Origin of the sequence: Pseudomonas sp. Mn2068 (assembly GCF_049319725.1) — a bacterium.
Taxonomy (GTDB): domain Bacteria; phylum Pseudomonadota; class Gammaproteobacteria; order Pseudomonadales; family Pseudomonadaceae; genus Aquipseudomonas; species Aquipseudomonas gingeri.
Window position 1 is genome coordinate 277,183 of sequence record NZ_JBMOUG010000001.1, and the last position, 56,582, is coordinate 333,764.

Annotated in this window: 52 protein-coding genes (2 of these 52 only partly in view); 34 read left to right on the forward strand and 18 right to left on the reverse strand. The window is 62.6% G+C overall.

Going from position 1 to position 56,582, the window contains the following annotated elements; all coding sequences use genetic code 11:
• Positions 1-763 carry the 5' portion of an MFS transporter gene (locus ACL9RJ_RS01355; RefSeq protein ID WP_422764934.1) on the reverse strand. Its footprint begins 497 nt before the window's first position, so 763 of the gene's 1,260 nt are visible here — the first part of the coding sequence; its start codon is at positions 761-763; its stop codon lies beyond the left edge, outside the window.
• A 258-nt stretch (positions 764-1,021) separates the two neighbouring features.
• On the opposite strand from ACL9RJ_RS01355, the gene ACL9RJ_RS01360 reads away from it, so the two are divergent.
• Complete coding sequence (locus ACL9RJ_RS01360) at positions 1,022-2,149, forward strand: MFS transporter (protein WP_017128571.1); 1,128 nt, start codon at positions 1,022-1,024, stop codon at positions 2,147-2,149.
• Positions 2,150-2,207: 58 nt separating this feature from the next.
• Entirely contained in the window at positions 2,208-3,308 is a 1,101-nt protein-coding gene (locus ACL9RJ_RS01365) for a LacI family DNA-binding transcriptional regulator (protein ID WP_042936503.1), read from the forward strand.
• A 40-nt stretch (positions 3,309-3,348) separates the two neighbouring features.
• On the opposite strand, the gene ACL9RJ_RS01370 is transcribed toward ACL9RJ_RS01365, so the two are convergent.
• From ACL9RJ_RS01370 to ACL9RJ_RS01380, 3 genes are read right to left on the reverse strand one after another with little or no spacing between them, the layout of a single operon-like run.
• Positions 3,349-4,947 (reverse strand): FAD-dependent oxidoreductase, encoded by a 1,599-nt coding sequence (locus tag ACL9RJ_RS01370; protein WP_422764780.1) that lies wholly within the window; start codon positions 4,945-4,947, stop codon positions 3,349-3,351.
• Between the two features lie 17 nt (positions 4,948-4,964).
• Positions 4,965-6,752: a thiamine pyrophosphate-binding protein gene (locus ACL9RJ_RS01375; RefSeq protein WP_177117963.1), complete on the reverse strand. Its 1,788-nt coding sequence runs from the start codon at positions 6,750-6,752 to the stop codon at positions 4,965-4,967.
• Entirely contained in the window at positions 6,749-7,474 is a 726-nt protein-coding gene (locus ACL9RJ_RS01380; protein WP_177117962.1) for a ThuA domain-containing protein, read from the reverse strand. Before ACL9RJ_RS01380 ends, ACL9RJ_RS01375 begins: the two co-directional genes overlap by 4 nt.
• A 391-nt stretch (positions 7,475-7,865) precedes the next feature.
• Here ACL9RJ_RS01380 and hisD point away from each other — a divergent pair, with 391 nt between their 5' ends.
• Positions 7,866-9,149: a histidinol dehydrogenase gene (gene hisD / locus ACL9RJ_RS01385; protein ID WP_017128566.1), complete on the forward strand. Its 1,284-nt coding sequence runs from the start codon at positions 7,866-7,868 to the stop codon at positions 9,147-9,149.
• A gap of 168 nt (positions 9,150-9,317) precedes the next feature.
• On the opposite strand, the gene ACL9RJ_RS01390 is transcribed toward hisD, so the two are convergent.
• The 4 genes from ACL9RJ_RS01390 to ACL9RJ_RS01405 all read right to left on the reverse strand — a co-directional run bounded on the left by ACL9RJ_RS01390 (position 9,318) and on the right by ACL9RJ_RS01405 (position 13,415).
• Complete coding sequence (locus ACL9RJ_RS01390) at positions 9,318-10,397, reverse strand: ABC transporter ATP-binding protein (protein WP_017128565.1); 1,080 nt, start codon at positions 10,395-10,397, stop codon at positions 9,318-9,320.
• Positions 10,398-10,402: 5 nt separating this feature from the next.
• Positions 10,403-11,194 carry an ABC transporter permease gene (locus ACL9RJ_RS01395; protein ID WP_017128564.1) on the reverse strand — a complete coding sequence of 264 codons (792 nt, stop codon included), beginning with the start codon at positions 11,192-11,194 and terminating at the stop codon, positions 10,403-10,405.
• A 28-nt stretch (positions 11,195-11,222) separates the two neighbouring features.
• Positions 11,223-12,158 carry an ABC transporter permease gene (locus tag ACL9RJ_RS01400; protein WP_017128563.1) on the reverse strand — a complete coding sequence of 312 codons (936 nt, stop codon included), beginning with the start codon at positions 12,156-12,158 and terminating at the stop codon, positions 11,223-11,225.
• A gap of 96 nt (positions 12,159-12,254) precedes the next feature.
• The gene (locus tag ACL9RJ_RS01405; protein ID WP_177117959.1) at positions 12,255-13,415 is read right to left on the reverse strand and encodes an ABC transporter substrate-binding protein; all 1,161 of its coding nucleotides are present in this window, start codon (positions 13,413-13,415) and stop codon (positions 12,255-12,257) included.
• A gap of 560 nt (positions 13,416-13,975) precedes the next feature.
• Between ACL9RJ_RS01405 and ACL9RJ_RS01410 the strand changes: the two genes are divergently transcribed.
• On the forward strand, positions 13,976-15,076 hold the full coding sequence (locus ACL9RJ_RS01410; protein WP_177082745.1) for a thiamine pyrophosphate-dependent enzyme: 1,101 nt from the start codon (positions 13,976-13,978) through the stop codon (positions 15,074-15,076).
• On the opposite strand, the gene ACL9RJ_RS01415 is transcribed toward ACL9RJ_RS01410, so the two are convergent.
• A complete protein-coding gene (locus ACL9RJ_RS01415; RefSeq protein ID WP_017128560.1) occupies positions 15,067-15,933 on the reverse strand; it encodes a helix-turn-helix transcriptional regulator in 867 nt (288 codons plus the stop codon). The genes ACL9RJ_RS01410 and ACL9RJ_RS01415 overlap by 10 nt on opposite strands.
• A gap of 476 nt (positions 15,934-16,409) precedes the next feature.
• Here ACL9RJ_RS01415 and ACL9RJ_RS01420 point away from each other — a divergent pair, with 476 nt between their 5' ends.
• The 5 genes from ACL9RJ_RS01420 to pip all read left to right on the forward strand — a co-directional run bounded on the left by ACL9RJ_RS01420 (position 16,410) and on the right by pip (position 22,209).
• Positions 16,410-17,471 carry a glycoside hydrolase family 3 N-terminal domain-containing protein gene (locus tag ACL9RJ_RS01420; protein ID WP_177107987.1) on the forward strand — a complete coding sequence of 354 codons (1,062 nt, stop codon included), beginning with the start codon at positions 16,410-16,412 and terminating at the stop codon, positions 17,469-17,471.
• Positions 17,458-18,480 carry a glycoside hydrolase family 3 N-terminal domain-containing protein gene (locus tag ACL9RJ_RS01425; protein ID WP_212809427.1) on the forward strand — a complete coding sequence of 341 codons (1,023 nt, stop codon included), beginning with the start codon at positions 17,458-17,460 and terminating at the stop codon, positions 18,478-18,480. Before ACL9RJ_RS01420 ends, ACL9RJ_RS01425 begins: the two co-directional genes overlap by 14 nt.
• Positions 18,481-18,589: 109 nt before the next feature.
• Positions 18,590-19,471 (forward strand): sugar phosphate isomerase/epimerase family protein, encoded by an 882-nt coding sequence (locus ACL9RJ_RS01430; RefSeq protein WP_177117955.1) that lies wholly within the window; start codon positions 18,590-18,592, stop codon positions 19,469-19,471.
• Between the two features lie 63 nt (positions 19,472-19,534).
• On the forward strand, positions 19,535-21,121 hold the full coding sequence (locus ACL9RJ_RS01435; RefSeq protein WP_177117954.1) for a GMC family oxidoreductase: 1,587 nt from the start codon (positions 19,535-19,537) through the stop codon (positions 21,119-21,121).
• A 143-nt stretch (positions 21,122-21,264) separates the two neighbouring features.
• Entirely contained in the window at positions 21,265-22,209 is a 945-nt protein-coding gene (pip, locus tag ACL9RJ_RS01440) for a prolyl aminopeptidase (RefSeq protein WP_177107983.1), read from the forward strand.
• A 29-nt stretch (positions 22,210-22,238) separates the two neighbouring features.
• Here pip and ACL9RJ_RS01445 read toward each other — a convergent pair whose 3' ends face one another.
• Positions 22,239-23,054 carry an AraC family transcriptional regulator gene (locus ACL9RJ_RS01445; RefSeq protein WP_422764781.1) on the reverse strand — a complete coding sequence of 272 codons (816 nt, stop codon included), beginning with the start codon at positions 23,052-23,054 and terminating at the stop codon, positions 22,239-22,241.
• Between the two features lie 77 nt (positions 23,055-23,131).
• On the opposite strand from ACL9RJ_RS01445, the gene ACL9RJ_RS01450 reads away from it, so the two are divergent.
• Together ACL9RJ_RS01450 and ACL9RJ_RS01455 are read left to right on the forward strand one after the other, a co-directional pair.
• On the forward strand, positions 23,132-24,361 hold the full coding sequence (locus ACL9RJ_RS01450) for a CynX/NimT family MFS transporter (protein ID WP_017128553.1): 1,230 nt from the start codon (positions 23,132-23,134) through the stop codon (positions 24,359-24,361).
• 192 nt (positions 24,362-24,553) lie between these two features.
• Positions 24,554-25,000 carry a GFA family protein gene (locus ACL9RJ_RS01455; RefSeq protein WP_422764782.1) on the forward strand — a complete coding sequence of 149 codons (447 nt, stop codon included), beginning with the start codon at positions 24,554-24,556 and terminating at the stop codon, positions 24,998-25,000.
• Between the two features lie 52 nt (positions 25,001-25,052).
• On the opposite strand, the gene ACL9RJ_RS01460 is transcribed toward ACL9RJ_RS01455, so the two are convergent.
• A complete protein-coding gene (locus tag ACL9RJ_RS01460; protein WP_017128551.1) occupies positions 25,053-25,802 on the reverse strand; it encodes an SDR family NAD(P)-dependent oxidoreductase in 750 nt (249 codons plus the stop codon).
• Positions 25,803-25,896: 94 nt separating this feature from the next.
• On the opposite strand from ACL9RJ_RS01460, the gene ACL9RJ_RS01465 reads away from it, so the two are divergent.
• The 9 genes from ACL9RJ_RS01465 (at position 25,897) to ACL9RJ_RS01505 (ending at position 34,762) form a co-directional block, all read left to right on the forward strand.
• A complete protein-coding gene (locus ACL9RJ_RS01465; protein WP_042936497.1) occupies positions 25,897-26,241 on the forward strand; it encodes a winged helix-turn-helix transcriptional regulator in 345 nt (114 codons plus the stop codon).
• A gap of 242 nt (positions 26,242-26,483) precedes the next feature.
• The gene (locus ACL9RJ_RS01470) at positions 26,484-27,380 is read left to right on the forward strand and encodes a nitrilase family protein (protein ID WP_422764783.1); all 897 of its coding nucleotides are present in this window, start codon (positions 26,484-26,486) and stop codon (positions 27,378-27,380) included.
• Positions 27,381-27,417: 37 nt separating this feature from the next.
• Positions 27,418-28,581, forward strand: a complete 1,164-nt coding sequence (locus ACL9RJ_RS01475) for a substrate-binding protein (RefSeq protein WP_017128548.1) — start codon at positions 27,418-27,420, stop codon at positions 28,579-28,581.
• A gap of 58 nt (positions 28,582-28,639) precedes the next feature.
• The gene (locus ACL9RJ_RS01480) at positions 28,640-29,473 is read left to right on the forward strand and encodes a branched-chain amino acid ABC transporter permease (RefSeq protein WP_042936495.1); all 834 of its coding nucleotides are present in this window, start codon (positions 28,640-28,642) and stop codon (positions 29,471-29,473) included.
• On the forward strand, positions 29,466-31,277 hold the full coding sequence (locus tag ACL9RJ_RS01485; protein ID WP_042936494.1) for an ABC transporter permease subunit: 1,812 nt from the start codon (positions 29,466-29,468) through the stop codon (positions 31,275-31,277). The genes ACL9RJ_RS01480 and ACL9RJ_RS01485 overlap by 8 nt, the downstream gene beginning before the upstream one ends.
• Positions 31,274-31,981, forward strand: coding sequence for an ABC transporter ATP-binding protein (locus tag ACL9RJ_RS01490; protein ID WP_017128545.1), 708 nt, complete (start codon positions 31,274-31,276; stop codon positions 31,979-31,981). The genes ACL9RJ_RS01485 and ACL9RJ_RS01490 overlap by 4 nt, the downstream gene beginning before the upstream one ends.
• 5 nt (positions 31,982-31,986) lie before the next feature.
• Positions 31,987-32,988 carry an asparaginase gene (locus ACL9RJ_RS01495; RefSeq protein WP_017128544.1) on the forward strand — a complete coding sequence of 334 codons (1,002 nt, stop codon included), beginning with the start codon at positions 31,987-31,989 and terminating at the stop codon, positions 32,986-32,988.
• Between the two features lie 63 nt (positions 32,989-33,051).
• Positions 33,052-34,149 (forward strand): transporter substrate-binding domain-containing protein, encoded by a 1,098-nt coding sequence (locus ACL9RJ_RS01500; protein ID WP_017128543.1) that lies wholly within the window; start codon positions 33,052-33,054, stop codon positions 34,147-34,149.
• Positions 34,150-34,153: 4 nt separating this feature from the next.
• Positions 34,154-34,762 carry an ANTAR domain-containing response regulator gene (locus ACL9RJ_RS01505; protein WP_017128542.1) on the forward strand — a complete coding sequence of 203 codons (609 nt, stop codon included), beginning with the start codon at positions 34,154-34,156 and terminating at the stop codon, positions 34,760-34,762.
• 68 nt (positions 34,763-34,830) lie between these two features.
• Here the strand turns inward: ACL9RJ_RS01505 and ACL9RJ_RS01510 are convergent, their stop codons facing one another.
• Positions 34,831-35,490: an O-methyltransferase gene (locus ACL9RJ_RS01510; RefSeq protein ID WP_177108233.1), complete on the reverse strand. Its 660-nt coding sequence runs from the start codon at positions 35,488-35,490 to the stop codon at positions 34,831-34,833.
• 81 nt (positions 35,491-35,571) lie between these two features.
• On the opposite strand from ACL9RJ_RS01510, the gene ACL9RJ_RS01515 reads away from it, so the two are divergent.
• Positions 35,572-36,204: a TetR family transcriptional regulator gene (locus ACL9RJ_RS01515; RefSeq protein ID WP_177108234.1), complete on the forward strand. Its 633-nt coding sequence runs from the start codon at positions 35,572-35,574 to the stop codon at positions 36,202-36,204.
• Positions 36,205-36,209: 5 nt separating this feature from the next.
• Here ACL9RJ_RS01515 and ACL9RJ_RS01520 read toward each other — a convergent pair whose 3' ends face one another.
• Positions 36,210-36,827, reverse strand: coding sequence for a LysE family translocator (locus ACL9RJ_RS01520; protein ID WP_422764784.1), 618 nt, complete (start codon positions 36,825-36,827; stop codon positions 36,210-36,212).
• A 256-nt stretch (positions 36,828-37,083) separates the two neighbouring features.
• Here ACL9RJ_RS01520 and ACL9RJ_RS01525 point away from each other — a divergent pair, with 256 nt between their 5' ends.
• Positions 37,084-37,536 (forward strand): Lrp/AsnC family transcriptional regulator, encoded by a 453-nt coding sequence (locus tag ACL9RJ_RS01525; protein WP_422764785.1) that lies wholly within the window; start codon positions 37,084-37,086, stop codon positions 37,534-37,536.
• Positions 37,537-37,577: 41 nt separating this feature from the next.
• On the opposite strand, the gene ACL9RJ_RS01530 is transcribed toward ACL9RJ_RS01525, so the two are convergent.
• Both ACL9RJ_RS01530 and ACL9RJ_RS01535 read right to left on the reverse strand, forming a co-directional pair.
• Positions 37,578-37,979 (reverse strand): type II toxin-antitoxin system MqsA family antitoxin, encoded by a 402-nt coding sequence (locus ACL9RJ_RS01530; protein WP_042936492.1) that lies wholly within the window; start codon positions 37,977-37,979, stop codon positions 37,578-37,580.
• A 223-nt stretch (positions 37,980-38,202) separates the two neighbouring features.
• On the reverse strand, positions 38,203-39,777 hold the full coding sequence (locus tag ACL9RJ_RS01535; RefSeq protein WP_422764786.1) for an MFS transporter: 1,575 nt from the start codon (positions 39,775-39,777) through the stop codon (positions 38,203-38,205).
• 180 nt (positions 39,778-39,957) lie between these two features.
• Between ACL9RJ_RS01535 and ACL9RJ_RS01540 the strand changes: the two genes are divergently transcribed.
• Complete coding sequence (locus tag ACL9RJ_RS01540) at positions 39,958-40,920, forward strand: LysR family transcriptional regulator (RefSeq protein WP_042936491.1); 963 nt, start codon at positions 39,958-39,960, stop codon at positions 40,918-40,920.
• Positions 40,921-40,945: 25 nt separating this feature from the next.
• Here ACL9RJ_RS01540 and ACL9RJ_RS01545 read toward each other — a convergent pair whose 3' ends face one another.
• The gene (locus tag ACL9RJ_RS01545; RefSeq protein ID WP_017128534.1) at positions 40,946-41,905 is read right to left on the reverse strand and encodes a LysR family transcriptional regulator; all 960 of its coding nucleotides are present in this window, start codon (positions 41,903-41,905) and stop codon (positions 40,946-40,948) included.
• Between the two features lie 289 nt (positions 41,906-42,194).
• Here ACL9RJ_RS01545 and ACL9RJ_RS01550 point away from each other — a divergent pair, with 289 nt between their 5' ends.
• From ACL9RJ_RS01550 to ACL9RJ_RS01585, 8 genes are all read left to right on the forward strand, one after another.
• Complete coding sequence (locus tag ACL9RJ_RS01550) at positions 42,195-42,710, forward strand: flavin reductase family protein (RefSeq protein WP_017128533.1); 516 nt, start codon at positions 42,195-42,197, stop codon at positions 42,708-42,710.
• 53 nt (positions 42,711-42,763) lie between these two features.
• Positions 42,764-43,750, forward strand: coding sequence for an ABC transporter permease (locus ACL9RJ_RS01555; protein WP_017128532.1), 987 nt, complete (start codon positions 42,764-42,766; stop codon positions 43,748-43,750).
• Positions 43,751-43,808: 58 nt separating this feature from the next.
• Positions 43,809-44,759: a sugar ABC transporter substrate-binding protein gene (locus ACL9RJ_RS01560; protein WP_017128531.1), complete on the forward strand. Its 951-nt coding sequence runs from the start codon at positions 43,809-43,811 to the stop codon at positions 44,757-44,759.
• A gap of 21 nt (positions 44,760-44,780) precedes the next feature.
• Positions 44,781-46,292 carry a sugar ABC transporter ATP-binding protein gene (locus ACL9RJ_RS01565; RefSeq protein WP_177117944.1) on the forward strand — a complete coding sequence of 504 codons (1,512 nt, stop codon included), beginning with the start codon at positions 44,781-44,783 and terminating at the stop codon, positions 46,290-46,292.
• 13 nt (positions 46,293-46,305) lie between these two features.
• Entirely contained in the window at positions 46,306-47,103 is a 798-nt protein-coding gene (locus ACL9RJ_RS01570; protein WP_177117943.1) for an SDR family NAD(P)-dependent oxidoreductase, read from the forward strand.
• Between the two features lie 188 nt (positions 47,104-47,291).
• Positions 47,292-48,395, forward strand: a complete 1,104-nt coding sequence (locus ACL9RJ_RS01575) for an LLM class flavin-dependent oxidoreductase (RefSeq protein ID WP_177056761.1) — start codon at positions 47,292-47,294, stop codon at positions 48,393-48,395.
• Between the two features lie 82 nt (positions 48,396-48,477).
• On the forward strand, positions 48,478-49,383 hold the full coding sequence (locus tag ACL9RJ_RS01580) for a transketolase (RefSeq protein ID WP_177082701.1): 906 nt from the start codon (positions 48,478-48,480) through the stop codon (positions 49,381-49,383).
• A gap of 3 nt (positions 49,384-49,386) precedes the next feature.
• Positions 49,387-50,367 (forward strand): transketolase family protein, encoded by a 981-nt coding sequence (locus ACL9RJ_RS01585; RefSeq protein WP_177117942.1) that lies wholly within the window; start codon positions 49,387-49,389, stop codon positions 50,365-50,367.
• Between the two features lie 58 nt (positions 50,368-50,425).
• On the opposite strand, the gene ACL9RJ_RS01590 is transcribed toward ACL9RJ_RS01585, so the two are convergent.
• Positions 50,426-51,331 (reverse strand): NAD-dependent epimerase/dehydratase family protein, encoded by a 906-nt coding sequence (locus tag ACL9RJ_RS01590; RefSeq protein ID WP_042936587.1) that lies wholly within the window; start codon positions 51,329-51,331, stop codon positions 50,426-50,428.
• A gap of 144 nt (positions 51,332-51,475) precedes the next feature.
• Here ACL9RJ_RS01590 and ACL9RJ_RS01595 point away from each other — a divergent pair, with 144 nt between their 5' ends.
• Together ACL9RJ_RS01595 and ACL9RJ_RS01600 are read left to right on the forward strand one after the other, a co-directional pair.
• Positions 51,476-52,399, forward strand: a complete 924-nt coding sequence (locus tag ACL9RJ_RS01595; RefSeq protein WP_422764787.1) for a LysR family transcriptional regulator — start codon at positions 51,476-51,478, stop codon at positions 52,397-52,399.
• Positions 52,400-52,512: 113 nt separating this feature from the next.
• On the forward strand, positions 52,513-53,295 hold the full coding sequence (locus tag ACL9RJ_RS01600; protein WP_017128523.1) for an SDR family NAD(P)-dependent oxidoreductase: 783 nt from the start codon (positions 52,513-52,515) through the stop codon (positions 53,293-53,295).
• Positions 53,296-53,309: 14 nt separating this feature from the next.
• On the opposite strand, the gene ACL9RJ_RS01605 is transcribed toward ACL9RJ_RS01600, so the two are convergent.
• Positions 53,310-53,783, reverse strand: a complete 474-nt coding sequence (locus ACL9RJ_RS01605) for a MarR family winged helix-turn-helix transcriptional regulator (RefSeq protein WP_017128522.1) — start codon at positions 53,781-53,783, stop codon at positions 53,310-53,312.
• 385 nt (positions 53,784-54,168) lie between these two features.
• On the opposite strand from ACL9RJ_RS01605, the gene ACL9RJ_RS01610 reads away from it, so the two are divergent.
• Positions 54,169-56,582, forward strand: partial view of an efflux RND transporter permease subunit gene (locus ACL9RJ_RS01610; protein ID WP_177108240.1) — the 5' portion only. The gene runs 775 nt beyond the window's last position; only the first 2,414 of its 3,189 coding nucleotides appear in the window; it begins with the start codon at positions 54,169-54,171; its stop codon lies off the right edge, out of view.

Below are 56,582 nucleotides of genomic sequence, written 5' to 3' on the forward strand. Positions count from 1 at the left end.
TGTATTCCTGACCCCAGTCGGCAATGGCGTTCTCGCCCATCATGCTGCCCAGCAGCAGCGTGCCGAGGGCGATCATGACCAGCAGGGTCCTGGTCGAGGGCCCTTTGCCGGACTCATCGGCCACCCCGGCGTTGTGCCATTCGGCGGCCTGCGGGTCGGGCACATCATGCTTGCCCAGCAGCCAGCGACTCAATACACATCCCAGCACCAGCATGGCGATGCCCAGCAAGGTGTAGGGGACTTGTACGCTGTCGGTGTAGAAACCGGTCAACCCACTGCAGGCCATGCCCAGCAGGAAGCCGCCCAATGAATAGAACGCGTGGAAACCGGACATGATCGAGCGTTGGTAAAACCGCTCGACCTGCACGCCATGGGCATTCAGGGCGGTGTCCAGGGCGCCTCGCAACAGCCCGAGCAGCGTGCCGAAACACAGGGCGAACCAGAAGCCGCTGACATACCCCAGCGGGATGATCGAAAGGGGATAGGCCAGGGCGCCCACGGTGATGACCGGTTTGGCGCCAAAGGTGTCGAGCAGGCGGCCCACAAGCAGGGCGCCGGCCGCGGAACCGACGCCGACGCCCAGGGCGATCAGGCCGAAGTCGCTGTCACCCGGTTCCCCGGCGAGCCCCAGCTGGGCCCGGAATACGCTCACGCCCGTGGACCAGATGTACATCATGGCGCCGATCATCATGAAACCGAGAAACGTGGCGATACGTGCCTTGCGGATACGCGGGGGAACGGCGGTCTTCTGGATACGGTTTATCACGCTGCAGGGTCCCTTTTATTGTTGTTGGGTGATGATGCGGTTGCAGGTTTGCCATCAAAGTTATACGAATAACCTTTCGAAAAGTAAAACGTGTGGATCATGACCTGTCAACGCTTTTTGGACGGCCTGCATAACCTATGCACTGGGCTATTGGCCTAATGAATTGTTTTGGGTTATACGTATAACTCAAGTCGTTCAAGCGCAGGGGGTTGCGTGTCATCTCAAGAATTGGTTGTCCCGTGCGCCACGCCGCATATGTCGGCCTACCGGCTGACGTTTCTGATATCGGGTCTGTGCATGGGCGCCTGGGCGCCACTGGTGCCCTATGCGCGCAGCCGCGCCGGGGTCGATGATGGCGCGCTGGGCATCCTGTTGCTGTGCCTGGGCCTGGGCTCGCTGGTGATGATGCCGCTGGCCGGCATCCTCAACGCACGCAGGGGTTGCCGCTTCACCATGCACGTCGGCATCGCCCTGGTGCTGCTGACGTTGCCCATCCTTGCCACGATCGATTCATTCGTCGGCCTGATGTTCGCCCTGACGGTGTTCGGTGCCGGCTGTGGCGCGGTCGACGTGACGATGAATGTCCAGGGAGTGATGGTCGAGCGCGCCACCGGTCGCACCTTGATGTCGGGCTTTCATGGCTTGTTCAGCCTGGGCACGATTGTCAGTGCGGCGGGAATCACCGCCTTGCTCTGGCTAGGCGCCACGCCATTGCAGGCCAGCGCCGCGGTGATGGCGGCACTGGCGGCCTTTGTCCTGACCTGTGGGCGGCATATGCTCGGGCGCAGTGGCGACGAGGGCGGTCCGGCTTTTCTCAGGCCCAGCGCGAAAGTCCTGGTGCTGGGGGTGTTGTGCCTGTTCGCCTTTCTGGCGGAGGGCGCGATTCTCGACTGGAGCGCGGTGTTTCTCACCCAGGTGCGCGGCGTCGAACATTCCATTGGTGGCCTCGGCTACGCGGTCTTTGCCGTGATGATGGCGCTGGGGCGCTTGAATGGTGACCGCATCCTGCTCAGGCTCGGTCCGCGGACGGTGCTGGTCGGCGGCGGCCTGATCGTGATCCTCGGGTTCCTGGTGGTGGTGCTGGCGCCGAACTGGCTGGTCAACCTGGTGGGGTTCGCGGTCATCGGCACCGGCCTTGCCAACATCGCGCCGGTCTACCTGTCCCTGGCCGGCGCGCAACGGACGATGCCGGGCGAGTTGGCCATTGCCGCCGCCACCAGCCTCGGTTACCTCGGCATCCTCATGGGGCCGGCGGTCATCGGCCTGTTCGCCCACGCGACCAATCTGTCCTGGGCGCTGCTGGCCGTGGCCTCGTTGATGTTCGCAATCATGGGCAGTGCCACGCGACTGGTTCCGAAGGGTTCCCCGCAGCGGTTACACTGAGCGCAGTTACAGTTCAAGGACCTCGTCAGAGGTATTCAGAGAGAGTGGGAAGCAAGCGATGGCAGCCGTTTCAATGAAAGACGTAGCACTGGCGGCAGGGGTGTCCCAGCCTGCGGTGTCCTACGCCTACAATCGCCCCTCGAAGTTGTCCCCGGCGCAACGCGAGCACATCCTCGAGGTCGCCGCGTCACTCGGCTACCCGGGCCCGAATGTCCTCGGGCGCAGCCTGCGCTCGGGCAAGATCGGGGCCATCGGGCTGATGATGATGGACAAGTTGTCCCTGGCGTTTGCCGATCCGTGCACGATCGCCCTGTTGCGAGGTATCAGCGAAGTGGGGGAGCTGGAGAACGTCGCGCTGACGTTGTTCCCCCTCAACAACAACCGCCTGGTCGGGCGTGCCCAGGCCGCCAGTCACAGCAGCCTGGCGCTGCGCGGTCTGGTGGACGGGCTGATCATCTCGACCCTGCCCGATGATCATCCGGCGGTGCTGGCGGTGGTGAAGCAGAATATTCCGTTCGTGGTGATCGATTCGCCGCTGGTGGAGAATTCGTTTTTTGTCGGCATCGACGATCGCGGTGCAGCCCGCACTCAGATGCAACACCTGCTGGACCTGGGCCATCGCAAGATCGGCGTCATCATCGATCGCCTCAATCCGGACGGTTATCGCGGCCCTATCGATCGGCAACGCTTCAAGAGCGCCAGCGAGCGTATTGTCCGCGAACGTCTCACCGGTTATGTGGAGGCGGCCAGCGCCGCCGGGCTGGCTTTCGAGGACCTGAGCGTGATCGAGGCCGGTGGGCTGGATTCGACATCGGGGCAGACGGCGGCCTTCACGCTGCTGACGTCCAACGACGTCACCGCGGTGGTCGCCTGTTCGGATGTCATGGCGATCGCCTGCATGAAGACGGCCCACGCCCTCAATCGCCCGGTCCCGCAGACGCTTTCGGTGATCGGTTTCGACGATATTCCCGAAGCGGTGCAGCTTGGCCTGACCACCATCGCCCAGCCCATGGTGGAGAAGGGCCTCCACGCCGCCCGGCTGTTGACCGAGCAATTGAACGCGCCGGCCGATGCACCGTTGCAACCGCAGCAGAAGATATTCGCCACCCGCCTGGTGGTGCGCACGTCGACCCTCAGCGTGCAGCCGTCCGGCGCCTGAGCCCCTGAAAGCGGCGGTGTGAAGTTCACACCGCCTTTTCCTATTGCCCGGTCTTGAAATGCGCCGCCACCCTCAGGGCATTGGCGGCGATGGTCAGCGCCGGGTTGACCGCCGCGGATGACGGGAAGAACGAGCTGTCCACCACCCAGGCGTTGTCCAGGTCATGCAACTTGCAGTTCAGGTCCAGTACGCTGGTGGCCGGGTCGCGGCCCATGACGGCGGTGCCGCATTGGTGCGAGTTGGTGGCGATGCCCATGCGCGCCTTCAGGATCACCGGATAGCCCGCCGCGCGCATGATCTTGCTGGTCTTGTCGACCAGGCCTTCATGCGCCTGCAGGTTGTTCGGCGTCCAGTGGACCTTGATCGCGCCGCGCGCCTTGTCGTAGGTGACGCGGTTGTCCGGGGTCGGCAGATCCTCCGAGGTCAGGTACAGGTCGACGCTGTGGTCGGTGATGTAGCGTGAGGCGAACCTGGGCAGCCAGGGGCGCATCGCGGTGATCATCGGCTCGCGGATCTTCCCCAGCATCTGCACGTTACCCAGGGGGAACGCATTGTGGGGGCTGGCGCTGTACCAGTCGTTGATGGCCAGGGTCTTCTGGAAGGTCACCTTGTTCTTGCGCCGCGGGTCCACCGCGAGCATGAAGGTGCTGTTGTGGACCATGTAGTTGCGGCCCAGTTGCCCGGAGCTGTTGCCCAGGCCATCCGGATGCCTGGCGTTGGCCGACTTGAACAACAGCGCGGCACTGTTCACCGCGCCGCACGCCAGGACAAAGCGCGTGGCGCGCAAGGTCACCTCGCGGCCATCCATCACCCCTTGTGCCTCGGTGACGGTCCGGCCATCGGCGCTGGTATTCAACTGCCTGATCGTGGTGCGCGTCATCAGTCGGATGCTTGCACCCGCTAACGCGGGCCTCAGGGCCGACACTTCGGCATCGGCCTTGGCCTCCACCAGGCAGGGGTAGCCGTCGCAGGTGGAGCACAGCACGCAGCCACCGCCATCGCCATGGTCCACCGCCGCCGGCATCACGAAGGGCTTGAGCCCCGAGCGCCGCATGCTCTGCTCCAGCGCGAGCAGGGCCGGGTCGTGTCGCAGCGCCGGTTGCGGGTAGGGGCCCGAACGCCAGGGTTCGCTGGGGTCGATGCCGGCCTGGCCGTGGACGCGGTAAAGCCTTTCCGCTTCGGCATACCAGGGTTCGAACTCGGCGTAACTGATGGGCCATGCCGGGGACACGCCCTCGGCGTGCTGGATTTCGCCAAAGTCCGCCTCGCGAAATCGCGGCAGCATGGCGCCGTAGAACTTGGTATTGCCGCCGACGTAGTAGAACACGCCCGGCGAAAATGCCTGGTTGTCCCGGTCCAGCCAGGGCTCGGCGTTGCGGTAACGGCCTTGGCCGAACACCGATTCGGCGCTCCAGTTCTGGATCTCGCGGGGCAGGAAGTCGCCTCGCTCGACCACCACGACGTCCAGCCCGCTATCGCGCAGGGCATGGGCGAACGTCGAACCGCCCATGCCCGAGCCGATAATCACCACATCACAATTGACCGTGCCATCTGCATCAGGTGTCACCACGTCGAGGGCGCGGGGCGCCCTCGGTTGTGGCTTCAGCTCTGCATGATGCGAAATCAATGCATCACTCATTTGAGCCGCTCCAGCGCTTACAGGTGTTGTTCGGAGTTGCGGATTTCCCAGTATTCATCCTGGCGTTCGTCGGTGATGTACTCCGGAATCGGGAAGTCCCACCAGCCGGGCACCCAAGGGCCTGCGGCGTCGCGGTCGGTCGGGACTTCGATCAGCACGGGCACGTTGAGGTCCAGGGCTTCCTGCAGGATCGGCTCGAGGTCTTCCGGGCGTTCCACACGGTAGGACTTGAGGCCGAAGGCTTCGCCCACCGCCTTGAAGTCCGGGCTGTAGGGCGTACCGTCCGGGTGGTTGAACTCGGTGCCGATATGGCGACTGGTCTGCTTGCGCTGGCCACCGCGGATCGACATGTAGCCGGCGTTGTTCTGGATCATGAACACCACCGGGATGTTGTTGGTCACGCAGATCGCGATTTCCTGGGAAGTCATCAGGAAGTCACCGTCGCCCAGGATGCACACCACCGGTTGATCCGGCGCGGCCAGCTTGGCGCCGATGGCGGCGGGCACGGCCCAGCCCATGGAGGAGAAACCGCCGGAGGTCAGGTGCGTGCGCGGGGTGTACACCGGGAAGGTCTGCTTGACCGCGCCCTGGGTGTTGCCGGAACCGACGACCACGATGGTGTCGCGGGGGAAGACCTTGCGCAGCGCGCCCAGCGGGCGTTGCGAGGTAAACGGGAAACGCTCGGAATCGCGTCGGCCCGCCAGCTTGGTTTCCCATTCGTCCTGGTAGCCACGCAGGTCGCTCAGGTACGCCTCGCGTTCGACGCTCTGGCCTTTCAGGCCTTCGACGATAGCGGCCAGGGCATACCTGGCATCGGCGCAGATACCGACGGTCACCGGGTAGTTCTTGCCGATTTCGTGGGGGTCGATGTCGATGTGGATCAGCTTCGACGGCGGAATGGCAAAGGTCACGCCCTTGGCATAACTGGACGACGACCAGTCGGTGAAACGACAGCCCACGGCGATGATCACATCGGCGGTGGAGGCGACCTTGTTGCCGCACAGGGTGCCGGTCTGGCCGACGCTACCGGCGAACAACGGATGATCTTCCGGGAAGCCGCTCTTGCCGTTCCAGGTGGTGACCACCGGGATTTTCCAGGCTTCGGCAAGGGCGAACACTTCGGCGCTGGCTTCGCCGGTGATGACACCACCACCGATGACCAGCACCGGGCGCTGGCAGGCCTGCAGCTCTTGCACCGCCCGTGCCGTGGCGGCCGGGTCGGGGAAGCATTTGCCGATGGGGGTACGCTCTTCCAGGGCGTGGAGGGTCACCTCCGCGGCCTCGGCCTGGACATCCATCGGGATTTCCAGATGGACCGGACCGGGACGGCCGGTGACCATCGCGCTCCAGGCCCGGTGCATCATGAACGGCAGTTCTTCGACGCGGGTCGCCACCCAATGGCGCTTGGTCACGGCTTCGGCGATTTTCGGGAAGTCGTTATCGGTGTAGCGCTCCAGCTCCTGCAGCAAACCGTGGCCGCGCATGTGGGTGGGTGGCCCGCCGGTGATCAGCATCAGGCTGGTGGAGTCGGTGAACGCCGTGGCCATGCCGATCACTGTGTTGGCCGCACCGGCACCGATGGAAGTGACGGCCGCCATCGGCTTGCCGCACACCCGGTAGTAGCCGTCGGCGAGGTGTACCGCGCTCTGTTCATGGAAGACCTGGATGAACTTGAGCTTCGAGTCTTCCTCGAGGAAGGCATCGGTGAGGGTCCAGATACCGTGGCCAGGGATACCGGCGACGTATTCGACACCATAGTTTTTCAGGGTTTGCGCCACGATCTGGCTGCCGGTCAATTTGGTCATGACAGGACTCCTTGGGTTGATGAAGTCGGGTGGGATGCATTGGGGATGTCAGTGCCGGCGGCGCGTCCGCGGGTCGCCCAGTTCAGGCCCTGCTTGGTCAGGCGGCGGATATTCGGGTCGGCCAGGTTGCTGGTGTCGTGCCCGATGGAGTGATAGAACACCCGGCCTTCGCCCCACTGGCGCACCCAGGCCACGGGGCTGCGGTGGCCCTCCAGCCAGGGGAACGGGTTGCCGTCGAAGGTGGTTTCGGCCAGCACGTGGATGTTCGGATCGACCTGCATGTAGTACTGCTCGGAACGCACCTCGAAGTCCTCGACGCCTTGAGTGACCTCATGGCTGCGATCGATGAAGTTGACCTGGTACGGATGGGGAAAGCCTTCGCCCATCGGATGCTCGAGAAACGAGCCGCCCAGGACCCAGTGGTACTTGAGGCTGGCGCGAAAGGCCGCGCCCGCACCGTGCCAACCCACCAGCCCGGTGCCGCTCTCGATCGCCTGGAGCAGGCGGTTTTCCTGGGAGGCGGTCAGCGTCTCGGTGGTGACGGCGTTGTTCCAGCCGATCACGATCAGGTCATAACCGGTCAAGTCCCTGTCCAGGGTGAAGATATCGGTCGACTCCTCGACCTCGAAATCCAGCTCCTGGAAAACGGTCCGTGTCCATGCCGCGATTTCATAGGGGTAATGGCCGGGCCAGCCACCGAACAAATACAAGACTCGACTCACGGTTGGTCACCTCTTCAAGTGGGTGTGATTATTAGGTTATACGTATAACCGTTTATTTAAACTATCACTCCGAATTTCTAAGTCAATGGCTCTTTCATATTTTTCGTGCAGGCACCGTTTTGTGCTACGAATAGCCCTGTTTACTGGGATTTAACACCAAAGAAGGGCGGGGAATCATGCCGCTGGCATGGGGAGCCGGAGGTTTTTAAAAGAAAAAGTTATACGAATAACTTATTGGTCATTTGATGTGCTTCAACTGTGCGTCTGTGCTGCGTCAGGTTGCGTCATCAATAAGAGCGCTGCGAAATTGCCCGGGGCAGGGGGGTGGGAAAAGATGATCGCTGACGCCGAGTGCGTCTGGCATGCACTCAGAACCACCTGGAGTACGTTGATGATTCGTTATCTGAAAAAAAGCAAACCGGTCGAAGCCCAAGCCGAGATCGCCGCCCAAGTCCGCGATACCGTTGAGGAGATCATCGCCGACGTCGCCCGCAACGGTGACGCCGCCGTGCGTGAGTACTCGCGCAAGTTCGATAAGTGGTCGCCGGTGTCCTTTCGATTGACCGACGAAGAAATCGCGGCGTGTGTAGCGAGTCTGTCCGAACAGGAAATCGGCGATATCACCTTTGCCCAGGCCCAGGTACGCCGTTTTGCCGAAGTGCAGAAGGCATCCATGCACGATGTCGAGGTCGAAACCCTGCCAGGCGTGATCCTCGGGCACCGCAATATTCCGGTGAACTCGGTGGCCTGCTATATCCCGGGCGGGAAATACCCGTTGTTGGCCTCGGCCCATATGAGCGTGCTGACCGCCAAGGTGGCGGGGGTGAAGCGCGTGGTTGCCGCGGCGCCGCCCTTCGATGGCAAGCCCCATCCGGCCATCGTGACCGCCATGTACCTGGCCGGTGCCGATGAAATCTATTGCGTGGGCGGTGTGCAGGCGATTGCCGCGTTTGCCCTGGGCACCGACACCTTCAAACCGGTGGACATGATCGTCGGCCCGGGCAACGCCTATGTCGCCGAAGCCAAGCGGCAACTGTTCGGCAAGATCGGCATCGACCTGATCGCCGGCCCTACCGAGACCCTGGTGATCGCCGATGACAGCAGCGATGTCGAAATCATCGCCGCCGACCTGCTGGGCCAGGCCGAGCACGGTATCAACTCGCCCGCGGTGTTTCTCACCAACAGCGCCGGGCTGGCGGAAACCCTGCCGGCGGAAATCGAACGCCAACTGACCCTCCTGTCCACCGCGCCCGTGGCCTCGGTCGCCTGGCGTGACTACGGCGAGATCATCCTCTGCGACACCGTCGACGAGCTGGTGCAGGAAGCCGACCGCATAGCCTCCGAGCATGTGCAGGTGATGACCGAGGACCCGTTGTACTTCCTCAAGCACATGACCAACTACGGCGCGCTGTTCCTCGGCGAGCGTACCAACGTCTCCTACGGCGACAAGGTCATCGGCACCAACCACACCCTGCCCACCACCGGAACCGCGCGCTACACCGGCGGCCTGTGGGTTGGCAAGTTCATCAAGACCTGCACCTATCAGCGTGTGCTGACGGATGAAGCTTCGGTGCTGGTGGGCGAGTACTGCTCGCGCCTGTGCGGCATGGAAGGTTTCGCCGGGCACAAGGAGCAGGCCGATATCCGCATTCGTCGCTACCGGAAACCCGCTTGAGGCTTGTCACTCGGTAGCACCAGGCTCCCCACTTTGGGGAGCTTTTTTTTGCCTTCGGGAATACACGAAACGCCGGCGCAAAAAAACGCCGGATCATGCTCTCATCAAAGAGGTCATGAGCCAGCGTCAGGGAGAGGTTCGCAAACTTGTCGTTCAGCGCCTGGTCATTCAGGCCGGGATCACCACGAAGCTCTCGGGTTTGCAGGTCAGCGCCACATCCGTGCCCGGCGGCAGGGCATGGCTGCCGGGCGTCGGCAGTTGCTGGCACTTGAGGTCCAGGGTGCCGCCGGCCACCGCGACGCGGTAGATCACCCGGTTTCCGATGAAGGAGGTGTCCTTGACCTTGCCGGCGAAGGCACCGTTGGCCAGGGCCGCCCCCAGCGCCGGCTCCAGGCCGATGGTTTCCGGACGGATCGAGACATTCACCGGTCCGGCCCCCACGCCGCTCTTGGCCGCATGGGCGTAGCGCCCGAACGGCAGTTCCACATAGCCGTCACGGCTGTCGCCGAGGCCGTAGGTGCCATTGATGATATTGGTATCGCCGAAGAACTTCGCGGCGAACAACGTACGGGGTGACCAGTACATCTCCTGCGGCCCGCCGATCTGTTCGATGCCGCCCTTGTTCAGCAGCACCACGCGGTCGGACAGGATCATCGCTTCGTCCTGATCGTGGGTGACATAGACAAAAGTGGTCGAGGTCTCTTCGTGGATCCGCTTGATCTCGTTGAGCATATGGTGGCGAATCTTCAGGTCCAGGGCCGCCAGCGGTTCGTCCAGCAGCAGTACCGCCGGACGATTCACCAGGGCGCGGGCCAGGGCCACGCGCTGCGCCTGCCCGCCGCTGAGCTCGGAGATCCAGCGGTTCTTGAAGCTGTCCAGTTGCACCAGCTCCAGGGCCTTGGTCACTTCACGCTTGATTTCGTCCTTGGGCTTCTTCTTCAGGCGCAGGCCGAAGGCCACGTTGTCGAATACATCCAGGTGCGGGAACAGCGCATATTTCTGGAACACCATGTTCACCGGGCGATGTTCGGGTGCCAGGGCCGTGGAATCCTTGCCATCGATCACCACCTTGCCGGTGGTCGGTTCCTCGAAGCCGGCGATGATGCGCATCAGGGTGGTCTTGCCGCAGCCGCTGGGGCCGAGCAGGGTGAGGATTTCATTGCGCTTGACCGTCAGGTCGACTTTGCCCAGGGCGGTCAGGTTGCCGTAGCTCTTGGAGATTCCGGTCAGTTCAATACTGTTGGTCATGGCGATTACTCTGCAATTTCAGCACGTTCAAGTTCAAGGCGGCGACGACGCAGGGTCATGACCAGGCCGGCGATGGCGATGATGGCGATGGTCACGACCAGCATGAACACCGAGGCGGCATTGATGGTGGGGCTGACCGCGCGACGCATCATCGAAAGAATCATCAGCGGCAGGGTGGTGTCGCTGCCGGTGACGAAGACGGTGATCAGGAACTCGTCCATGGACAGGGCCACGGCCAGGATCGCGGCACCGGCGATGGTCGGCCCGATGATCGGCAGCGTCACCAGCCAGAATGCCTTGAGGGGCGAGGCACCGAGGTCGCGCGCGGCCTCTTCGAACGACAGGTCGAAGTACTCCAGTCGCGAACGCACCGATTCGACGAAAAACGGAAAGGTGAACAGCGTGTGGCCGATGATCACCGTCAGCAGTGAACGGGGCAGGCCGACCAGCGAGAAGAAAATCACCAGGGCAATGCCCAGGAACAAACCGGGCAGGGCGATGGGGGCGAAGTTCATGAAGGCGAACACGGCCTTCACGCGTCCTTTCATGCGCATCAGCGCCAGTGCCGAGAACGTGCCCAGCAACGTGGTGAGGATGGCCGAACCGGCGGCCACGATGGCGCTGTTGGTCAGGGCCGTCATGAAGTCCGAACTGTTGAACAGCGCCTCGTACCATTGGGTGGAGAAGCCTTCGAACGGGAACGACAGCGACGCGGACGAGTGAAAGCTGAACAACGCGATAATCGCGATGGGGGCGTAGAGAAACAACATGTAGACGTAAGTGAATAGCCGGATCATGGCAAGTTACCTTTTTTGTGGACGGCCATCAGTCGTGGTAGCGCTTGCCGGGTGCCAGGTTTGCAGCGCGCAACACGCCCAGCAACAGCGCGTACACCAGCATGAAGACGATCAGCAGCAGATAGGCCATCGCCGCCCCCAGCGGCCAGTTGCCGACCGAGCGGAACTGGTTGGCGATCACCAGGCCGGTGGTCATCGCATCCCGGCCCCCGAGCAATTGCGGGGTGACGTAGTCACTGGCGGCCAGGACGAAGGTGAACATGAACGAGCTGACGATGCTCTTGTGCGCCATCGGCATGATCACCCGCCACAGGATGGTGGTGCCGCCGGCGCCCAGGTCGGCGGCGGCTTCCAGGTAGTCGCGCTTGATGTCGCGCAGGCCCGATACCAGCAACAGCAGGGTAAAGGGCAGCATGATGTGCACCAGGGTCAGCACCACCGAGAACTTGCTGAACACCAGCCATTCCAGTGGCTGGTCGATCAGGCCGAAGTGCTGCAGGGTGGAGTTGATCACGCCGTTGGTGCCCAGGATCGAGCGCCAGGCATAGACCCGCACCAGGTAGCTGGAGAACCACGACACCAGGGCCAGGTACAGCACGGCGTTGGAGCGTGTGCGGTAGACGATGTAGTAGGCCACCGGCGCACTGATCACCGTCGACAGCAGGGCGGTCCAGAAGCCGTTTTGCAGGGCGATCCAGAGTGATTCATAGAAGCCGCTGGCATTCAGCGCCTTGGCATAGTTGGCCAGGGTGGCGGCGGGCTCCATGCTGAAGGTCTTGGCCGTCCAGAAGCTGGCGATCAGCAGCAGCACCGATGGAATGAGAAAGAACACCACCAGGAAGAACAGCGGAGGCGATGCCAGCCAGTATCCGCTGAGGGTTTTCCGGTCGATTTTCACGCGTTTGCCAGCTTTCGCATCCCGGTCGTCCAGGGTGATGGGCTCGCTGTTGTTGACTACGGTCATGATGAGTTGCCTGTGCTTTTTTTTCGATGACGTGGCGCTTGGGTCAGAGAGCGCGTGTTCGTGGACACGCCCCCCTGCGACGGCTTGCCAAACGCTTTAGAACGAGCCTTTGAAGTTCGCCCACTGGTCGATCCATTCGGCGTAGGTCACGTACTGGTCGGAACTCAGCGGCGGTTGGCCGTAGAGTTTGGATTTCTCGAAGAAGCTATCCAGGCGCTCGTAGTCGAAGGTGTTCCTCAAGTCGCTGGGCAGCAGAGGAATGGCCTTGGGGTTGACCACGCCGGAGAACATGGTGGTCGCCATCTTGGCCTGGGTTTCAGCTTCCAGGGTCTTGTTGATGAACTCCAGGGCCAGGGGTATGTCCTTGGCGGTCTTGGGAATGAACAGGGCGTCGCACCAGAGCGCAGCGCCTTCCTGGGGGACGGAGAGGGCGGTGGTGATGCCACGCTTGATGGTTTCACTCGGGGTGTTGGCAGAGGCCGAGAACACGACGTCCACTTCGCCCGAGACCAGCAGGGACACGGCGTCGCCCGAGGAGGCGGCGAACACGCGGCACTGATCACGGTAAGGCTTGAGTTTCTCGAAGGCGTCGTTGAACTCGGCATGGGTCAGGTTCGGGTATTTGTCGGCGTAGCCGCCAATGGCTGCGATCAGGGACCAGTTCGAGGTGCCGTCGTCGACGAAGGTCAGCCGGCCCTTGAGTTTCGGGTCCAGCAGATCCTTGTACTCGGCAGGTTTGCTCACTTTCCCGGGGTTGTAGACGATGGTGTTCATCCCCCACAGCAGCGGGATGCCCCACTGCTTGCCATCCCAGTACCAGCGGCTGCCCTTGTAGAACAGCGGCAGGGTATTGTCGGCCGAGTAGTTGGGGATCTTCGCGGTGTCGATGGCCTTGAGCAGGCCCATCTCCTTGTAGATCTTCTCGTAGCCCAGGGCGTACATGGTCAGGTCGAGCTGCACCGGATCGGTGCCGGCCAGCCGTGCGGTAATGTCGTCCTGGTTGCTGGCGTAGCTGGAGCGGACGGTGACGCCACGCTGCTTGCGCCAATCGGCCAGTTCCGCGTCGCCGGTTTCACCTTCCCAGCCGAGAATTTCCAGGTGGCCTGTGCTCGCGGCGAAGGCGCTGGGCACGAACGATCCGATATACAACCCCGCGGCAGAGGCGGCGGCGCCCAGCAGGAACGAGCGCCGTTTCAAGCTGATGGAGTTGAGGTCAATGCCGGTCAAACCATAACCCGTCTCTGTTTCTTTTTTCATTTCGAGTTCCTGCCTAGGGTGGTTGTGTACAAACGTTGAGCGACTGGCAAGGCGAGCGCCCGGCGGTGGTCGCCGGACGTCTCCCTTTTCCTGCAGTCAGTTGGATCGGCAGTGTTATGGCCAGCATTGATTCCCTGCAGCTGGAGAGGTTGGTAAGGCCTCTACTGGACCGATTGACTCTTCCCTGGCTGGGCGACGCGCGCTTTTCCCGGTTTACGGGATAAGGCCTGGAGGCGGCGCGCCCAGCGCTTGATAGGCTCGGCTTTTTGTTTTCATGGATCGAGTATTGGCCGGGCAGGCAAGGCACTCAATTTCGCAGCCCTTTTAAAAGCGACGCACTCTGACGCATCAAAGTGACCTAATCGGCGCAGGCGGCTCCCTTGAGGATAGTTCTCACCCTGGCCGGCGTCGGGGTCGATCATTTGCGTCAACCTGCGTCTCTTTTGCGTGCGCTGCGAAATTGAGCCGGGCCCTGGCAGGGCGAATACTCCAGGGGTGATCCTCGGGCGAGGCGCGGCGCATTCGCGCCGACGCCCGCGCCTGTTTGACTGGAGTATTGCGTGAAGCTCACTGGTGGCCAGATTGTTGCGAAAGCGTTGAAAGCGAACGGTGTCGACTATGTGGCCGGGATACCGGGCGACGGTTCATGGGCGCTGGTGGAAGCCTTGCTGGCGCCGGGGACGGACATTCCGTTTATCCACGTCATGCAGGAGCACAGCGCGGTGCACCTTGCCGACGGTTACTTTCGCGCGTGCGGGCGCCCCATGGCCGTGGTGCTGGCCGGCGCGCTGGGTATTTCCAAGGCCCTGGGCGCCGTGGCGGCCGCGCGCGAGCAGTCTTCGGCGCTGCTGGTGATCAGTGGTGGCCGTGGCGAAGCGGTGACGGGCGGCATCACCCGGGAGCAGGTGGCGGTGTCCGCGATCGAGCAACTGCCCCAGGCCCTGCGCCAGGCCTTCGATACCATGTTCAGCGGGCGCGTCGGCCCGGTCAGCCTGGCGATTGAAAACGCCGTGCAGAACGCCGCGATCGATGCCAGCCTGCCGCCGGCCACCTTGCGCGCGGAACCACCGGTGATCCCCCGCAGGAAAGCCGTGTTGCGCGACGAGCGAACGTCGCGTTCGGTCCTGGAAAAAGACGCGATCCTGGTGGTCGGGGCAGGGCGTATCCAGGCCCGGGTCAGCGCGATGTTCCCGGTCCACTATCCCCACAGTCACTTGTGCGCCGGCCCCCTGGGCACCCTGGGCTGGGCCGTCCCCGCGGCGATCGGGGCGAAGCTCGCCATGCCGGCCCGCCAGGTGGTGTGCGCGGTGGGCAATGGCGATCTGTTGCAGTCGATGCAGGAGATGGCCGTGTGTGTGATGCACAGCATTCCGGTGGTGTTCCTGGTCTTCAACAACAGTGCCGACGGTCCCGCGGGCGGCAGGCAGGCCTCGCCTGTCGAGCAGCATCGGGCCGGCGAGTTCAATTTGCCGGACGGCAAGCCATACGCCCCGGATTTCGCCGGCATCGCCCGCAACTTCGGCCTTGAAGCCTGGCGGGTCGAGCACGCTTCACAGCTCAATCCGACCCTGGTCAAGGCACTGAACAGCAAGGGGCCCTCGCTGGTCGAGGTGATGGTGGTGCGCGAGGGCCACGACGCGCCCCTGCCGGCTCAGTCCTGACCGCCCCAGACGATGGTGGCGTTGTCGCCGGTCATGTATTCGCGCACCTCAAGGGGAATCGACTGGTCGCTGGGCAGCACCACGGTAGCGTTGCGCAAGTGATGCTTGCGGATCTTGCCCTTGTCCACGAGCCCCAGGGCCATGCGGGTGGAGAAGGGCTGGCGGAACGAGGACGAGGCCACGCCGGTGACCAACCCGTAGAGGAAGCGGATCGGCCGGCGATGCTGGGGCGTCAGGATCGAGAAGGTCATCTCGTTGCGTTGCTTGCCCTCGAAGTCGACCATGAACAGGCGGTCGCCAAGCAGCAGGCAAAACCCGTGGTAGGTGAAGGAGTAGCCGATCTTGCCGCTGCCATCGCGCAACGGAAAACGTTCGATCGTGACGTATTGCACCATCGAGTCGGCGCGATACAGGCAGGTGACCGAACGCAGGATCCGCCCCTTGTAGATCGACGAGTTGTGGTAGCGGTAATAGACGCCCAGATAGTCTTCGAGCAAGTCCGCCGACTGCTTGGCCAGCGGCAGGAAATGATTGAACTGCTCCGAGGCACGCAAGTCCGTCGGCAGTTCGTTTTCATAACCTTCATAGAACTTCTTGAACTCGGCGGGCGGGCGAAAAAGATCTTCCGCTTCCATCATGAAATAACGGCCTATCTTCTGCAGGATCTTCTGTGAAGGCACGTGCTGACCCACCAGGTACTTATTGAACTGCTGGCGGTTCACATCAACTTTTCGACACATATCGGCAACCGACCGGCAGGACTCGACGAGCGTACTCAGGTTCTTTTGCACATTGGCCTGCAAGTCGCTGCGTACCTGCTGGCGCTCAGGGTGCGAAGTGGCGGCCGCTAACGACATGGTGGGGGTCTCTCCTCGACTGGGCATGATTCTCTCGACGGGTCGGCTCGGTTAAGACGCAAGTTATGAAAGTTATAGCCCAGTTATCGAATAACCTTTTGCTTAACCGACATAACCTCTTCAAGCATTTGAATATCCTGGTATTGGAGAAAGCATGTTCCATGCCGCTTTGTCCGATTGGAACGGGGCGTTTCATGAATAAATGCCTGCGTCAGATTGTAAGCGGTTTGTATCGTCTTGTGGCATTGGCAATCTGTGCGAAGTTGCCGCGCTAGGGCGAAAAAACTTTTATTTATTGATGATTGGGTTACGCCTGAGGTGAGTGGGTAACACATTGAATTTGCGTGGGTAACACTGCTTGTCGGCGCGGGGTGCTTCAGTTCGCGTCAGGTATCGATCGGGTGCGAAATGGAGAAAGAAAACACCCCCCGTGATACTCGGTGGCAGGCTCTCCCTAACGCTGCTGAGGAAAAACAATGTCAAGCGAACTGCATCGCGCCGCGTATTCGGTGCTGCTTCCCGCATTCGGGGATCTGCGACTGGACGACAATCTGCGCCGGTACCTGAGCCGGGGCGGTGTCTCCCTGTTGCTGGGTGAAACCCGGGAAGAATATGTCGGCCGCGACATGAGCGCGGAGCGCAAGGCCAGCGAGTCCCGTGCCGATTTTATCGATATCGTGCGGGAGGCCACGGCAATTGCCGGTGCGCCGCTACTGATCGCGGTGGACCAGGAACTGGGCGGCATCGAACGCCTGCACCAATTGGTGCCCGCCGTCGCTTCCCGGGCACAGCTGCGGAGCCTCGCTGCCGGGGAAATCGAGCAGCGCTGTTTCGAGATGGCCAGCGCGGCCCGCGACCTGGGCGTCAATCTGTTCCTGGCGCCCATCGTCGATGTGGTCACCGGGGCCAACCCGTGGTTGCTCAACCGACACCTGGGAGCCGATCCGACTGAGGTCAGCCGGGTGTCTTGTGCCTTTATCCGTGGCGTGCAACGGGCAGGTGTCATTGCCACGGCCAAGCATTTTCCCGGGCACCCTGTCACCGAGCAGGACCCGGCCATTGCCGAGGCCACGGTGCCGGGACCGCTGGAATTGCTCCATGACAACCTCGACGTCTTCAAGACGGTCATCGCCAGCGGCGTGAAAGCCGTTATGCCCGGGCCGGCAGTGATCCCGTCCATCGACCCCGATCACTCCGCCTCGACCTCGTCCAAGGTGGTCGCGGTGCTGCGCGATACCCTCGGCTTCAAGGGCCTGATCATTTCCGACGACCTGGACGCGGTGTCCATCCTGCGGGGCAACGACATCACCGAGACCGCCGTCGCGTCGCTGCTGGCCGGGGCGCATTTGCTGCTCGTCTCCAGTGAGTCGGGCCTGGAAGCTATCGCCGAGGCCATTGTTGCCGCCGTGCATGAGGGCACGCTGGAGCGCCAGGTGTTGCTGGACGCTGCCGCCAGGGTTCGCCAACTGGCCATCGCCACTCACGCTGCCGACACCCACGATGCTGACAGCGACGGAGCGGGCCATGAACAGCAATGAACGCAAGGCCTACGGCGTCCTGTTTCCGGTAGTGCTGGATCTGCGGATGACGGATGACGTGCGCCGCTTTCTCGGCGAGGGCGGGCGTAGCCTGTTGTTTGGCGAGACTGCCCAGGAGTATGTCAGCGGAAAAATGAGCGCGGACCGCCTGCAGTCGGAAACACTGGATAAATGGCAGCGCTTCACCGGCACGGCCACCGAGCTGGCTGGGCCACTGCTGCTGGCCGCCGATGCCGATATCTCCGCTGTTCACCGCTTGCAGGGGATCACCCCGGCGTTGCCCGAGCCGGACGTGGCTCGGGCCATGGACAGCGCCGAGCTGGAGGAGGCTTGCTTTCAGGTCGCGACGGCGGTGCGCAATACCGGCGTGAACCTGCTGTTGTCACCGACCGCCGATGTGGTCGGCGGTACCAATGTCTGGCTGGCGGGCCGTACGTTATCCGACGATGTCCCGCAGGCCGCGGCGATGGTGGCAGCCTATGTCCGGGGTGTGCGCCGGGCCGGGCTGGCGAGCACGCTGAAGCACTTTCCCGGGCATCCGGTGTTGTTGCGGCAGCCGGCGACGGAAGAAGCGCTGGTCGGCGAGTCCATGGCGCAACTGCGTCGTTACTGGCCGGCCTTTCAGGCCGGGATCGACGCCGGGGCGGATGCGGTGATGATGGGGCCGGCGATATTTGCCGCCTGCACCCCGCCGGTGGCCGCATCGGTTTCACCCGAACTGATCGGTGTGTTGCGCCAGGAGTTGGGTTTCAAGGGGCTGGTCATGACCATCGACCTGGACCATCGCTCCACCCAGGGGCAGTTGTCCCTCGGCGAGGTGGCCGTGGCGGCGTTGAAGGCCGGGGCGGACCTGCTGCTGATTTCCGCCGGGGCGATGCCGCAGATGGCGCAGGTCGTGCGGACGATTGTCGCGGCCGTCGCCGACGGCTCCTTGTCGCAGGAGCGCCTGGATGCCGCGGCGCGGACAGTCTCCGGCTTGGCCAATCGCCTGCCGCTCGGCGCCAGATGATCCTGCCTGACGCAGCTTCTGCGTCAGGTTGCGGCGTATTTGGCGGGGCTGCGAAATCTCCAGGTGGACCTCATCTCCCTACAATCAACGGCAATGGTAGGAGCGTCATATGACAACCCAGAACAACATCCTGACCCTGCATTCCACCGTCGCGAAACACTCGACCCTGGCCATGGATATCGACATCGCACAGACGGTGGGTTTCGACGCGCTGGAAATCAACAGCAGCAAACTGGAAGCGTATCTGCAGGCCGGTTATACCGAATCGCAGCTTCAGGAAGCACTCAGGCACGTCCGGGTGCCCGGCATCGGTTACCTGCGCGATATCGAACGCCAGGGCGCCGAGCGCGATGAACTGATGAAGGAAGCGGAGCGGCTGTTTCAACTGGCCAACCTGGCGGGGGCCAAGGGCGTGCAGGTGCTTACTGGTCCCATCAATGTCCAGGCGGTGCTTGATTTCCAGCGGTTTGGCAAGAGCCCCCATTACTCGGGCCTGCTGGGATTCGATCAGGCCGAGCAGTACGCGTTGACCGCGAAAAACCTCGCCGCCCTGGCCGACCTGGCCGGGCAATACAATCTGCTGCTCTACCTGGAAGCCTTGTCCTGGACGCCTCTCAACAGCCTGGAGCATCAACTGCGGCTGATTGATCGCATCGGGCGCGGCAACGTCAGGATGGTGATCGACTACTGGCATTGCTTTACCTCGGGCGTCACCCCCGATGACGTCGCCAGGATGAACAAGGACGTGATCTACGGCGTGCATGTCTGCGATTCGTTGCCCTTCGAGGGCGGCATTCCCAATGAAGAAGTCCTCAGGGATGTTCCCACGGGCAGCGGGGTCCTGGATCTGGCCGAATGGACCTCGGCGGTCAAGGCCACCGGTTACGTCGGCTGGTGGAGCTGTGAGTTGTTCTGCAAGAAGCAGCAGCAACAGAACAGCTATGCCGTCGCCCGGGAGCTGAAGGCGCTGCTGACCCGCCTGGTGCTTTGATCGGACGGGTTGATCGGTCACGTTTCAACATTCGGCTCAATACTAAAAAGATCTGAGGTCGTCATGGTGGATTTCATCGTAATCGGGGGCGGCTCCACGGGCTGCACGATCGCATCGCGTCTGAGCGAGGACGCGGCGGCATCCGTTGTCCTTTTCGAGGAGGGGCCTCGCGATCGCAGCCCCTATATCCATATTCCCGGGGCCTACTACAAGACCGCCCAGGGCCCGTTGCTCAAACGCTATGCCTGGGAGCCCACCGCGGACCAGCAGCGCAGCGAAACGCCGACCATGGTCCAGGCCAGCGTGCTGGGCGGAGGCAGTTCGGTCAACGCCATGATCTATATCCGCGGCGTGCCCGCCGACTATGATGGCTGGGCGGAGCAGGGCGCTGCCGGCTGGTCTTACAACGACGTGCTGCCTTACTTCAAGAAGGCCGAGGACAACGAGCGTTTCTGCAATGACGTGCATGGCGTCGGCGGGCCGCTGGGGGTGTCCGATCCGATCAATATCCACCCGCTGACCAAAGTCTGGCTGCGGGCTTGCCAGCAGTACGGGCTGCCCTACAACGAAGATTTCAACTCGGGCACGCCCGAGGGCTGCGGGTTGTACCAGATCACCGCCAAAAACGGTTTTCGCAGCAGCGCGGCGGTGGCCTACCTGGCACCGGCCAGGCAGCGTAGGAATCTCACGGTCAAGACCGGTTGCCGGGTGATCCGCATTCTGATGCAGGGCAACAAGGCCGTCGGCGTCGAGTACATCGAGAAGGGCGTGCGCCAGGTGATGCATGCCGACAAGGAGATCGTGCTGTCCTCTGGCGCGATCAACTCTCCGCGGTTGTTGATGTTGTCCGGTATCGGGCCCGCGGCGCAGTTGCAAGAGCATGGCATCCAGGTAATCCAGGATTTGCCTGGCGTGGGGCAGAACCTGCAGGACCATATCGAAGTGTCGCTGGTCTATGAACTGACCGGTCCCCACAGCTATGACAAGTACAAGAAGCCGTTCTGGAAAATGCTCGCGGGGTTGCAGTACGCGCTGTTCAGGCAGGGCCCGGCCGCCTCCAACCTGATCGAGGGCGGGGCCTTCTGGTGGGGCGACAAGGCCGCCAGCCATCCCGATATCCAGTACTTCATGGTGGTGGGCGCCGGCATCGAGGAGGGGGTGGACTCCGTGCCCGGCGGCAATGGTTGCACCCTCAACCTGGGGCAGATCCGGCCACGGTCCAGAGGTCATGTCGGGCTGTATTCGGCCGATCCGATGTCGCCACCGCGCATCGTGCCCAACTATTTTTCCGACCCCTACGACATTGAAAGCCTGGTGGATGGCTGTCTCGTGGGCGACGAGATCATGGCCCAGGCGGCCTTCAAGCCCTATGTGGCCCGGCGTCATGTGCCGGACTCCGGCATCCGTTCGCGCGAAGCCATGAAGCAGTTCTGCCATCGGGAAGCCCACGCCGCGCTACACCCTTCGGGGACCTGCCGCATGGGCGTGGATGAGCTGGCCGTGGTCGGGCCCGACCTCAAGGTGCATGGCATCGACGGGCTGCGGGTAGCCGATGCGTCGATCATGCCGACGCTGATCTCGGGCAACCCCAACTCGGTGTGCATCATGATCGGCGAAAAAGCGGCGGACCTGATCAGAGGTGCCCGCTAGGTCATCCCGTTGCGCTGGTGGTGATAGCGGCCTGATATGGCTTTATCGACGGCCAATGGCTTGCGCGCAGTATGATGCATGCGCAGCCATGGCCGTCGACATATTGGTCAAGCCATGCTTTCCAGCCCATCGCGAGGTCGCCCATGCGTGATTTTTATCCCGAAATTACTCCCTACAAAAGCTATCACCTGCCCGTGGATGCCCTGCATCGGCTCTATGTCGAAGAAGTCGGTAACCCCGACGGACAGCCTGTCGTGTTTTTGCATGGCGGTCCGGGAGCAGGTGTGGCGCCGACGGCCCGGCGTTTTTTCGACCCCGAGCGCTACCGGGTCATCCTCTTCGATCAGCGCGGTGCAGGTCAGTCGTTGCCGCCCGCGGAGTTGACCGATAACACGACCTGGCACCTGGTCGCCGACATCGAGGCCCTGCGCACGCATCTGGGGATTGAGCGCTGGATTGTCTTTGGCGGTTCCTGGGGTTCGACCCTGGCGCTGACCTATGCGCAGACGCACCCCGAGCGAGTCGCCAGCCTGGTGTTGCGCGGCATTTTCCTGGGGCGGCAGGAGGAAGTGAACTGGTTGAATGAAATGGATTCCGGTGCTGCCTGGGTATTTCCCGAGCGCTGGGCGCGATACCGGGATTTTATCCCTGCGCAGGAGCGAGGCAATATGGTCGAGGCTTACTGGCGTCGGCTGGACAGCCCGGACGCGGCGGTGCGCCTGGAAGCTGCCCTGGCGTGGGGGAACTGGGAAGGCGGCATCATGACCCTGGTGCACGAGCCCGACGGCGCGGGGTTGTTCGAGACACCCGAGATAGCCATCAGCATCGCCCGGGCCGAGGCGCATTACTTCCGCAACCGGTTCTTTCTGGAGCCTGGTCAGTTACTCGCCAACATCGACCGCATCAGGCACATCCCGGCGGTGATCGTGCATGGTCGATACGATCTCATATGCCCGGTGAAGAGTGCCTATGACCTGGCCTGCGCATGGCCGCAGGCGCAGTTGAGGATCGTACAGGCCGGGCATACCGCGAATGATCCGGAGATAAGGTCCGCGCTGATCGAGGCGATGGACAGCCAGCCGGTCTGATTCAGGGGCGAGCAGCACCTGCCGTGAGCTCAGCCCCGATCCAGATAGTCCCGTGGCGACTCGCCCAGTATGCGCTTGAACATGGCCGAGAAAGCGCTCGGGCTGGCAAACCCCAGGCTGTCGGCGATGCGATTGATGGGCTCGCCGGCCTCGAGCATGATGAGGGCCTGGGCCAGGCGCACTTGCTGTACCCATTGGCGGTAGGTGATCCCGGTTTCCTTGATGAAGAGTCGGATCAGGGTTCGAGTGCTCGCCCCGACCACTTCGGACCATTGCTCGATGGTTTGGGGCATGGCCGGGGACTCGAGGATCTGCTGGCAGATCGAGACCAGGCGGCGGTCCTGCGGCCAGGGAATTTCCAGCGGGACGGTTCGCGAGTGTTCGAGTTTGTGCAGGATCAGCGCGACCAGGCTTGTGTTGTGCACATCGTCCGGATAAACCATGGGTTGCTCGGCCAGCGCCAGTATCAGCTCGCGCAACAGCGTATCGACCTCGATCACCTTGACCCGCGTACCCAATTGGTCGGCCTGGCTGCGTTCGATGTAGAGGGTACGCATCCGCGTGTCGGTGAGCATGATCTGGTCATGCACGATACCCGCCGGAATCCATAACCCCCGCTGCGGTGGAATGGACCAGATGCCATTGCCGCTGGCGACCCGCATCAAACCTTCGCTCGCGTAGAGAAACTGCCCCCTCGGGTGGCTGTGCGGCGCGTTGTAGCTGCCCGCCTTCTGGTCTCGGGAGAATGCGGTGATCAGCCTTGGCACGTCTTGGTAGTCGTTGTAGTCGTCGCTTTTGCCGTGTGCGTTGAAGGTGTCACTTTGGCGACGAATATTGGCATTCATGAAAAACCGTCCAGTCCTGGGGCGAGCTTAGTATTTGCCACACAAATGCACTCAGCGATAGAGCCCCGGGGGATCACGTGTCAGTCCAAGTCAATCGAAAATCGAAGGCCGTTGCATCGGTAGCGGGCCTGGGCCTGTTCATCATGGCCCTGGCCCTGCGGCCAGGTATTGTCTCGGTCGGTCCGCTGGTTCACGCCATTCAGGTCGAGTTTGCCCTGCGTCATGCCCAGGCGGCGTTGCTCACCGCGATACCGGATGTGTGCATGGGGTTCTTCGCGATCTTTATCCCGCGCATCGGTCGTCGCTTCGGCAACGATCGCGTGATTCTTTTCTCCCTGGTACTGCTCGGATTGGCGCTGGTGCTGCGGGCACTGGCGGGCTCGTCGAGCAGTCTCCTGCTGTCGACCTTCCTGGTGGGCGTGGGGGTCGCTATCTCGGGACCGCTTATCGGTGGCTGGATCAAGAGCCACTTTGCGAGCCGGGCGGCATTGCTGATGGGCATCTATGCCGCCGGGCTGGGTGTCGGTGCCACGATGGCGGCCGTAGGCAGCGAGTACGTGGCGCTCGCCGAGGGTGGCTGGCGCCTGGCGGCTGGTGTCTGGGCGATCCTCTGTTTGTTCGCCATTGTCAGTTGGCAACGGCTGGCCTCGATCTTTCCCTCCCGGCCTCACGCTGAACGCGCTTCGACAGCCGTTGTCAGCCAGTCTCCGGCCCGTACTGGTCGGGCCTGGTTGATCGCGGTGTACTTCGGCTTGAGCCAGTTTGTGTGCTACGCCTGCTTTGCCTGGGTGGGTGAAAGCAGTCGGGAGCTGGCGATCAACAGCCTGGGCCCCGGTAGCAACCTGGGCCTGTTCACCGCCATTGTCGCGGCCAGCAGCCTCGTGTCGGGGATCATGACCCGCAACACGCCGGATCGTCGCGGGTGGCTGACCGGGGCCGCGGTCCTGTCCACGGTGGGGGCGGCGTTGCTCTGGCTGTCACCGCACGCACTGGGTGCGATACCGGTGATGGTCATCGCGTTGGGGCAGGGCACGTGTTTCGCCCTGGCCATGACGCTGCCGCTGGACAACACCACTTCCCAGGAAGAGGCCAGCCAGTGGACGGCCTTCATGCTGTTTGTCGGCTACCTCACGGCAGCGCTGGGGCCCTTTGCCTTTGGCTTCCTGCGTGACCGGACAGGCACCTTCGAAGCCTCCTATGGCGTGCTCGTGGCCGCGTCCCTGGCGCTGCTGCTCCTGACACCCATGCTCAAACCACGCGCACAGGAGGCGAACAGTCGTCAGGGCGCAGTGCTTCGCACTCAGTAGGCATCGGACACGGCTTCGCAGAACTGAGGGGTGGTTCCTTCGCCTGGGTTGGGAGAGGCTCATACATTCCTGACGAACAGCAGGTCAGTTTTGCCCAATAGGCTTGTCTGAGTATCTGCGCCATGCTGTTTGCAGGTGCCAGGCGGAGGGACTCATCCGCAGGCTTTGGCAGCATCACGAATCGGAGACAGCATGACCCACTCGATCACCACCACAGGCAGTTGCCGTTGCGGGGCAGTCGCTTTCGAACTGCGCGCCGAGCCGATCATTACCAGCGCCTGTCACTGCAAAGGCTGCCAGAAGATGGCTGCCAGTGCGTTCTCCCTCACTGCACTGGTGTTGGCGGAGCATTTTGTGCTCACCCGGGGAACCCCGGTGACCGGCGGTTTGCGAGGCGCGACACGACATCTGTTTTGCCCTGATTGTCTGACCTGGGTGTTCACCCGCCCCGACGGCAACGATACGGTGATCGGTGTGCGCAGTACCTTGCTGGAAAACCCCGAGCGCTTCAGGCCATTCATGGAAACCTGGACGAGCGAAAAACTGTCGTGGGCCGCCACCGGGGCGGCTCACAGTTTCGAGCGATTTCCCGAGCCCCATGAGTACGCGGCGTTGGCCGAAAAATACAGTCAGCATTGAGCTGGCGGCAGGCTGCACCACCCTCGCGTCTCACCATACCGGCCCTGGATATCTAGACCTGCGCCGCACCGCCATCGACGAACAGCTCGCTACCGTTGACGTACGAGCTTTCGTCCGAGGCCAGGAACAGCGCCGCGTTCGCGGACTCTTCGGCTTCCGCCAGGCGCCCCAGGGGGGTGGTGGTTTCGACAAATCGGACCATTTCCCGATGCGCTTCGTCATTGTCTGCCAGTGCGTGCCAGCCAGGAGTCGAGGTAGCGCCGGGCACCAGCACGTTGACGCGGATCCTGCGTGGCGCCAGGTCCAGTATCCAGCTGCGGGCGAAGTTGCGGATGGCTGCCTTGGAGGCGCTGTAGACACTGAACGCAGGCGTGCCGGTGATTTGCGTGGTTGAACCGGTGAGGATGACCGAAGCGCCATCCTTGAGTAGCGGCAGGGCCTTTTGCACGGTGAACAGGGTGCCTTTGACGTTGGTGGCGAAGGTGGCATCGAACTGTGCTTCGGTGATCTCACCCAGGGGGGCGAAACTACCACCGCCAGCATTGGCGAACAGGATATCGATCAACCCGGCTTCCTGTTTGACGATGTCGAAAAGGCGATCCAGGTCGGCAAGGCTCGATACGTCAGCCTGGATACCCCGGGCATTTGCGCCGACTTGCGCGACCGCCGCATCCAGTTCTTTCTGCCGACGGCCACACATGAATACCGTCGCGCCTTCTGCCGCAAAACGCTTGGCGCTGGCCAGGCCGATACCGCTGTTGGCGCCGGTGATGACCGCGACTTTTCCTGCGAGCTTGCTCATGTTTTTTATCCCGGTGGGTAGGTTCGGGATGAGTGTGCATGGATACATTCTGATATGGTAGTACCTACCAAAAGGTGTGTAGGCAGAAAAATTCATGAGCACGACTGAACGTGATTGCGGGTTGGAAGTGGCCCTGGCTGTGATCGGTGGCAAGTGGAAGCCGATCGTGTTGTTCCACCTGAACGGTGGGCCACGACGCTATGGCGAGTTGAAGCGACTGGTGACCGGGATCAGCGAAAAAGTGCTGATTCAACAACTGCGCGAACTGGCTCGCGACGGGATCATTGTGCGTCGTGACTATCAGGAGGTTCCGCCCAGAGTGGATTACGAGATGACGGCGTTTGGTCAATCCCTGGCGGCGGCGTTGGTGCCGTTGTGTGAGTGGGGCAGCGCCAATCGCGCGAGGGTCCGTGAATTACTCGATAGCGTTCTTCCCTGAACGGTTCCGTCCGTGACACGCAGGTGCCGACGCTGTCGACGGGTACTTCGCGGGTTCGATGGCCGTCGATTGAAATGCGTTGACAGCATTCGGTGGACCTGTGTAATTTGATTTCACAGGTCGCCTTTTCTTTTCGAGAGATTGCAGACCCTCAGCAATAGTGCTGAGTACATACCGGCTATAGAAGCCCCTGATTTGCGTTAACAGCGCATTCGGGGGCTTTTTTTTTGGAAAAATTTTATATGTCGACCTTGCAACCCTCCGATTCACCCCAGGAATTTCCCGGTCTCAGCGTGGCCGCCGTGCAAATGGAGCCCCGCGTGGGCTGCAAGGCGCACAACCTGGAAGTGTCATTGCGCCTGATCGATGAGGCGGCGAGCGCCGGTGCGCGGGTCGTTGTCTTGCCCGAACTGGCCAGCAGCGGTTACGTCTTTTCCAGCCGCGAAGAAGCGTTCGACCTGGCGGAGCGGGTACCGGCAGGAGCCAGCACCCAGGCCTGGGCAGACATCGCCCGGCAACGCGACATCTACGTGATCGCCGGCCTTGTGGAGCGCGTGGGCAACAAGCTCTACAACTCCGCCGTGATGGTCGGGCCGCAAGGTTACGTCGGCACTTATCGCAAGCTCCATCTGTGGGGCGACGAACACCTGTACTTCGAGGCCGGGGATCTTGGCCTGCCGGTTTTCCATACGCCCTTTGGCCGCCTGGCGATGATCATCTGCTATGACGGCTGGTTCCCCGAAGTCTATCGACTGCTGGCCATGCAAGGCGCGGATATCGTCTGCATGCCCACCAACTGGGTGCCCATGGCGGGGCAGCGCGATGACGCCATGATCATGGCCAATACCCTGGCCATGGCCAATGCACACGCCAACAGCCTGAACATTATCTGCGCCAACCGCGTGGGCACCGAACGGGGCCAGCGCTTTATCGGCAACAGTCTCATCGTCGGGGCCGACGGTTGGCCATTGACCGACCCGGGCAGTGCGGATCAGCAGCAAATACTCTACGCCGAGATCAATCTCAAGGCGTCCCGCCAATCCCGGCACCTGACCCTGTTCAACACGGTCCTGCGTGACCGACGCAGCGACATCTACGACCCCATGCTCGGCACGGGCTGGCAACTCCCTCGCTACTAACCCCTACCTACAATAAAAATCAACCGAGGATATTCAGATGAAATCCACTCAGTCGCTCATCCGCATCGCTGTTCTGGCCGCTACTGCGTTGCTGACAGCTCAGGGCCAGGCCGCAGAGCCTGTCAAGATAGGTGTGGCAGTCGGGCTGTCAGGCGCCAACAGCGTCGTGGCGCCTGCTGTCGTGCAGTCCTCGCAGCTCGCCGTTGAGCAGATCAATGCCAGCGGAGGAATACTCGGCCGTCCCGTGCAATTGGAGATTGTCGATGATGCGTCCGGTGCCATCGGGGCGCAGAAGGCTTTCGATACGCTGGTCCTGGAAAAGAAAGTCGACGCCATCATCGCGATGGAAAACAGCGCCGCGCGCAATGCCGCGTTGCCGATCGTTTCCCGCGGTCGCGTGCCATACATCTACACCTCGTTCTATGAGGGGCGTTCCTGCAACAAGTGGATGTATGTCAACGGCTGGGTGCCGGAGCAGCAGGTAGCGCCGGTGGTGGATTACTTCAGCCAGAAGCTCGGTGCGAAAAACTACTTCCTGGTGGGCAATGACTACGCCTTCGGCCGCGGCATGCTCAAGTTCACCAAGGCCTATATCGAGCAACACGGTGGCAAGGTCATCGGCGAAGAATACCTGCCGATGGATGGCAGTGACTGGACCGCGGTCATTTCCAAGATCCGCTCGCTGCAACCCGATGCACTGATCAGTGCCACGGCCGGTGGCGCGCCGAACGTGTCGCTGGCCAAACAGCTCAAGGCGGCTGCCTTGACGCTGCCCTACGGCAACCTGGCCATCGACGAAGGCACGGGCAAGACCATGGGCGATGTCGCGACGGGCATGTATATGTCGGCCTCGTACCTGACCAGTATCGACACGCCGGAAAACAAGAAATTCCTCGCGGACCTGGGGCAGAAATTCGCCGGCAACCTGTCGACGCCCAACGAGCTTTCCGAACCGCAATACGAAGCGTTTTTCCTCTACAAGGCCGCGGTTGAGAAAGCCGGTTCCACCGACTCCGCCGCGGTCGTCGAGGCGCTGAAGGAGGTATCGGTGGTCGGGCCCCGTGGCGTCGTGCGGATGAACGCCAGCCGTCATACCCCGCTGGCGATGCGCCTGGGCCAGATCCAGGCCGATGGCTCGATTCGCATCCTGGCAACCCAGGAAGGTGTCAGTCCGGGTGACCAATGTCCGGGCCTGAAATGATCAAGGGCCTGATCACCAGGCATTGCTTCGCGTTGCATTCTCCCCGGAGGGAGACGTCATGGTTCTGATGCTCGATATAACAACAACTATCGCCATGCTGTTCATTGTGACAGCCGGCCTGATGATGATTTTCGGCATCATGAAAATCGTCAATTTTGCCCACGGTGCGTTACTGACCATGGGCGGGTATGCGGCTTTTGTCGTCACTCAACTGGGCTGGAGCCCCTGGCTGGGTTGGCCGTTGGCCCTGGCGACCGGGATGCTGGTCGGCGCGGTCATCGAATACCTGATTGTCCGGCCACTGTACAAGCGGCCCCTGGACGCCATCCTGGCAACCTGGGGCCTGGGTATCGTCATCGGTCAATTGATCATCATCGGCTTCGGTCGGGATGTGAAATTCGCGGACGTGCCGCTGACAGGCACCTGGTCGTTCGGTGGCACTCAATACTCCTCGTATCGGTTGCTGCTGATTCCCCTGGCACTGGGTTTGTGCGCACTGCTGACGGCGCTGCTCAACGGCACGCGTTTCGGGGTCAAGACCCGGGCAGTGATCATGAACGAGGAACTGGCCAGTGGCCTGGGCATTCACGCCGGGCGCATACGTTTCATCACGTTCAGCCTGGGGGCGGGCCTGGGTACCCTGGCCGGTGCCCTGATCAGCCCGCTGTCGAGCATCGATCCGGGCATGGGCATCACCTGGCTGGTGTCCGCCTTCATGCTGGTCATGGTCTCCGGGCATTCGATGCTCAGCCTGATTGCAACCTGTGCGGTCTTCGGGGCGTGCCAGGTCATCGTCAGCACCTACGCCAGCCCGGTACTCGGTGGACTGACGATTGCCGTACTGGCGGCCTTGACCTTGCGTATTCGTCCAAAGGGGTTCGCACATGACTAATACCACGTTGCAGGCGGCGAACCGCCCATCCACGCGATCCGTTCGCCAGGGGGCATGGGGACGCTCAGGTGCATTGGCCCTGGTCGGTCTCGTATTGCTGGCCGTGGGTCCCTGGATTTTCGACAGCTACGTCCTCAACCTGCTGATCAAGGCCTTTCTGTTTGCGATCGTGGTCATCACGGTGGATGTGCTGTGGGGCTATACCGGTTACCTGACCTTCGGCCAGTCGGCATTCTTCGGCATCGGGGCCTATGCCGCGGGGCTGGTGTTCACGCACTTCGGTTTTTCGCCCGGCGCCATTGCCATCGCCATCGGGCTGGCGATTGTCGTCCCCATGGCGGTGGCTGGCCTGGTCGGCTGGTTGTCGTTCTACCGGGGGGCATCGCCGTTCTTTGCCACGGTGATTTCCCTGGTGTTGCCCATCGTCATGACGCAGCTGCTGCTGTCCGGCGGCGAATGGACCGGTTCCAGTTCGGGGCTGACCGGCTATGACACCTTCGATCTGTCGCTGCCGGCCTGGTACTGGATCGCCGGTGGCGGTGCCGCGCTGACCGGTATCGTCGCCTGGCTCTTCGTGCGCAGTGACGCGGGGCGGGTGCTGGCGTCGATACGTGACAACGAATCCAGGTGTGCGTACCTGGGCATCAATGTCCCGTCCATCAAGATCGTTCTGCTGATCGTGACGGCTGCGATCAGCGGGATCGCCGGCTTTGGCTACGGCGCCTTCAGCGGCGTGGTGGCCCCCGAGTTATCCGGTTTCGTCCTGGGCACCGAGCTGATCATCTGGGTCGCGCTGGGCGGGCGCGGGACATTGTGGGGACCCATGGCGGGGGCGATCCTGATCAACGTCGCCACGGCCTACCTGGGCAGTCGGATGCCGTTCCTGTGGCAGTTGATCCTCGGCCTGTCTTTCGTGCTGGTGATCGTCCTGCTCCCGCAGGGCATCGTCCCGGTCTTGCTCAAGCCCTTCGGCTTCGGCGCTCGTACGCGGCAGGCCCCCACGCTGGTCGAGCGCGCCACCCGAGAGGCGCCCGGATCGGGCGGTGCTCCCGCCCTGGTCATGGACGAAGTCACCAAGAGCTATGGTTCGCTCAAGGTATTGCAAGGCATCAATCTCACGGCGCAGGCCGGTGACCTGGTCGGCCTGATCGGACCCAATGGTGCCGGCAAGACCACCCTGATGCGTTGCATGAGCGACGGCGCCGATCGTACTTCGGGGACGGTGCATCTGTGTGGCAACGATATCCGCCGGCTTCCGGCCGAGGCCTGCGTCCGTTTCGGCCTCGGGCGCAAGTTCCAGAATGCCAATATCTTCGAGTCGCTGACCGTGGCCGAGTGCCTGCGCATGGCGAGCCTCCTTCACGGGCGCCCCTTGTTGTTCCGTCGGGCCGATACCCTGGCCTTGCCGTCCTATGCCCTCGATGTCCTGCGGGTCACCGGGCTGGATACCCTGCTCGACGTGGTCGCGCGCGATTTGTCCCACGGCGAGCAGCAGGCGCTGGAGCTGGCCATGGTGCTGGCCCTTGAGCCGCGCGTCGTGCTTCTCGACGAGCCGACCGCGGGACTGACGAAGACCGAGCGCACGCAAATCGGTGTCGTGCTGTCCTTGCTCGCCAACCGCTACAAGTTGTGTTGCCTGCTGGTTGAACACGACCTGGATTTCGTCGAACAGATCGCTACCCGGATCGTGGTCTTGCACCAGGGGAGGATGGTCATGCAGGGGACTTTCGAGGAAGTCGTCAACTCCGAGCTGGTCAAGACGATCTATGCCGGATCCGCAATCGTCCCACGGGAGGTCGTATGAACGGTGCTACGTTGCAACTCGATGCGGTCACCAGCGGCTACAGGGCTTCGGTGGTCATTCGCGATTTGTCGTTCAAGGTCCGTGCCGGCGAAGCGGTGGCCTTGCTCGGCAAGAACGGCATGGGCAAGACGACATTGCTCAAGACCATCATGGGCTACCTGCCGAAGCAGCAGGGCACCGTACGGATCAATGAAGGCGACATCACCGGGTTGTCGCCGCATCATGTCGCCCGGGTCGGCGTGGCCTATGCCGCCCAGGAAAAGGCCCTGTTCACCGAACTGAGCATCCGCGACAACCTGCGCATGGGGCTCGACAAGGATTCGTTGTTCGATGAGCGCTTCGCGGCGATCGAGCCGGTGTTCCCGGTGTTCAAGGACCGCTTGAAGCAGTACGCCGGCACACTGTCGGGTGGCGAGCAGAAAATGCTCCTGGTGGCGCGGGCCCTGATGATGCGTCCCGCGATTATTTTGCTGGACGAAATCACCGAGGGCCTGCAGCCTTCGGTGATTGAGCGGATTGCCGTGGCCCTGGTGCACGAGCGAGAGGCTCACGGCACGACCCTGCTGCTTATCGAACAGAATGTGCCGTTCGCCTTGAAGGTCGCGGATCGCTACCTTGTACTCAAGCAAGGTGAAATCGAGGAGGAGGGCGATGCCAATGCGCCGGGTGCCACCGAAGCCATTTTCAACCATCTGAGGGTGTGACGCTCATGGTCCTGTCAAGTTCTGGCGAACTGCCGGCGTGCCTGTTCATCGCCACGGGCGGCACCATCGCCATGCAAGTCGACCCTTCGACGTCGGCGCCCATTCCGGCGCTGTCAGGCAGCGACTTGCTCAAGGCGGTGCCTGAGCTGGCGACGATGGCGCGACTGGAAGTCAACAACCTGTCCAATGTGCCGTCAGTCGAAATGGGGCCACTGCGCTGGCGGCGGCTGCATCGGGAGATCGAGGCCGCGCTGGCGCGCGAGGCGATCGTCGGGGTACTGGTATCCCATGGCACCGATACCCTGGAAGAGACCGCCTGGTTTCTCGACCTGACCTTGACGTCCGACAAGCCGGTGGTGCTTATCGGTGCCCAGCGCAATGCCTCCGAGGCGGACTTCGACGGACCGCGCAACCTGAAGAGCGGCACACGGGTATGCATTGCGCCTGAATCAACGGGCAAGGGCGTGATGGTCGTCCTCAACGATCAGATCAATGCCGCCCGGGAAGTCAGCAAGACCCACACATCGGACGTCGAGTCATTCAACTCCGGCGACGCCGGCCTGCTCGGAAGGGTGGACGGCGATCGTGTCACCTTTTATCGCGCCTCCTGCCGTCGGCAGTCTCTGTTGCTGGGGGATGCCGAGCTGCCGCGGGTCGATATCGTGCCGATGTACGCCGGCGCGGACGGGGCGCTGCTCGGCGCCGCCGTGCAGGCGGGTGCCCGGGGCCTGGTCATCCAGGCCCTGGGGGCGGGCAATGTGAATGCCGCGATGTATGCCGCCATTCTCGAGGCCATCGCAGCGGGCATCGCGGTTGTCATCGCCAGCCGTGTGCCGCGCGGGCGGGTAAGGCCCATCTATGGCTTTACAGGGGGCGGTGTGACGCTGAAAGATGCCGGTGTGATCTTCGCCAATGACCTCAGCCCGCAGAAAGCCAGGATCATGTTGATGCTGGCTATGCAGGTCCCCCGGTCTTCGACCGAACTACAAGCCATTTTTGATCGATAGGTGAGCGCCATGCCCAGCACCAGGACAGCAGTCACCAGGGATCAGGGATGGCCGGTTGGCATCTTGTACTCGCGCTCGGGGGCCACCGCGGTCACCGAGTCCGAGCATTTTTTCGGCACCGCGCTGGCCATCGAGGAAATCAATGCGCTCGGTGGCGTGCTGAATCTGCCGTTGATCCCCACCGCTTATGACCCCAAGGGGTCACCGGAGGAATACCGGCGCCTGACGGGCAAGCTGCTCATCGAAGACGAGATCAACGTCATTTTCGGCTGCTCCCGTTCCTCCAGCCGCAAGGCCGTGTTGCCGCTGGTCGAGCGCCATAATGCATTGCTCTGGTATTGCTCCTTCTATGAAGGCTTCGAATACTCGCCGAACATCATCTACACCGGCGCCGTGCCCAATCAGAACAGCATCCAGCTCGCCGCCTACCTGTTGCAGAACAAGGGCACCCGGTTCTTTCTGGTGGGCGCAGACTATATCTATCCGCGCGAATCCAATCGCATCATGAGGGACGTGGTTGAACAATACGGCGGTGAAATCGTCGATGAGGTCTACCTGCCCATCGACGCGGGGCTGGAGCAGCTCAAGGACGTCCTCAACGAAATCCGCGACGCGCAGCCGGATGTGGTGTTCTCGACCCTGGTCGGGCAGTCGGCCCGTTCTTTCTACCAGCACTATGGCGAGCATGGACTGGATCCGAAGAAGATCCCCATCGCCAGCCTGTCCATGGCCGAGGAAGAAATCCGCCTGATCGGCCCGCCGTTGTGCGAGGGCCACATCACGGCGGCGACCTATTTCGGTTCGTTGCCCAACGACAGTAATCAACGCTTCATCGAACTGTGGCGCCAGCGCTTCGGCGACCGCCCGACCAGCACCTGGTCGGAAATGGCGTATTCTCAGGTCCACTTGTTTGCACGGGCCCTGGAGCGCGCCGGCAGCCTGGACCGGCGCAAACTGGTCGATGCCGTGCACAAGGTCAAGTTCGCCTCCCCGGAAGGACCGATCGCCATTGATGCTGAAAACAACCATTGCGCCCTGACTCCCCGGATCGGTATCTGTCGCAGTGACGGACAGTTCGACGTCGTATGGGAAGGTTCAGGCCCGGTGAAACCCGATCCTTACCTCTCCACTTTCGGCTTCTCCGAGTTTTGGTTGAGGTAACGCCATGAGTTCCAGTCTTCGCCGTCTCTATGAAGATCTGCGCAGTATCTGCGTTGCCCTCGTCTATCCGCCCGGGGACGACCGCGATATTGTCATGCAGCAGTTGAAACGCATTGGTTGCCGGGTCAAGGTCGTATGGCCATTTCCCTCGGAGCCGCCCGCGGACGTCGATGTCATTCTCTTTCAGATCACGCAGGAGCTGGAAGGCAACCGGATCTGGTCGGGCGCCTCGGTCAATGCGGCGCTGATCGCCCTCAGCGACTACGAAAGCCCGACCATCCTCAAGTTGCTCCTCGATACCCGTGCCCATGGGGTGATTTCGAAACCCTTTCGTTCCTCCGGGATTCTCAGCACGCTGGTGCTGGCGAGGGCTTCGTACAGCTACCAGGAAAAGTTGCAGGGCAAGATCGACAAGCTTGAACTGACGATCAAGTCGCGTCGGCAGATTGAAAAGGCCATTCGGGTGCTGGTCGAACGCCAGAATCTGACCGAGACACAGGCCTACGAACATATGCGCTCACGGGCCACCAGCCTGCATGTCACGGTCGCCGAGGTCTCCGGGATGATCATCGAGGCCCATGAGGCCATGGAGCGGCTGGGATTGAAGCCTTAGCCTGGGCGTTGCGGCACCGCCGGCAACAGCCGGCGGTCAGGGCAATACGGATAGATGCTGCCAGTCGTTCAACCCAGGCGCATGGACAGCTCGACATCCTCGGCGAACGGCACGGACAGATACCCCGCCCCAGGCGCACGCACTCGCTCCAGGTACTCGGGGCTGTAGTCGGCGTTATCGGCAATGATCAACGCCCCGGGTTTCAGGCGGCTCTCCAGCAGGTTCAGGATGTCCGGATACAGCGCCTTGGCGCCATCGAGCAGGACCAGGTCGATGCTGTCGGGAAGGTCCCTGGCCAGGGTCTGCAAGGCGTCCCCCACGCGAATCTCCACCAGGTCGAGCAACTCGCCGGCCTCCAGGTTCGCGCGCGCCCGCTCCACCTTGGACGGTTCGAACTCGCTGGTGATCAGCCGACCACCGCCGTTGTCGCGCAGTGCCGCGGCCAGGTGCAGGGTGGAGATACCGAACGAGGTGCCGAACTCGACGATGTTCCGGGCATTGCAACCGCGGGCCAGCATGTAGAGCAGGGTGCCGGTCTCCCGGGAAACGGCCAGCGGGAATTCCTTCAGTTGCGTATAGAGGTCCAGGTATTCGGTCTTGCTGCGCATCAGGCGCGTGCGCTCTTCATTCGAGATATCCGAGAAGACGCTGCTGGTCATCGGCGACTGCGCCTGGGTGAACAGGCGATCCAGCAGGGGCGCGAGAGGCGCGCGGGTCAAGGTGGTCATGGGGTTTTCCTTGGCAAGTCGGTGAGGGGTTATAATGCGAACAAACCTTCATGTTTTCTATTCGCATTGCGAGCCTTGCCCATGACCGAGCGCCCAACCCCGCAGATTGCCTCACGTAAACAGCCACGGCAGGTTCGCTCCAATGACCTGGTCACGGCCATTCTGGAAGCGGCTGTTCAGGTTTTGGCGAAGGAGGGCATGCGCCGTTTTACCACCACGCGGGTGGCCGAGCGGGCCGGCGTCAGTGTCGGTTCGGTGTACCAGTATTTTCCGAACAAGGCGGCGATCCTCTTTCGCCTGCAGAGCGATGAATGGCGCCAGACCAGCGATATGCTGGGCAGCATTCTTGAAGATTCGCGGCACCCGCCATTGGCGAGGCTGCGCAGGCTGGTCCATGTGTTCATCCAGTCCGAGTGCGACGAGGCCGAGGTCCGTGTCGCCCTCAATGATGCGGCGCCGCTGTATCGCGATGCACCCGAGGCCCGGGAGGTCAGGGCCCGGGGGCGCGGTATTTTCCAGGTTTTCATGCACGAGGTGCTGCCCGGTGCCTCGCCGACGACACGGGCGTTGGCTTGCGACCTGATCACCACGACCCTCAGCTCGGTGGGCAAGTCCTTTTCGGAAACCCCGCGCACCGGCGCTGAAATCGAGGCTTATGCCGAGGCCATGGCGGATATGTTTTGTGCCTATCTCGATCGACTCGAGGGTGCCTGAAGCCCTCAGCGCGACAGTTGCTCCATCAACAGGATCACGGCGATCAGGACCATGATCGCCCCCGACAGGCGGCTGACCCTCCTGGCGGCGACGGGACGTGCCTGCAGCACCACGCGGGAGCCGAATCCCACCAGCAGATAGATCACCGCGCAACTGAAGGTGTGCAGCAGCCCCAGCGCCATGATCTGCAGCGGCACCGGCCAGGCGGCGCTCGGATCGGTGAATTGCGGCAGCAAGGCCAGGAACAGCAGGAAGACCTTGGGATTGAGGCCGCTGACGCAGGCGCCCTTGACGGTCCAGCGCGCCCAGGAGCCCGACACCTGGCCCTCTGCGGCACTGGGCACGGAAGGATGCAGGAGCATGTTGATGCCCAGCCAGAGCAGATAACCGGCTCCGGCGACGGTCAGCACGGACAGGGCGACAGGATGGTTGGCCACCAGCCCTCCGACACCGGCGGCCACGATCAGCGTCGCCATCAGATGCCCGATCAACAGACCGGCCACGGCGGGCATCACCACACGACCGAACAACCCCGCCGATATCGCATAGGCCCAATCCGCCCCCGGGGTGACCACGAACAGAAACGACACCGCCCAGAAGGCGGCCAGAACACTGGGAGTCATGTTCGCCTACCTGTGAGAATTGCGTGGGGTGGATTGCCGATGACAGTCGGGCAGTGTTTTCAAGCCATTGTTGCAGGCACTTTCAGGGGGGATTCGCATGGTTCTTTCTCGTGGATGGCGGGAAGGCAGCTCGTCTGATTCAACCCGCGCGGGTGGCCGGGAAACTCTGAAGCCCACGAAAAGAATAATTAAAGTCGGTTAGAATATTTTCTCTATTATTCCAATGTGCCTGATGGTTTTGGGGAGATTTTTTCGAGTGGACAGGATTGACCAGAAGATTCTTGCCGAGCTGCAAATGGACGGGCGCCTGTCGGTGACCGAGTTGGCCGATCGGGTTGGCCTGAGCCTGTCGCCGTGTCATCGGCGGGTGCGGGCCCTGGAGGAGTCGGGGGTGATCCTGGGGTATCGCGCGCAGCTGGATCCACGCGCGCTGGGCCTGAATTTCTCGGCGATGGTCTTCGTGACCCTGCGTGAAGGCGACCACCGGGCAGTGGAGGCCTTCGAACAGGCGTTGACCGAGATACCGCAGATCGTCGAAGCGCAACGGCTGTTTGGCGAGCCGGATTTTCTGCTCCATGTCATCGCCCGGGACCTGCCCGCATTCCAGGTGCTTTATGACGAGCGCCTGTCGAGGCTTCCGAATGTCCAGCGCCTGACATCGACCCTGGTGATGAAGAACGTGATTCAGGATCGCTCGTTGCCGTTGTGAACGACCACGGTTGCGTCGTGGCGTGCCTGAACGGTGGTGATCTAGACCGCTCTTACTTCCGCCAGCAGTTCAGGATGGCGATCCAGCAGTTTCAAGAGTTTTACCAGCGCCAGTGGCGGTTTGGTTCGGCCATTCTCATAGCGTGAAAAAGCATTGACGCCACCACCGAAAATCTCGGCTGCTTCACGCTGATCCAGGGCGAGCCGCTTGCGCACTGCCGTGATGAAGCCGGGATCTACGATAGAAGCATTGACCTGCTTGTTGAATTGCAGCATCGCAGTGCTGACGCGCGAGGATTCAGCGGCATCCAGCAGACTCTCTCCGCAGGCGGGACAGTAGTCCCCGGTAACTGCCGCGATGAACGTCGATTCACCTTTGTATGTATAAGGCATGTCACGGGTATCACGCACCAGTTCGGCGGCCGTACACACAGGGCATTTCATGTTTACAACTCCTCCAGAGCAGCTGCGCTGACGAGGGCTGATGAGGTTGATTTCACTCGTCCTGCGGCTATCAATGTTCGAAGGGTCGATAGCCTGCAATGGGGCGTTTTCTTTTCCATGGAGAAATTAACCCGGTAGGTTCTATTTGGCAAGTTGGTTAATTTTTAAGGCGCTGGGTTTCCAATCTCCATGGAGGATGCTTGCAACGGCTGGAACCTGTCTGTCAGTCACATTCGGCAGGTTGGGGGAGTAAATGCTCCGCTTGGTGTGGGGATTTGAGGTGAGTGAGCATTTCATCATCGCTATCGTCCTCGACCGAGCCGCGATCGAGGAACAGGAACACCACGGCGGCCGTCAGTACGGTGATGGCGGTCAATACCAGCAGCAGGGTACTGAAAGCGGCACTGTAGCCCTGGGCCAATGCGGTGCGTCCGGCGGCGGGCAGCAGGTGTTCGGCACCGCTCAGGTCGCCGGTCGCCAGGTGTTGCGCGGCGGCGACGATATTCGGCAGGGCATCGGCAGGCAGCGCGGCCAGGTTGCCGGCCGTGAAGGCCGAGAGCAATGCGGTCACCACGGCAATGGCCACGCCTTCACCGGCCACGCGTGTGGTGCTGAAAATGCCGGTGGCCATGCCCGCGCGTTCCTTGGACACCACACTGACCGCCATGCCATCCATCAAGCCCCAGGGCAGGCTGATGCCGACACCGATCACCAGCATCGGCCAGGCCAACTGCCAGGCGCCGCTGCCCACCGGCACGTGACTCAGCCAGTACAGTCCCGCCGCACAGACCAGCAAGCCGCTGCCGCACAAGGTGGAGGGCGACAACCAGCGGGTCAGGTAACCGGCGACAATCGGCAACACCAGCAGTGGCGCCGACAGGGCGATCAGCAACCAGCCGGCGGCGATTTCGCTCATGCCTTCGATGCCGACGAAGCGGATCGGCAGCAGGATCAGCAGCACCACGAAGGAGTAGGCCGGGGCCGCCGCCAGCAGTTGCACGCCGACAAAACGCGGGAAACGGAACAGCGACAGGTCGAGCATCGGTTGCGCGACACGCTGCTCGATCAGCACAAAGGCGACAAAGGACAGCAACGCGACGACGAACAAGCCCAGCGACAGCGGGTCGGTCCAGCCGCTTTCCGGCACCTTGAGGATGGCGAAGGTGAAGATTCCCAGCGCCCAGGTGAAGGTTATCGCTCCCGGCCAATCGATCCCGGCGGCCTCTGGATTGCGTGACTCTTGCATGCAACGCGCGGCCAGGACCAGCGAGATGGCTGCCAGCACAGTGATCAGCAGGAAGATCAGGTGCCAGTCGAAGGCCTCGATGATCGCCCCGGCCAGCACAGGGCCGAAGGCCAGGCCGATACCGAAGCTGGCACCGACGAAGCTGAAGGCCCGGATGCGCCCCGGCCCGTCGAACACCTGCGCCAGCGCCGACATGCCGCCGGAGAAAGCGGCCGCCGCGGCCAGGCCCTGGGCTGCCCGCAGTATGTCGAACACCACCAGGTCGGGGGCGAAGGGCAGTGCCGCCGCGAGCACGGCAAAGGCGCTGGCGCCGCCGATAAAGACCTTCTTGCGGCCATAGCTGTCGGCCAGGGCGCCGGCGAGCATCAGGCAACTGCCGAAGGTCAGCATGAAGGCGTTGGTGACCCAGCTCAGTTCCATGGGCGAGCCGCCGAAGGCCCGGCCTATGGCCGGCAGGGCCACGGCGGCAGCGGTGAAGTTGAAGGGCATGGTGATGGCCGTGATGCACACGGCCAGCAAGATCAGGCGTTGTTGCAGAAGCGGAGTGGACATCGGTCGAGATCCTTGCGTCGGGCGAGTACCGCACCCGGGAAGTGAGCGTGACAGCGCCGACGATCCGGTGGTTTACCGGGGCCGGCAGAACATGCAAGGATCTTAAAGAGCGAGTAATCGAGTTAAAAACGGTAAATATTCCGCCTATATCGGAATAAAAGGATCGAATGGGAGACGCAGGTGGATCGACTCAGTGGCTTGATGCCCTTTATCCGCACGGCAGAGTTGGGCAGTTTCGTTGCCGCGGGCAGGGCGCTGGGACTGTCGGCGTCGGCGGTCGGCAAGGGGGTGACCCGGCTCGAGCAACAGTTGGGTGTGCGGCTGTTCCAGCGCTCGACCCGCAGCCTCAGCCTGACCGACGAGGGGCGGGTGTTCCAGGAGCGTTGCCGGCGCATTCTCGATGACCTGGACGACGCCCAGGCGACCCTGTCGCAGTCCACGGAAGTTCCCCGCGGGCGCTTGCGGATCAGCATGCCGGCGGCCAGCTATGCGTTGTTCGAATCGGTGCTGATCGCGTTCATGGAGCTGTATCCCGATATCGAACTGGACCTCGACTTCAGCGACAAGCTGGTGGACCTGATCGAGGAAGGCGTGGATATCGCGATCCGCAGCGGCGAACTTCCGGACTCGCGTTTGATGCGCCGCACCTTGCCCGGTGTGCAACCGGTGCTGTGCGCCGCGCCGTCCTACCTGGAGCGTCACGGCACGCCACTGACACCGGCTGACCTGGACGATCACCTGGCGGTGCGTTTCCGCTACTTCAAGAATGGCAAGCTGCTGGATTTCCCCCTGCTGCGCGAGGAAGGCACGCGCGAGCCGCGGACCCGCACGGTGATGGTCAGCAACAACATGGAGATGGTCCGGGGGGCGCTGCTCAAAGGCTTCGGCCTGGGGACCATCCCCGACTTCCTGGCCCGCGAAGCATTGGCTGATGGCTCGCTGCGCTGCCTGCTGCATGGTTATCTGATCCCACCGGACACCATGAATATCGTCTGGCCCTCGAGCCGCCAGTTGTCGCGCAAGATTCGCGTGTTTGTCGACTTCATGTGCGAGCGCCTGGAACAGGAGGCCGCACAGTTACGGGCGACCATCGAGCAGGAATGCCTTTACTCGCTCAGGAGCGCCAGCGAGCTGGCCCGTTAGGGGCGATGCATGCCTGCGCGCCACGTCAGGACAGGCAGACGGGCATCGGGCGTCCATGGACGGGCGGAGTCAGCAGGTGCCGGGCCGGAGTGTCCAGGTGCTTGAAGTAGTCCACGGCGAAATCGACGAACAACTTCACCCGGCGCGGCAGCTTCTTGCCACCCTCGGTGAGCAGGTGGAACTCGGTGGTCGGGCACTGGTAATCCTCCAGCACCGCCACCAGGCGGTTTGACTGGATATCCTCGGCCACTTCCCAGGCCGACTTCCAGATGACGCCCAGGCCTTGCACCGCCCATTGGCGCAGGGTGAAGCCGTCATTGGCCAGGCGATTGCCCTTGACCTGCACCGTGGTGGCGGCGCCTTTCTCGAAGAAGCGCCAGCGATCCAGGGCGAAGTCGGCGCGCAGTTGCACCAGGCAATTGTGTTCCAGCAGGTCCTCGGGAGTACGCGGGGTGCCGAAACGCGCCAGGTACGCCGGAGAGCAACAGACCATCTGCCGATCGAACCCCAGGGGGCGGGCGATCAGCGAGCTGTCCGGCAGGTCGCCGAAGCGAATGGCGATATCCGAGCCCGACTCGACAAAGTCCAGCAGCCGGTCGGTGAAGAACAGGCGAATGCTGACATTGGGGTTCTCGCCGATAAAGGCGTCGACCAACTGGCTGATCCGCTGACGGCCCAGGTCGGTGGGGCAGGTCAGGCCGATGGTGCCAAGCAGGTCGCTATGGCCGCTCTTGATGATGCTGTCGAGGGCATCGACCTCTTCGAGGATCTTCAACGCATTCTCGAACAGGAGCTGCCCCTCGGGCGTGGGGCTCAGGCAACGGGTATTGCGCTTGAGCAGGCGCAGTCCATAAAACTCTTCCATGGCCTTGAGTCGACCGCTCATGGCGGCAGGCGACAGGCCCATCTGCCGACCCGCGGTGGAAAGGGAGCCTGTCTGCACCACCAGGCGAAACAGTCGCATGTCCTGCAAGCGATCAACCATGACTGAATCCACTGCTCGATGAATGTTTCTTGTTGTGGATGAAGTATCGGCTGTTTATTCAAGTGACGCTATTGTCTTTATGTTGTCCGAATAAATCGTATTTGTTGCGCGGCCCAGTGAAATGGGCTGTCTGGGCATTGGTGAATGTAATTCAAATGTGTTTTTTGTTGGCTTCACCTTTCGCTGAAGTTGAAAAGTCAATTTTTCAAAGATGAATAGAAAAGCACAGCTGATTGTTAATAATGGAGACCCGGGCTGATGACAAAAACATAAGAAAGAGGGTTTATGTATGCGTGTGCATTATCAGGAAGTCGCCCATTCGGCCAACCTGGCGGGCGAGTTCAAATCGGCCATGGGGCGCTTCGCCGCGTCGATCACCCTGGTCACCACGATCGATGCCGAAGGGCTGCCCCACGGCCTCGCCGCCACGGCGTTTTCCTCGGTGTCCATGGATCCGGCCTCGGCGCTGATCTGTGTCAATCGCAACGCCAGTGCCTCGCCGATCATCAAACGTTCCGGGCTGTTCTGCGTGAACATGCTGCAAAGCCAGCATGAACCGATCTGCCGGATCTTCAGCCAGCCCGACTTGCGCGAACGGCGCTTTGTCGAAGGTGAATGGAAGACCGGTATCCATGGTATCCGCTATCTGGCCGACGCCCAGGCGGCGATCTTCTGCGAAGTGGTGCGGGAAATCGAACACGGCACCCATACGGTGATGATCGGCAATGTCATCGATGTCATGACCCAGCCATTGGAACAGCCGCTGCTGTATATGGGCGGACGCTATCGGGAGTTGCGCGGTTAGTTGTCAGGATGATGCTCGATCTTATAACAATCAAATAATAAGCGGATGTGGGTATGAATAATCAGTTGCTGGCGAAAACACGCCTTGGCGGTGTGCTGCCCAAGTGGATCGGTGTGGACAGCAGTGTCGCCGGCCCCTTGCTCGGACTGTTGTTGTTATGCGTGGTGTTGACGGTCTTCACCGACAACTTCCTGAGTGTGAGCAACCTGCTCAATGTACTGGACCAGGTCACGGTGCTCGGCATCATGGCCCTGGGCATGACCCTGGTGATCCTCATCGGCGGTATCGACCTGTCGGTGGGCGCGGTGCTGGCGGTGGCGATCATGGTCATGAGCTGGCTCGGCCAGGCTCTCGGCGTGCCGATGTGGCTGGCGATGCTCGCGGCCCTGGTAGTCGGCGCGGCTTGCGGCGCCACCACCGCGTTGCTGGTGGTAAGGGCCGGCCTGCCGTCGTTTATCGCGACGCTGGCGATGATGTCGGTGGCCCGTGGCCTGGCCTATATGGTCACCGATGGCGCCCAGGTCAGTGGTTTTCCCGAATGGTTCAGCAATCTCTCGGTGATCCGCTATGGCGGCGTGCTGTCGCTGACGGTGCTGTGTTTCCTGCTGCTGGCCCTGTTGTTCTGGTTCGTGCTGCGTTTCACCGTGGCCGGCCGCAGCCTCTACGCCATCGGCGGCAGCGCCAAGGTGGCGCGACTGGCGGGCATCCGGGTCAAGGGCTACACCAGCGCCGTGTACATCCTCTCCGGCATCTGCGCGGCACTGGGCGGAATCATCATGACCTCGCGCCTGGACACTGCCGGCGCCGGTGCGGGCGTCGGCTATGAGCTGGACGTGATCGCCGCCGTGGTGATCGGCGGCGGCAGCCTCAAGGGCGGCGCGGGCAGCGTGGTCGGGACCCTGGTCGGGGTGCTGATCATCGGCGTGCTGCGCAACGGCCTGAACCTGGCGGGCATTTCACCCTTTGTGCAGCAGGTGGTGATCGGCGCGGTGATCGCCTTCGCGGTGATGCTCGACCTGCTCAAGCGCAAGGGCGATTGAGGCGATGTCGCCGCTCTTCCCGATTTTCTCCAGAGCCGATAACAAGAAGGATAAAGACATGAATCGTTCCGCGTTTGTGCTGCGTTCCCTGTGGTTGCCGCTGTTCGCCTGCCTGCTGTCCAGTGGCGCTCACGCCCAGGGCAAGGCCGTGGACCAGATCACCGTGGGGATGTCGATCCCGAGCCTGCAATGGGTGTTCTACCTGATGGTGCGTGACGGCGTGATGGAGCAGGCCAGCGGTATGGGGATCAAGAAGGTGCTGGTCTCCGATGCCCAGGCCGATCCGGCGCGGCAGGTCAGCCAGATCCAGGACATGCTCAGCAAGGGTATCGATGTGCTGCTGTACACCGCCACCGGCAGCGCCGCCTCGGCCGTACCGGTACGCCTGGCGCGGCAACAGGGCGTGCCGGTGGTGTGCGTCGACAACTTTCCGAAAAACGTCGAGTGCGATGCCTATATCTCCACCGACAACCTCGCGGCGTCCGGCGAACTGGCCCGGCAGATGATCAAGCTCACCGGTGGCAAGGCACAGATCGGCCTGCTCCAGGGCACCCTCGGCGATTCCACCGAAGTCACCCGTGCCAAGGGCCTCGACGCGGTGCTGGCGCAGGCGCCGCAGATGAAGATCGTCGACAGCAAGCCCACCGACTGGCTGCAGGACAACGGCTTCAAGGTGGCCCAGGACATGTTGCAGAAGAACCCGCGGATCGATGTGTTCCTCGGCCGTTCCGATGCCCCGGCCCTCGGCGCCGCCCAGGCGGTCAAGGTCGCCAATATCGATCACAAGATCTGGGTGTTCGGTTATGACGGCCTGCCTTCGGCCCTGGAAGCGGTGCGCGACGGCAAGATGGACCTGACCATCACCCAGCAGGCGGTGGAGATGGGGCGCACCGCGCTGCGCACCGCCGTGGATCTGCAGCAGGGCAAGAGCGTGGAGAAAACCCAGTTGCTGCCGGCCTTTGTCACCACCCGTGAAAACGCGGCCGCCTTTCTTGAAAAGCACCCTTGAACCGTCGGAGGAGAGCTTGTGATGCACGCGATCGAGCCTTCGGGCCAAGCCGTTCAGGAGCCGTTGTTCAGGGCCTGCAACATCGGCAAGTCATTTCATGGGGTGCGGGTGCTGGAAGACATCAGCCTCGCTATCGGTTACGGCGAAGTGGTCGCTCTGCTGGGGGAGAACGGGGCCGGCAAATCGACCTTTTCCTCCATCGTCGCCGGCGCCCAGGGACCGTCGAAGGGCAGCATGTTCCTCGCCGGCCAACCCTATGCCCCGGGTGGGCCGGCCGAGGCCATGGCGCTGGGGGTCAACATGATCCATCAGGAGATCCACCTGTTGCCGGAACTCAGCGTGGCGGAGAACGTGTTTCTCGGCCACCTGCCGACCCGTGGCGGGCTGGTCGACCGTGGGCACATGTACCGTGAGACGGAAAAGCAGCTGCAACGCCTGGGCCTGGATATTTCCCCGGATACCCTGGTCGGCCAGCTGAAGATTGCCGCGCAGCAACTGGTGGAAATCGCCCGGGCGCTGACCTTGAACTCGCGCCTGCTGATTCTCGACGAGCCGACCGCGGCCCTGGGCAAGGAGGAAACCGACCTGTTGTTCCGGCAGATCGAGACGCTCAAGGGCCAGGGTGTGTCGTTTATCTATATCAGTCACCGCATGGATGAAATCGCCCGGATCGCCGACAAGGTGGTGGTCATGCGCGACGGCTGCCTGATCGCCCGTCATGACAGTGGCGCGGCGGATGTCGGCCTGCTGGTCTCGCAGATGGTCGGGCGTTCCATCGAGCGGCTGTTTCCGGCACTGCCCGAGCCGACGGAAGAGCTGGTGCTGCGGGTCGAGCGGCTGTCGGACCGGGCAGGGCGCTTCGCCGATATTTCGTTCGCGGTACGTGCCGGGGAGATCTTCGGGATTGCCGGTATCGTCGGGGCCGGGCGCACGGAGGTGGTCCAGGCGATTGCCGGACTGAGCCCACTGGCCGCCGGCAGTGTCCGGGTCGCTGAGCAGGTCTTGCCGGGCAACGATGTGGCGGCGGCAATCCGCGCCGGGGTGGTGCTGATTCCCGAGGACCGCAAGGCCGAAGGCGTGGTGCTTGGCCAGACCATCGCCGAGAACCTGGCCTACTGCAACCTGGACCGCCTCAGTGCCTGTGGGGTCATGGACAACGGTCGGGTCATGGCCTTTGCCCTGGAGCGGATTGCCGCCCTGGGTATCAAGGGCCAGGCACGGCAGACCCTGGACAAACTCTCGGGCGGCAACCAGCAGAAGGTGGTGATCGCCAAGTGGGTGGCGCGTGGTCCGAAGGTGATCATTCTCGACGAGCCGACCCGGGGCATCGACATGGGCGCCCGCGCGGCGATCTATGAACTGATCGTCGCACTGGCGAGAACCGGCGTGTCGGTGATCGTGGTCAGTTCCGACCTGGACGAAGTGATTGGCCTGTCCCATCGGGTCATGGTCATGGCCCGCGGGCGTGCCCAGGGTGTCCTGCAGGGCCGACAGATCGCCCCCGACCGCATCATGACCCTGGCCACCGCCTAGAGGAGGTTTCAGCATGTCCCATCCTTATCAAGCCTTGCCTTACCCGCCCTTTGCCGAGCTGCTCGATCTGCGCGGCAAGACCGCGGTGGTCACCGGCGGCAGCAACGGTATCGGCTTTGCCATCAGTCGGCGTCTGGCCGAAGCCGGGGCCAGCGTGCTGATCGGCAGCCTGGCGCCCGAGCGCAGCGAAGAGCTGGCGGAGGCGGGCCTGGCGGTGTCGTTCCTGGCCTGCGACGTACGCTACCCGCACGATATCCAGCGCCTGGCCGATGCCGCGGTCGAGCGCTACGGCAGCCTGGATATCTGGGTGAACAACGCCGGTATCTACCCGCTCAGGAATATCGACGAGATCGACGTGACCTTCTGGGACCAGTTGCAGGCGATCAATACCCGTGCGGTGTTCCAGGGGGCGCAGGCGGCGCAGCGGCAGATGCGCAAGCAGGCGAGGGGCGGCAGCATCATCAACCTGTCCTCGATCTGCGGCCATCGACCCATGGCCAATCACTGCGCCTATGACACGTCCAAGGGCGCGGTACTGGCCATGACCCGCAGCCTGGCGAAGGACCTCAGTGCGTTCGGCATCCGGGTCAATTCATTGTCGCCGGGGCTGACCGCCACGCCTGGCAACCTGGAGCCGGAACTGCTGGAACAGCATCGGCAGAACAACGTCCTGGGGAACATTCCCCTGGGGCGTCCGGCCGAGCCTTTCGAGATCGCCAATGCGGCGCTGTTCCTCGCGTCGCCCATGGCGTCGTACCTGACCGGGGTCGACCTGCTGGTCGACGGCGGGTGGCTGCTGCACGGCAGTTGACCGCCCCGCAAGCATGGCGGTGCGACACCTGAGGCCGTCGCGCCAGCCCCGATTCGCTTCATTGCTTGAACACCGCGCCGGGCGGTGCGGGGCTTTGCATGCCCGCAAAACCGTCCCGGTGTGAAAAACGTCATGGCGCGAACCCCGGTTCGTCCCGTGGCGCTCATTGAAAACCGCAGGAGAACGACATGAAACTTGCCATGTTCATGCAGCCGCTACACCACAAGGGCTGGGACTATCACGAGATGTACGACCAGGACATCGCCTGCGCCGTGCATGCCGACGCCGTCGGTTTCGACGAGCTGTGGGTGGGCGAGCACACCTCGCAGCGCACGGAGCCGGTGACCAACGCCCTGCAGTTCCTTTCCACCCTGATTCCGCTGACCCGACGCATGAAGCTGTGCACTGGCGTGCTGAATCTGCCGCATCACTTCCCGGCGCGCATCGCCGCCGACGCCGCGATGTTCGACCACATGGCCAAGGGGCGTTTCATCATGGGCATCGGCCCGGGCGGCCTGGCCTCGGACTTCGAGGTCTTCGGCAGCAACGGCAAGGACCGTGGGCAGATGATGGTCGAATGCTACGAGATGATCCGGGCCATCTGGGGCAGCAATGCGCCTTATGCGTTTACCGGCGAGCACTTCCAGGTCAGCCTCAAGGACTCGGTGAACCATGAACTGGAAATCGGCTACATGCCGACGCCATTCCAGAAGCCCTTCCCGCGGGTCGCGACTACCGCCATGAGCCCGTTCTCCAGCACCGCGAAGCTGGCCGGAAGCAAGGACTGGGACCTGATGTCGGCCAACTTCAACCCCACGGCCACCGTCGCCTCGCATTGGCAGGCCTACTGCAAGGGAGCCGAGGAGGCCGGGGTCAAGGCCGATGCCAACAACTGGCGGGTGGCGCGCTCGGTGTTCGTCGCCGACTCCCAGGCCCAGGCCGAAGACTACCTGGCCCAGGACAGCTGCACCCTGCGCCGCTACTTCGACTACATGATCGATAACCTGTCGAGCAACAACTACACGAAGATCTTCAAGACCCGCCCGGACATGACCGACGAGGAAGTGACGGTGGATCACTGCATCCGCGAGATGGTGATCTACGGCGACGTGAACTCGGTCACCGAGCAACTGGTGGCGTTCAGCGAGCAGACCGGGCCGTTCGGCACCTTGATGACCACTTTCCACGAGTGGGATGACGAGGCGCTGTGGCGGCGCTCGATGGAGCTGACGGCGCAGCAGGTCATGCCGCGCCTGAACGACTACATGACCCCGCGCCTGAAAGCGCAGTAACCGGCCGGCTGCCGGAGTCCGTGTGCGGCCGCGCGCCTGAGCGCCGCGGCCGATTTTTCCGTGATATGTCTGGACACTACCCATGACTGATTTGACAAGACAAGGCCTCGACCCGCGGCCATCGTCCGTGCAGGACGACGCGGCTTTCCAACTGACCGCACAGGAACTGGCCCGCTTGCGGGACAAGGCGCAATTCATTCGCCTGGAAACCATCCGCCTGATCGAGATCGCCAAGGTCGGCCACTACACCTCGGTGTTTTCCGCCGCCGAGCTGTTCGCCGCGCTGTATTACGACGTGATGGACCTGCGCCATGGCGAACCGAAATGGCCGGATCGCGACCGCTTCATGATGGGCAAGGGCCACGCCGCCGTCGGGCTGTTCCCGGTGCTGGTGGAGTGGGGCTTCTTCGACCAGTCGATCCTCGATAACTACACCCGCCTGGGCAATCCCCTGGGCGACCACCCGGACATGCGCAAGGTGCCGGGCGTGGACTTTTCTTCCGGTTCCATCGGCCATGCCTTGTCCGGTGGCCTGGGCATGGCCCTGGCCGGGCGCATGCTGGGCCAGTCGTTCAACACCTTCGTCATGCTCGGCGACGGCGAGATGCAGGAAGGGCAGGTCTGGGAGGCGGCCCTGGGCGCGGCCCACCACAAGGTCCACAACCTGTTCGCGATCATCGACCGCAACGGCTTCCAGCTCGACGGCAGCGTCGACGACGTGATCGGCATCGAGCCGCTGGCGGACAAGTGGATCGCCTTCGGCTGGGAAACCCATGTGGTGGACGGCCATGACCTGGCGACCCTGACCCCGCTGTTGCGCCGGCTGAAAGCCGACACCCAGCGTACCCGACCGGTATGCATCATCGCCAATACGGTCAAGGGCAAGGGCGTGTCCTACATGGAAACCGAGCCGGGCTGGCACCTGGGCTATCTCGATCCCGAAGATGCACAACGTGCCGTCGAAGAAATCAAAAGCAAGGTCATCTAAGCCATGAACAACGCACCTCAGTCGAGCAACTCCTGGCAGTACCGTGAACTCAACGAGCAGACCCCCAGCCTCAATGCCTTGTCCGATGCGCTGATCGAACTGCTCGATCAGGGCCATCCGGTGGTCGCCGGTACCGCCGACCTGCAGTACTCCAACGGCTTGTCGAAATTCGCCGGACTGCACCCCGAACGTTTCGTCCAGTTCGGCATTTCCGAGCAGAACATGGTCTCGGCGGCGGCGGGGATGGCAGCGGTCGGCATGCAGCCGTTTGTCGCCACCTTCGCCTCGTTCCTGCCGTTGCTGTGCTGCGAGCAGATTCGCATGGACGTCGCCTATTCGGCGCTGCCGGTGCGCCTGATCGGCCACCATGCGGGGATTTCCCTGGGCTTCTATGGCACCTCCCACCACGCCACCGAAGACCTGGCGATCATGCGTGCGATCGCCGATCTCACCATTGTCGCGCCAGCCGATGGCAACCAGCTCAAGGCGGCAATCCTGGCCTCGGTGCATCATCCGCAGCCGATCTACTTCCGCATCCAGCGCGGGCGCGACCCCGTGGTGTACGAAGAAGTGCCTGCGTTCGTCTTCGGCAAGGCCACGGTTCACCTCACCGGTGCCGAGCTGACCATCATCGCCACCGGTTCCACTGTGCACCCGGCGCTGGAAGCGGCGCGGGCACTGAATGCGGCGGGGCGTTCGGTTGGCGTGATCGACATGACCACCATCAAGCCGCTGGACCGCGAGGCGGTATTGACCGCGGCGCGCAACAGCCGGGCAATTCTCACCGTCGAGGAACACAACATCATCGGCGGGCTGGGTGGGGCGGTGTGCGAGGTGATTGCCGAGGAGGGCATCGGCGTCAAGGTGCGCCGTCACGGGATCTACGACGAGTACAGCCTGATTGCGCCGCCGACGCACCTGTACCGGCACTATCGCCTGGACGCGGCGGGTATCGAGAGCGTGGCGCGGGAAGTGCTGGGCTGATCATCCGATCGTTCCCACGCCGCGGCGTGGGAACGATCACCTCAATACGGCTGGGGGGTTACCACTGTACGTCCGTGCTTTCGATCCACTCCAGGATCGATTCGCGCTTGGGCTGCCAGCCGAGCAATACCCGCGCATTCACCGCCCGCACACGACTGTTGGAACCGATGGCGAAGCGCGCCCAGTCACCCAGTTGGGCAATGGCCTCGTCGGCCGGCCAGCTCTGGATCCGTCCGCCATAACCCAGGGCCTTGCTGATGGCCGTGGCGATCTCGATAAACGAGGCCTCGCCGTTTTCCGCGAAGAACAGCGAAGCCGAGGGTGCCTTTTCGATCGCCAGGCGATAGAGCTCGGCCAGGTCCTCGATATGCACGTTGGACCAGCGATGCAGCCCGGCGCCCATGTAGGCGCCGGCACCATATTCACGGGACTTGGCATAGAGCTTGGGCAACTGGTCGCTCTTGACCGGCAGCCCGAGGGACTCGCCGTAGATCATGGTCGGGCAGAACACGATGCTGCGAATACCGTCCTCGACGCCGGCGCGCCGTACCAACTGGTTGATTTCGACCCGGTCCTTGCGGATGTCCATCGGCGTGAACGGTGTTTCATCGGTAAAAATCTCGGCGCGCTCGTAGGCGCCCCGGGCATCGTCACCCACCACGCTGGAACCCGAGGTGTGCAGCAGGACCTTGCCGCTGCCGCGCAGGGCGTCGATAAAGGTCTGTACCGACCCCAGGTGGTCGGAGTTGGCGGCGTTGACCACCACATCGGCGGCACGCGCCTGCTCGGTGAGGATAAAGGCATCGTCCAGGGTGCCGAGCACGGGGGTGATACCGAGTTCCAGCAGGGCGTTGCGCTGATCCGGATTGCGCAGCAGCCCGCTGACCTGATGGCCAGCCTTGACCAGGTAGCTGGCCACCGAGCCGCCGATATAGCCGGTCGCGCCGGTAACGAAAATTTTCACTGAGATGTCCTCTTCTTGTCGTGGGGCCTGGCGCGGAAAAAAGCGCAGGCGCAGGTATTCCAGGTGCTGGAATCCATTCACGATACGATCCACCCCAGGTATGAGCTAGACTGCTGAAACTCCAATCATCTGTGAACTCGATTCATGCTCAATATCAAAGACATCAATCGCTCCGGCGAAATGGAAGTGTTCACCCGGGTGGTTGCGGCCGGCACCTTTTCCGAGGCAGCCCGCCAGCTGGACATGTCGCCTTCGGCGGTGAGCAAGTTGATCGCCCGCCTGGAGCAACGGCTCGGCGCGCGCCTGCTGCATCGCTCGACCCGGCGCCTGGAGCTCACCGCCGAGGGCGAGCGTTTCAACAGCGAGTGCCTGCGCATTCTCGAGCAGATCGACAACGCCGAGCGCGACGTGGCGAATGTCACCCGGCCCAGCGGGCTGATCCAGGTCAACGCCAACCTGCCGTTCGGCCTGCATTGCCTGTTGCCGTTGCTGCCGGACTTCCTCGCCGCCTATCCGGACATCACCCTCAATGTCGAACTGACCGATACCGTGGTCGACCTGCTCGAACGTCGCGCGGATGTGGCGATCCGCACCGGACCGATGAAGGAGTCGAGCCTGGTCCAGCGCCGGCTCGGCGAAAGCCGTCTGATCACCGTGGCGGCGCCGAGCTATATCGCCCGTTTCGGCAAGCCCGAGTCACTGGAGGCGTTGCATGGGCACAACCGCCTCAGCTTCGGTTTCCACCGCTACTCCCAGGCCTGGGTGTTTCGCGGCGACGAGGGCCAGTGCATCGAGATCGAGCCCCAGGGCAATATCCTCCTCAGCGACGGCGAGAGCATGCGCCAGTCGGCACTGGCCGGACTGGGTATCGCCCGGCTGGCCAACTTCCATATCGGCGCCGATATCGAGGCCGGGCGCCTGGTGCCGTTGCTGGAAACCTGGGACAGCGGGGAAAGCGAGGCGATCCACGCGGTCTTCATCGGCCCCGGACGGCAACTGCCCCATCGGGTGCGGGTGTTTATCGACTTCCTGCTGGAGCGGATCGCCCCACGCCTGTCCCAGGACTGAGCGGGCAACGCGGTTTTGCAAAAAGGCTTAATTCAGTCTTCGACAATTCTTGAAAATCCTTCGCCCGGGCCTGGGGCATGATGATCCGCACAAGAACAACCCAGGCGGATTTCATGGATTATCAACTGACCGGCAAGACGGCGCTGATCACCGGCGGCGCCACGGGGATCGGCAAGGCCATCGCCCACGGCTTCCTGCTTGAAGGGGCCAACGTAGTCATCAGCGGTCTGCTGGAAGAAGAGGTCACCCAGGCCCTCGAAGAACTGGGGCCGCGCAGTAAGGGGCTGGCCGGCGACCTGACCCAGGCCGGCGTGCCCGAGCGACTGGTGGCCCTGGCCCGGGAGTTCGGGCCCATCGACTTTCTGATCAACAACGTCGGTATCTTCGAGGTACGGGATTTTTTCGACACCGATGATGCCCGCTGGCTGCACTACTTCAACGTCAATGTCATGAGCGGTGTGCGCATGAGCCGCCTGGTGATGAACGACATGCTCAGCCGCGGCGAGGGTTCGGTGGTGTTCATCAGCAGTGAGTCGGCGGTCAAGCCGCAACCCTGGATGGTTCACTACGGTGCGATGAAAGCCTGCCTGCTGGGCTTGTCCCGGGCCCTGGCCGAACTGACCAGGGGCACGGCGGTGCGGGTCAATTCGATATTGCCGGGCCCGACCGCCACCGAGGCGGTGCGTCGTTATCACCGGGAGATTGCCGAAGAGAAGGGGATCAGCCCGCAACAGGTGGTGGCCGACTACTTCGACGAAACCGAGCCGACGTCGCTGATCCGACGGATGATCGAGCCCGAGGAAGTCGCCCGCAGCGTTCTGCACCTGGCGGCCTCGCCGGCGCTCAATGGCATGGCGATGCGCGTGGAAGGCGGGACCATTCGCTCGATTCTCTGACGGTCGCGCGGGGTTCAGGCTCTGCCGAGCAGGGCCTGGGCGAAGTCGTCCGAGGAAATGAAGTCCATGGTCTTGCGCAACTGGAGGGTTTCTTCCGCGCCGAAGGCCTGTTCGAAGCGGCTCGACATCTGCCGGGAGACCAGCAGCGCCTCTTCGTACTTGCGCCGGCCTTCCTCGGTCAGCAGCACGCGACGACCGCGGCGGTCGAGCTCATCCACCTGCAACAGCACCAAGCCGTCGCGCACCAGCGGCTTGAGGGTATGGCCCAGCGCCGACAGGTCCATGACCAGGGACTGGGCCAGATCGCGCATGCGTGGTTCGTCGGAGCGGGCGATATGCGACAGCAGGGAGTACTGGGTGGCTTTCAGGCCGCAGGGTGCGAACGCCTCGTCGTAGATTTGCCCCAGGCGCCGGGACGCGCGGCGTACGGCACCGTTCGCGCAACTGCTGGCCTGCGGGCTGTCGGGACCGGGTGGTGCACATTTCAAGGGCTGATCACTCTCTTAAGGCTGGATCGATGGGGTAATTATGCCTGCGACCGTCTCGAGAACAAGGTCTTTCATTCCCGAGGCGGCGATCTGGCCGATCACGTAATGATTCCATAATCCATGGATGCTTAAAGATCACTGCACAGATGACGGAATGGCTCCTTCACCTCTGACACTGGATCTTCAACTGCGTTCTGCAAGAAATATACTTGCGTATGCCACTAAAATCTATATCGTGGCATATGCCTCTTTATGACCAGGATGTCAGTGCTGTTTGCCCGGGTTGAGGAGGGCGCGGGACGGGAGTAGAGCGCCGTATGAAGCGCCCCGCGAGCCTGCGTCATGCGCCTTCTTCACTGTCCAACCCCTTGTCTGGATCACCTCCATGCTGAGCCTTGTGCGCATTGCTTTGCGGCGCCCCTATACCTTTGTTGTACTGGCAATCCTCATCCTGATCGTCGGACCGCTCGCGGCCTGGCGCACGCCCACCGATATCTTTCCGGAAATCCGCATACCGGTGATCGCCGTGATCTGGCAGTACACCGGCTTGCCGCCGGACCAGATGGCCGGTCGGATCACTTCGCCTTTCGAACGGGTGCTGACCACCACGGTCAACGACATCCGCCATATCGAGGCGCAGTCGATGACCGGCTACGGGATCGTCAAGGTGTTCTTCCAGCCCGGGGTCAATATCAGTACCGCCAACGCGCAACTGACTTCGGTGTCCCAGGCCATCCTGCGCAACCTGCCGCCGGGCACGGTGCCGCCGCTGATCCTCAACTACAGCGCCTCGACGGTGCCGATCGTGCAATTGGCGCTGTCGGGCAATGGTTTCAGCGAGCAGAAACTGGGCGACCTGGGCCTCAACACCGTGCGATTGATGCTGACCACGGTTCCCGGCGCGGCCGTGCCGTACCCGTTCGGCGGCAAGAGCCGCCAGGTGCAGATCGACCTGGACTCGGCGCGGATGCAGGCGCGGGGGCTTTCGGCGCAGGATGTCGCCACGGCCCTGGCGACGCAGAATGTGATCACCCCGGTGGGCACGCAGAAGATCGGCAGCTATGAATACACGCTGCAACTGAACAACTCGCCCACGGATTTCCATGACCTGGAGAACCTGCCGATCAAGACCGCCGATGGCACCACGGTGCTGATTCGTGACGTGGCGACGGTGCGTGACGGCAACCCGCCGCAGAGCAACATCGTCCACGTCAACGGCAACCGGTCGGTACTGATTCCGGTGCTCAAGACCGGTTCGGCCTCGACTCTCGGGGTGATCGCCGGGATCAAGGACAAGCTGGCCGACAACAAGGCCGCCTTGCCGCCGAACCTGAATATCGACCTGATCGGCGACCAGTCGCTGTTCGTCCGTTCGGCCATCAGCGGCGTGGCCCGCGAGGGCCTGATCGCGGCGGCGCTGACCAGCCTGATGATCCTGCTGTTCCTCGGCAGCTGGCGCTCGACGGTGATTATCGCTGTGTCGATTCCACTGGCGATCCTGTCGTCGATTGTCACCTTGTCGGTGCTCGGCGAGACCCTGAACATCATGACCCTGGGCGGCCTGGCGCTGGCGGTGGGGATCCTGGTGGACGATGCCACGGTGACCATCGAGAACATCAACTGGCACCTGGAGCAGGGCAAGCCGGTGGAGCAGGCGATACTCGACGGGGCCGCGCAGATCGTCACGCCGGCCTTTGTCTCGCTGCTGTGTATCTGCATCGTGTTCGTGCCGATGTTCTTCCTCGACGGTGTCGCACGGTTCCTCTTCGTGCCGATGGCCGAGGCGGTGATCTTTGCCATGATCGCCTCGTTCATCCTGTCGCGGACCCTGGTGCCGACCATGGCCAACTACCTGCTCAAACCCCATGTCCACGGGGATGACGGGCAGCCGCACGTGGCCCCCTCGAACAATCCGCTGGTGCGTTTCCAGCGCGGCTTCGAGGCGTGCTTCGAAACCCTGCGCGGGCATTACCACGGCGTACTGGACAGCGCCTTGCACCATCGACGCGTGGTCGTGATCGCGATGCTGGCCTTTGTGCTCGCCTCGTTCGCGCTGGTGCCGCTACTGGGGCGCAACTTCTTCCCCGAGGTCGACTCCGGGCAGATCCTGCTGCATGTGCGGGCACCGGTGGGCACGCGGGTGGAGAGTACCGCGCAGCTGATCGCCGAGGTCGAGAAGTCGATCCGCTCGGTGATCGAGCCGGACCAGCTGGCGGCGCTGGTGGACAATATCGGCCTGTCCATCAGCGGCATCAACACCGCCTATAACAACACCGGTACGGTCGGCTCCCAGGACAGCGATATCCAGATCAGCCTGAAGGAAGGCCACAAGCCGACGGCCGACTATGTGCGTGAGTTGCGTGAGGTGCTGCCGCGGGAATTCCCCAATGCGGTGTTCTCGTACCCGGCCTCGGACATTGTCGGGCAGATCCTCAACTTCGGCTCCTCGGCACCGGTCAACGTACAGATCGCCGGCAACAACCTGGCGGCCAACTTCAGCTATGCCAGCCGCCTGCTGCGGGAAATCCGCCGGGTGCCCGGCGTGGTGGATGCACGGATCCAGCAGTCGCAGCAACTGCCGACCTTCAAGATCGATGTCGACCGCACCCGGGCGCAACTGGTTGGCCTGACCGAGCGCGATGTCACCAACAGCCTGGTGGTCAACCTGGCCGGCTCCAGCCAGGTAGCGCCGACATTCTGGCTCAACAACGCCAACGGCGTGTCCTACCCGATCGTGTTGCAGACCCCGCAGTACAGCCTCGACAGCCTGGCCGCCTTGCACAACCTGCCACTGAGCGG

Coding starts and splice junctions, on each gene's coding strand:
- ACL9RJ_RS01360 (WP_017128571.1), top strand. CDS start 1,022: ATGTCGGCCTACCGGCTGACGTTTCTGATATCGGGTCTGTGCATGGGC.
- ACL9RJ_RS01365 (WP_042936503.1), top strand. CDS start 2,208: ATGGCAGCCGTTTCAATGAAAGACGTAGCACTGGCGGCAGGGGTGTCC.
- ACL9RJ_RS01370 (WP_422764780.1), bottom strand. CDS start 4,947: ATGAGTGATGCATTGATTTCGCATCATGCAGAGCTGAAGCCACAACCG.
- ACL9RJ_RS01375 (WP_177117963.1), bottom strand. CDS start 6,752: ATGACCAAATTGACCGGCAGCCAGATCGTGGCGCAAACCCTGAAAAAC.
- hisD (WP_017128566.1), top strand. CDS start 7,866: ATGATTCGTTATCTGAAAAAAAGCAAACCGGTCGAAGCCCAAGCCGAG.
- ACL9RJ_RS01390 (WP_017128565.1), bottom strand. CDS start 10,397: ATGACCAACAGTATTGAACTGACCGGAATCTCCAAGAGCTACGGCAAC.
- ACL9RJ_RS01395 (WP_017128564.1), bottom strand. CDS start 11,194: ATGATCCGGCTATTCACTTACGTCTACATGTTGTTTCTCTACGCCCCC.
- ACL9RJ_RS01400 (WP_017128563.1), bottom strand. CDS start 12,158: ATGACCGTAGTCAACAACAGCGAGCCCATCACCCTGGACGACCGGGAT.
- ACL9RJ_RS01405 (WP_177117959.1), bottom strand. CDS start 13,415: ATGAAAAAAGAAACAGAGACGGGTTATGGTTTGACCGGCATTGACCTC.
- ACL9RJ_RS01415 (WP_017128560.1), bottom strand. CDS start 15,933: ATGTCGTTAGCGGCCGCCACTTCGCACCCTGAGCGCCAGCAGGTACGC.
- ACL9RJ_RS01420 (WP_177107987.1), top strand. CDS start 16,410: ATGTCAAGCGAACTGCATCGCGCCGCGTATTCGGTGCTGCTTCCCGCA.
- ACL9RJ_RS01425 (WP_212809427.1), top strand. CDS start 17,458: ATGAACAGCAATGAACGCAAGGCCTACGGCGTCCTGTTTCCGGTAGTG.
- ACL9RJ_RS01430 (WP_177117955.1), top strand. CDS start 18,590: ATGACAACCCAGAACAACATCCTGACCCTGCATTCCACCGTCGCGAAA.
- ACL9RJ_RS01435 (WP_177117954.1), top strand. CDS start 19,535: ATGGTGGATTTCATCGTAATCGGGGGCGGCTCCACGGGCTGCACGATC.
- pip (WP_177107983.1), top strand. CDS start 21,265: ATGCGTGATTTTTATCCCGAAATTACTCCCTACAAAAGCTATCACCTG.
- ACL9RJ_RS01445 (WP_422764781.1), bottom strand. CDS start 23,054: ATGAATGCCAATATTCGTCGCCAAAGTGACACCTTCAACGCACACGGC.
- ACL9RJ_RS01455 (WP_422764782.1), top strand. CDS start 24,554: ATGACCCACTCGATCACCACCACAGGCAGTTGCCGTTGCGGGGCAGTC.
- ACL9RJ_RS01460 (WP_017128551.1), bottom strand. CDS start 25,802: ATGAGCAAGCTCGCAGGAAAAGTCGCGGTCATCACCGGCGCCAACAGC.
- ACL9RJ_RS01465 (WP_042936497.1), top strand. CDS start 25,897: ATGAGCACGACTGAACGTGATTGCGGGTTGGAAGTGGCCCTGGCTGTG.
- ACL9RJ_RS01470 (WP_422764783.1), top strand. CDS start 26,484: ATGTCGACCTTGCAACCCTCCGATTCACCCCAGGAATTTCCCGGTCTC.
- ACL9RJ_RS01475 (WP_017128548.1), top strand. CDS start 27,418: ATGAAATCCACTCAGTCGCTCATCCGCATCGCTGTTCTGGCCGCTACT.
- ACL9RJ_RS01480 (WP_042936495.1), top strand. CDS start 28,640: ATGGTTCTGATGCTCGATATAACAACAACTATCGCCATGCTGTTCATT.
- ACL9RJ_RS01485 (WP_042936494.1), top strand. CDS start 29,466: ATGACTAATACCACGTTGCAGGCGGCGAACCGCCCATCCACGCGATCC.
- ACL9RJ_RS01490 (WP_017128545.1), top strand. CDS start 31,274: ATGAACGGTGCTACGTTGCAACTCGATGCGGTCACCAGCGGCTACAGG.
- ACL9RJ_RS01495 (WP_017128544.1), top strand. CDS start 31,987: ATGGTCCTGTCAAGTTCTGGCGAACTGCCGGCGTGCCTGTTCATCGCC.
- ACL9RJ_RS01505 (WP_017128542.1), top strand. CDS start 34,154: ATGAGTTCCAGTCTTCGCCGTCTCTATGAAGATCTGCGCAGTATCTGC.
- ACL9RJ_RS01510 (WP_177108233.1), bottom strand. CDS start 35,490: ATGACCACCTTGACCCGCGCGCCTCTCGCGCCCCTGCTGGATCGCCTG.
- ACL9RJ_RS01515 (WP_177108234.1), top strand. CDS start 35,572: ATGACCGAGCGCCCAACCCCGCAGATTGCCTCACGTAAACAGCCACGG.
- ACL9RJ_RS01520 (WP_422764784.1), bottom strand. CDS start 36,827: ATGACTCCCAGTGTTCTGGCCGCCTTCTGGGCGGTGTCGTTTCTGTTC.
- ACL9RJ_RS01530 (WP_042936492.1), bottom strand. CDS start 37,979: ATGAAATGCCCTGTGTGTACGGCCGCCGAACTGGTGCGTGATACCCGT.
- ACL9RJ_RS01535 (WP_422764786.1), bottom strand. CDS start 39,777: ATGTCCACTCCGCTTCTGCAACAACGCCTGATCTTGCTGGCCGTGTGC.
- ACL9RJ_RS01545 (WP_017128534.1), bottom strand. CDS start 41,905: ATGGTTGATCGCTTGCAGGACATGCGACTGTTTCGCCTGGTGGTGCAG.
- ACL9RJ_RS01550 (WP_017128533.1), top strand. CDS start 42,195: ATGCGTGTGCATTATCAGGAAGTCGCCCATTCGGCCAACCTGGCGGGC.
- ACL9RJ_RS01555 (WP_017128532.1), top strand. CDS start 42,764: ATGAATAATCAGTTGCTGGCGAAAACACGCCTTGGCGGTGTGCTGCCC.
- ACL9RJ_RS01560 (WP_017128531.1), top strand. CDS start 43,809: ATGAATCGTTCCGCGTTTGTGCTGCGTTCCCTGTGGTTGCCGCTGTTC.
- ACL9RJ_RS01565 (WP_177117944.1), top strand. CDS start 44,781: ATGCACGCGATCGAGCCTTCGGGCCAAGCCGTTCAGGAGCCGTTGTTC.
- ACL9RJ_RS01570 (WP_177117943.1), top strand. CDS start 46,306: ATGTCCCATCCTTATCAAGCCTTGCCTTACCCGCCCTTTGCCGAGCTG.
- ACL9RJ_RS01575 (WP_177056761.1), top strand. CDS start 47,292: ATGAAACTTGCCATGTTCATGCAGCCGCTACACCACAAGGGCTGGGAC.
- ACL9RJ_RS01580 (WP_177082701.1), top strand. CDS start 48,478: ATGACTGATTTGACAAGACAAGGCCTCGACCCGCGGCCATCGTCCGTG.
- ACL9RJ_RS01585 (WP_177117942.1), top strand. CDS start 49,387: ATGAACAACGCACCTCAGTCGAGCAACTCCTGGCAGTACCGTGAACTC.
- ACL9RJ_RS01595 (WP_422764787.1), top strand. CDS start 51,476: ATGCTCAATATCAAAGACATCAATCGCTCCGGCGAAATGGAAGTGTTC.
- ACL9RJ_RS01600 (WP_017128523.1), top strand. CDS start 52,513: ATGGATTATCAACTGACCGGCAAGACGGCGCTGATCACCGGCGGCGCC.